53 protein-coding genes and 1 tRNA gene (2 of these 54 cut by a window edge) are annotated in these 57,671 nt (G+C 68.1%); 21 read left to right on the forward strand and 33 right to left on the reverse strand.

Annotated features, from left to right (window positions below; genetic code table 11):
• The 3 genes from CKW34_RS13955 to trxA form a co-directional block, all read left to right on the forward strand.
• Positions 1 to 252, forward strand: partial view of a 2'-5' RNA ligase family protein gene (locus CKW34_RS13955; RefSeq protein WP_059381061.1) — the 3' portion only. Its footprint begins 267 nt before the window's first position; 252 of the gene's 519 nt are visible here — the last part of the coding sequence; its start codon lies off the left edge, out of view; it ends in the stop codon at positions 250 to 252.
• 232 nt (positions 253 to 484) lie between these two features.
• Positions 485 to 1,564, forward strand: coding sequence for a GlxA family transcriptional regulator (locus tag CKW34_RS13960; RefSeq protein WP_059381060.1), 1,080 nt, complete (start codon positions 485 to 487; stop codon positions 1,562 to 1,564).
• 163 nt (positions 1,565 to 1,727) lie between these two features.
• Positions 1,728 to 2,099 (forward strand): thioredoxin, encoded by a 372-nt coding sequence (trxA, locus tag CKW34_RS13965; RefSeq protein WP_016691445.1) that lies wholly within the window; start codon positions 1,728 to 1,730, stop codon positions 2,097 to 2,099.
• A gap of 105 nt (positions 2,100 to 2,204) precedes the next feature.
• Here trxA and polA read toward each other — a convergent pair whose 3' ends face one another.
• Positions 2,205 to 4,928: a DNA polymerase I gene (gene polA / locus CKW34_RS13970; RefSeq protein WP_059381059.1), complete on the reverse strand. Its 2,724-nt coding sequence runs from the start codon at positions 4,926 to 4,928 to the stop codon at positions 2,205 to 2,207.
• Between the two features lie 255 nt (positions 4,929 to 5,183).
• On the opposite strand from polA, the gene CKW34_RS13975 reads away from it, so the two are divergent.
• From CKW34_RS13975 to CKW34_RS13990, 4 genes are read left to right on the forward strand one after another with little or no spacing between them, the layout of a single operon-like run.
• Complete coding sequence (locus CKW34_RS13975; protein ID WP_059381058.1) at positions 5,184 to 6,554, forward strand: branched-chain amino acid ABC transporter permease; 1,371 nt, start codon at positions 5,184 to 5,186, stop codon at positions 6,552 to 6,554.
• A 3-nt stretch (positions 6,555 to 6,557) separates the two neighbouring features.
• Positions 6,558 to 7,547 (forward strand): branched-chain amino acid ABC transporter permease, encoded by a 990-nt coding sequence (locus CKW34_RS13980; protein WP_059381057.1) that lies wholly within the window; start codon positions 6,558 to 6,560, stop codon positions 7,545 to 7,547.
• Positions 7,540 to 8,574 carry an ABC transporter ATP-binding protein gene (locus CKW34_RS13985; protein ID WP_059381056.1) on the forward strand — a complete coding sequence of 345 codons (1,035 nt, stop codon included), beginning with the start codon at positions 7,540 to 7,542 and terminating at the stop codon, positions 8,572 to 8,574. The genes CKW34_RS13980 and CKW34_RS13985 overlap by 8 nt, the downstream gene beginning before the upstream one ends.
• Positions 8,571 to 9,395 (forward strand): ABC transporter ATP-binding protein, encoded by an 825-nt coding sequence (locus CKW34_RS13990; RefSeq protein ID WP_059381055.1) that lies wholly within the window; start codon positions 8,571 to 8,573, stop codon positions 9,393 to 9,395. Before CKW34_RS13985 ends, CKW34_RS13990 begins: the two co-directional genes overlap by 4 nt.
• A gap of 40 nt (positions 9,396 to 9,435) precedes the next feature.
• Here the strand turns inward: CKW34_RS13990 and CKW34_RS13995 are convergent, their stop codons facing one another.
• Together CKW34_RS13995 and CKW34_RS14000 are read right to left on the reverse strand one after the other, a co-directional pair.
• The gene (locus CKW34_RS13995; protein ID WP_059381054.1) at positions 9,436 to 10,767 is read right to left on the reverse strand and encodes an ABC transporter substrate-binding protein; all 1,332 of its coding nucleotides are present in this window, start codon (positions 10,765 to 10,767) and stop codon (positions 9,436 to 9,438) included.
• Positions 10,768 to 10,953: 186 nt separating this feature from the next.
• Complete coding sequence (locus CKW34_RS14000; RefSeq protein ID WP_016691452.1) at positions 10,954 to 11,568, reverse strand: ANTAR domain-containing response regulator; 615 nt, start codon at positions 11,566 to 11,568, stop codon at positions 10,954 to 10,956.
• 107 nt (positions 11,569 to 11,675) lie between these two features.
• On the opposite strand from CKW34_RS14000, the gene CKW34_RS14005 reads away from it, so the two are divergent.
• From CKW34_RS14005 to lexA, 3 genes are all read left to right on the forward strand, one after another.
• A tRNA-Leu gene (locus tag CKW34_RS14005) sits at positions 11,676 to 11,752 on the forward strand.
• Positions 11,753 to 11,831: 79 nt separating this feature from the next.
• Positions 11,832 to 12,365: a hypothetical protein gene (locus tag CKW34_RS14010; RefSeq protein ID WP_059381053.1), complete on the forward strand. Its 534-nt coding sequence runs from the start codon at positions 11,832 to 11,834 to the stop codon at positions 12,363 to 12,365.
• A gap of 14 nt (positions 12,366 to 12,379) precedes the next feature.
• A complete protein-coding gene (gene lexA / locus CKW34_RS14015; RefSeq protein WP_059381052.1) occupies positions 12,380 to 13,042 on the forward strand; it encodes a transcriptional repressor LexA in 663 nt (220 codons plus the stop codon).
• 13 nt (positions 13,043 to 13,055) lie between these two features.
• Here lexA and CKW34_RS14020 read toward each other — a convergent pair whose 3' ends face one another.
• Positions 13,056 to 13,928: a hypothetical protein gene (locus CKW34_RS14020; RefSeq protein ID WP_059381051.1), complete on the reverse strand. Its 873-nt coding sequence runs from the start codon at positions 13,926 to 13,928 to the stop codon at positions 13,056 to 13,058.
• 137 nt (positions 13,929 to 14,065) lie between these two features.
• Between CKW34_RS14020 and CKW34_RS14025 the strand changes: the two genes are divergently transcribed.
• From CKW34_RS14025 to CKW34_RS14035, 4 genes are all read left to right on the forward strand, one after another.
• A complete protein-coding gene (locus tag CKW34_RS14025) occupies positions 14,066 to 14,638 on the forward strand; it encodes a hypothetical protein (protein WP_059381050.1) in 573 nt (190 codons plus the stop codon).
• Between the two features lie 145 nt (positions 14,639 to 14,783).
• Entirely contained in the window at positions 14,784 to 16,259 is a 1,476-nt protein-coding gene (locus tag CKW34_RS14030; protein ID WP_059381049.1) for a DUF4389 domain-containing protein, read from the forward strand.
• 45 nt (positions 16,260 to 16,304) lie between these two features.
• Positions 16,305 to 16,508 (forward strand): hypothetical protein, encoded by a 204-nt coding sequence (locus tag CKW34_RS24325; protein ID WP_059381048.1) that lies wholly within the window; start codon positions 16,305 to 16,307, stop codon positions 16,506 to 16,508.
• Positions 16,509 to 16,776: 268 nt separating this feature from the next.
• The gene (locus CKW34_RS14035; protein ID WP_059381120.1) at positions 16,777 to 17,649 is read left to right on the forward strand and encodes a universal stress protein; all 873 of its coding nucleotides are present in this window, start codon (positions 16,777 to 16,779) and stop codon (positions 17,647 to 17,649) included.
• Positions 17,650 to 17,688: 39 nt separating this feature from the next.
• Here CKW34_RS14035 and ppsA read toward each other — a convergent pair whose 3' ends face one another.
• Entirely contained in the window at positions 17,689 to 19,974 is a 2,286-nt protein-coding gene (gene ppsA, locus CKW34_RS14040) for a phosphoenolpyruvate synthase (protein ID WP_059381047.1), read from the reverse strand.
• A gap of 129 nt (positions 19,975 to 20,103) precedes the next feature.
• Between ppsA and CKW34_RS14045 the strand changes: the two genes are divergently transcribed.
• The 3 genes from CKW34_RS14045 (at position 20,104) to CKW34_RS14055 (ending at position 23,621) form a co-directional block, all read left to right on the forward strand.
• The gene (locus CKW34_RS14045) at positions 20,104 to 20,646 is read left to right on the forward strand and encodes a potassium channel family protein (RefSeq protein WP_059381046.1); all 543 of its coding nucleotides are present in this window, start codon (positions 20,104 to 20,106) and stop codon (positions 20,644 to 20,646) included.
• A gap of 124 nt (positions 20,647 to 20,770) precedes the next feature.
• Positions 20,771 to 22,564 (forward strand): ABC transporter ATP-binding protein/permease, encoded by a 1,794-nt coding sequence (locus CKW34_RS14050; protein WP_059381119.1) that lies wholly within the window; start codon positions 20,771 to 20,773, stop codon positions 22,562 to 22,564.
• Between the two features lie 73 nt (positions 22,565 to 22,637).
• A complete protein-coding gene (locus CKW34_RS14055) occupies positions 22,638 to 23,621 on the forward strand; it encodes a TIGR00341 family protein (protein WP_059381045.1) in 984 nt (327 codons plus the stop codon).
• Between the two features lie 6 nt (positions 23,622 to 23,627).
• On the opposite strand, the gene CKW34_RS14060 is transcribed toward CKW34_RS14055, so the two are convergent.
• Positions 23,628 to 25,520: an alkyl/aryl-sulfatase gene (locus CKW34_RS14060; RefSeq protein WP_059381044.1), complete on the reverse strand. Its 1,893-nt coding sequence runs from the start codon at positions 25,518 to 25,520 to the stop codon at positions 23,628 to 23,630.
• Between the two features lie 348 nt (positions 25,521 to 25,868).
• On the opposite strand from CKW34_RS14060, the gene CKW34_RS14065 reads away from it, so the two are divergent.
• Positions 25,869 to 27,281 carry a WS/DGAT/MGAT family O-acyltransferase gene (locus CKW34_RS14065; RefSeq protein WP_229582074.1) on the forward strand — a complete coding sequence of 471 codons (1,413 nt, stop codon included), beginning with the start codon at positions 25,869 to 25,871 and terminating at the stop codon, positions 27,279 to 27,281.
• A gap of 35 nt (positions 27,282 to 27,316) precedes the next feature.
• On the opposite strand, the gene CKW34_RS14070 is transcribed toward CKW34_RS14065, so the two are convergent.
• From CKW34_RS14070 to CKW34_RS14150, 18 genes are all read right to left on the reverse strand, one after another.
• On the reverse strand, positions 27,317 to 28,912 hold the full coding sequence (locus CKW34_RS14070) for an FMN-binding glutamate synthase family protein (protein WP_059381042.1): 1,596 nt from the start codon (positions 28,910 to 28,912) through the stop codon (positions 27,317 to 27,319).
• A 78-nt stretch (positions 28,913 to 28,990) separates the two neighbouring features.
• On the reverse strand, positions 28,991 to 29,137 hold the full coding sequence (locus tag CKW34_RS24330; RefSeq protein WP_155418930.1) for a hypothetical protein: 147 nt from the start codon (positions 29,135 to 29,137) through the stop codon (positions 28,991 to 28,993).
• 123 nt (positions 29,138 to 29,260) lie between these two features.
• A complete protein-coding gene (gene msrA, locus CKW34_RS14075) occupies positions 29,261 to 29,782 on the reverse strand; it encodes a peptide-methionine (S)-S-oxide reductase MsrA (protein ID WP_059381041.1) in 522 nt (173 codons plus the stop codon).
• A gap of 67 nt (positions 29,783 to 29,849) precedes the next feature.
• Positions 29,850 to 31,454 (reverse strand): NADH-quinone oxidoreductase subunit NuoN, encoded by a 1,605-nt coding sequence (nuoN, locus tag CKW34_RS14080; RefSeq protein WP_059381040.1) that lies wholly within the window; start codon positions 31,452 to 31,454, stop codon positions 29,850 to 29,852.
• Positions 31,451 to 33,133, reverse strand: coding sequence for an NADH-quinone oxidoreductase subunit M (locus CKW34_RS14085; RefSeq protein WP_059381039.1), 1,683 nt, complete (start codon positions 33,131 to 33,133; stop codon positions 31,451 to 31,453). Before CKW34_RS14085 ends, nuoN begins: the two co-directional genes overlap by 4 nt.
• A 13-nt stretch (positions 33,134 to 33,146) precedes the next feature.
• Positions 33,147 to 35,039, reverse strand: coding sequence for an NADH-quinone oxidoreductase subunit L (nuoL, locus tag CKW34_RS14090; RefSeq protein ID WP_059381038.1), 1,893 nt, complete (start codon positions 35,037 to 35,039; stop codon positions 33,147 to 33,149).
• A 57-nt stretch (positions 35,040 to 35,096) separates the two neighbouring features.
• Positions 35,097 to 35,396 carry an NADH-quinone oxidoreductase subunit NuoK gene (gene nuoK, locus CKW34_RS14095; protein ID WP_006554035.1) on the reverse strand — a complete coding sequence of 100 codons (300 nt, stop codon included), beginning with the start codon at positions 35,394 to 35,396 and terminating at the stop codon, positions 35,097 to 35,099.
• The gene (locus CKW34_RS14100) at positions 35,393 to 36,184 is read right to left on the reverse strand and encodes an NADH-quinone oxidoreductase subunit J (RefSeq protein WP_059381037.1); all 792 of its coding nucleotides are present in this window, start codon (positions 36,182 to 36,184) and stop codon (positions 35,393 to 35,395) included. Before CKW34_RS14100 ends, nuoK begins: the two co-directional genes overlap by 4 nt.
• Positions 36,181 to 36,726: an NADH-quinone oxidoreductase subunit NuoI gene (nuoI, locus tag CKW34_RS14105; RefSeq protein ID WP_059381036.1), complete on the reverse strand. Its 546-nt coding sequence runs from the start codon at positions 36,724 to 36,726 to the stop codon at positions 36,181 to 36,183. The genes CKW34_RS14100 and nuoI overlap by 4 nt, the downstream gene beginning before the upstream one ends.
• Entirely contained in the window at positions 36,726 to 38,030 is a 1,305-nt protein-coding gene (nuoH, locus tag CKW34_RS14110; protein ID WP_059381035.1) for an NADH-quinone oxidoreductase subunit NuoH, read from the reverse strand. Before nuoH ends, nuoI begins: the two co-directional genes overlap by 1 nt.
• The gene (locus tag CKW34_RS14115; RefSeq protein WP_059381034.1) at positions 38,027 to 40,495 is read right to left on the reverse strand and encodes an NADH-quinone oxidoreductase subunit G; all 2,469 of its coding nucleotides are present in this window, start codon (positions 40,493 to 40,495) and stop codon (positions 38,027 to 38,029) included. Before CKW34_RS14115 ends, nuoH begins: the two co-directional genes overlap by 4 nt.
• A complete protein-coding gene (nuoF, locus tag CKW34_RS14120) occupies positions 40,492 to 42,678 on the reverse strand; it encodes an NADH-quinone oxidoreductase subunit NuoF (protein WP_080968147.1) in 2,187 nt (728 codons plus the stop codon). The genes CKW34_RS14115 and nuoF overlap by 4 nt, the downstream gene beginning before the upstream one ends.
• Positions 42,675 to 43,979, reverse strand: coding sequence for an NADH-quinone oxidoreductase subunit D (locus tag CKW34_RS14125; RefSeq protein WP_059381033.1), 1,305 nt, complete (start codon positions 43,977 to 43,979; stop codon positions 42,675 to 42,677). Before CKW34_RS14125 ends, nuoF begins: the two co-directional genes overlap by 4 nt.
• Entirely contained in the window at positions 43,976 to 44,689 is a 714-nt protein-coding gene (locus CKW34_RS14130; protein ID WP_059381032.1) for an NADH-quinone oxidoreductase subunit C, read from the reverse strand. Before CKW34_RS14130 ends, CKW34_RS14125 begins: the two co-directional genes overlap by 4 nt.
• On the reverse strand, positions 44,686 to 45,240 hold the full coding sequence (locus CKW34_RS14135) for a NuoB/complex I 20 kDa subunit family protein (RefSeq protein ID WP_059381031.1): 555 nt from the start codon (positions 45,238 to 45,240) through the stop codon (positions 44,686 to 44,688). The genes CKW34_RS14130 and CKW34_RS14135 overlap by 4 nt, the downstream gene beginning before the upstream one ends.
• 101 nt (positions 45,241 to 45,341) lie before the next feature.
• Entirely contained in the window at positions 45,342 to 45,701 is a 360-nt protein-coding gene (locus tag CKW34_RS14140; RefSeq protein ID WP_016935086.1) for an NADH-quinone oxidoreductase subunit A, read from the reverse strand.
• A 260-nt stretch (positions 45,702 to 45,961) separates the two neighbouring features.
• Positions 45,962 to 46,366, reverse strand: coding sequence for a response regulator (locus CKW34_RS14145; protein ID WP_080678464.1), 405 nt, complete (start codon positions 46,364 to 46,366; stop codon positions 45,962 to 45,964).
• A gap of 80 nt (positions 46,367 to 46,446) precedes the next feature.
• Positions 46,447 to 46,728 carry a hypothetical protein gene (locus tag CKW34_RS14150; RefSeq protein ID WP_228524547.1) on the reverse strand — a complete coding sequence of 94 codons (282 nt, stop codon included), beginning with the start codon at positions 46,726 to 46,728 and terminating at the stop codon, positions 46,447 to 46,449.
• Positions 46,729 to 47,029: 301 nt separating this feature from the next.
• On the opposite strand from CKW34_RS14150, the gene CKW34_RS14155 reads away from it, so the two are divergent.
• Positions 47,030 to 48,058 carry an iron-siderophore ABC transporter substrate-binding protein gene (locus tag CKW34_RS14155; RefSeq protein ID WP_059381029.1) on the forward strand — a complete coding sequence of 343 codons (1,029 nt, stop codon included), beginning with the start codon at positions 47,030 to 47,032 and terminating at the stop codon, positions 48,056 to 48,058.
• Positions 48,059 to 48,122: 64 nt separating this feature from the next.
• Here the strand turns inward: CKW34_RS14155 and CKW34_RS14160 are convergent, their stop codons facing one another.
• The 4 genes from CKW34_RS14160 to CKW34_RS14175 form a co-directional block, all read right to left on the reverse strand.
• On the reverse strand, positions 48,123 to 48,791 hold the full coding sequence (locus CKW34_RS14160; protein WP_059381028.1) for a methionine ABC transporter permease: 669 nt from the start codon (positions 48,789 to 48,791) through the stop codon (positions 48,123 to 48,125).
• Positions 48,792 to 48,804: 13 nt separating this feature from the next.
• Positions 48,805 to 49,824 (reverse strand): methionine ABC transporter ATP-binding protein, encoded by a 1,020-nt coding sequence (locus CKW34_RS14165; protein ID WP_059381027.1) that lies wholly within the window; start codon positions 49,822 to 49,824, stop codon positions 48,805 to 48,807.
• Complete coding sequence (locus CKW34_RS14170) at positions 49,824 to 50,660, reverse strand: MetQ/NlpA family ABC transporter substrate-binding protein (RefSeq protein WP_059381026.1); 837 nt, start codon at positions 50,658 to 50,660, stop codon at positions 49,824 to 49,826. Before CKW34_RS14170 ends, CKW34_RS14165 begins: the two co-directional genes overlap by 1 nt.
• Before the next feature lie 61 nt (positions 50,661 to 50,721).
• A complete protein-coding gene (locus tag CKW34_RS14175; RefSeq protein WP_059381117.1) occupies positions 50,722 to 51,750 on the reverse strand; it encodes an isopenicillin N synthase family dioxygenase in 1,029 nt (342 codons plus the stop codon).
• A 351-nt stretch (positions 51,751 to 52,101) separates the two neighbouring features.
• Between CKW34_RS14175 and CKW34_RS14180 the strand changes: the two genes are divergently transcribed.
• Together CKW34_RS14180 and CKW34_RS14185 are read left to right on the forward strand one after the other, a co-directional pair.
• Positions 52,102 to 52,719 carry a DJ-1/PfpI family protein gene (locus tag CKW34_RS14180; RefSeq protein WP_059381025.1) on the forward strand — a complete coding sequence of 206 codons (618 nt, stop codon included), beginning with the start codon at positions 52,102 to 52,104 and terminating at the stop codon, positions 52,717 to 52,719.
• Positions 52,716 to 53,237 carry a MarR family winged helix-turn-helix transcriptional regulator gene (locus tag CKW34_RS14185; protein ID WP_059381024.1) on the forward strand — a complete coding sequence of 174 codons (522 nt, stop codon included), beginning with the start codon at positions 52,716 to 52,718 and terminating at the stop codon, positions 53,235 to 53,237. The genes CKW34_RS14180 and CKW34_RS14185 overlap by 4 nt, the downstream gene beginning before the upstream one ends.
• Here CKW34_RS14185 and CKW34_RS14190 read toward each other — a convergent pair.
• From CKW34_RS14190 to trpA, 5 genes are all read right to left on the reverse strand, one after another.
• Entirely contained in the window at positions 53,204 to 54,088 is an 885-nt protein-coding gene (locus CKW34_RS14190) for an acyl-CoA thioesterase II (RefSeq protein ID WP_059381023.1), read from the reverse strand. The two genes, CKW34_RS14185 and CKW34_RS14190, sit on opposite strands and share 34 nt — an antisense overlap.
• Complete coding sequence (gene pyk / locus CKW34_RS14195) at positions 54,085 to 55,506, reverse strand: pyruvate kinase (protein ID WP_059381022.1); 1,422 nt, start codon at positions 55,504 to 55,506, stop codon at positions 54,085 to 54,087. Before pyk ends, CKW34_RS14190 begins: the two co-directional genes overlap by 4 nt.
• Positions 55,507 to 55,597: 91 nt before the next feature.
• Positions 55,598 to 56,551, reverse strand: a complete 954-nt coding sequence (locus CKW34_RS14200) for a TM2 domain-containing protein (protein ID WP_059381021.1) — start codon at positions 56,549 to 56,551, stop codon at positions 55,598 to 55,600.
• Positions 56,548 to 57,582: a prolipoprotein diacylglyceryl transferase gene (gene lgt / locus CKW34_RS14205; RefSeq protein WP_059381020.1), complete on the reverse strand. Its 1,035-nt coding sequence runs from the start codon at positions 57,580 to 57,582 to the stop codon at positions 56,548 to 56,550. The genes CKW34_RS14200 and lgt overlap by 4 nt, the downstream gene beginning before the upstream one ends.
• Positions 57,579 to 57,671, reverse strand: the final stretch of a protein-coding gene (trpA, locus tag CKW34_RS14210; protein WP_059381019.1) for a tryptophan synthase subunit alpha. Its footprint extends 711 nt past the window's final position; only the last 93 of its 804 coding nucleotides appear in the window; the start codon falls outside the window, past its right edge — the gene reads right to left on this strand; its stop codon occupies positions 57,579 to 57,581. Before trpA ends, lgt begins: the two co-directional genes overlap by 4 nt.

Here is a 57,671-nt window from a genome sequence, read left to right on the forward strand (position 1 = left end):
GTCGTGCCGTCGATCGAACTGCTCGAACTCCAGGCACGGGTGTTCGAGGTACTCGCGGAGTGCCCCGGGATCCCCGCGCACATCCGGCCGGGCGAGTGGACGCCCCACGTCACCCTCGCGCGGCGGGTGCCGGCCGCGCGCATCGGTGCGGCAGTTCTGGCGGCGCAGACGCCGGAACGGCAGCTGACCGGGTCGAGCGCAGGAGTGCGGCGCTGGGACGGCGAGGCCAAGCGGGAGTGGCTGCTCACCTGAGCAGAGGTCGGTGCGCGGTTCAGAAGCGGTAGTCGCCGAACTGAGTCACTTCCATGTGGGTGTCGGGCGTGCGTTCGGTGAGGGCCAGCACGTCGAGGAGGAGGAAGACCGCCAGAAGTACGAGGACCAGCAGGATCATGCCTCGAGCCTGCCGCGCCGAGGTCCCACCCGACAGTGGCAGAGTAGTCGGAAAACATCGATTTTCTGCCACCGCGGTGTCACACTGGGTTGCGTGTCCGGAACACCTGGAACCACCGGCCGGCTCGAGAAGGTGGTCGTCCCCGTCCTCCCCTATGTCGAGACCTTCGAACTCGGCGTGGCGTGCGAGGTGTTCGGCTTCGACCGCTCCGACGACGGCCTGCCCACCTACGACTTCCACCTCGTCGCCGCGACCTCCGATCCGGTGCGCACCCGCTTCGGCTACACCATCGAAGTGCCTCACAGGCTCGATCTCCTCGACGACGCCGACCTGATCCTCCTGCCGGCGGTGAACAGCGACGGCATCGCGCTCGACGACGAGCGCCTCGAACCGTTGTTCGCGAAACTGCGGGCCGCCGTCGACCGCGGCGCGCGCGTGGCGAGCATGTGCACCGGGGCGTTCATCCTCGGCGCGGCCGGGTTGCTCGACGGGCGTCGCTGCACGACCCACTGGATGCACGCCGATCGTCTCGCCCGGACGTATCCGACGGCGCAGGTAGACCGGGACGTGCTCTACGTCGACGACCATCCGGTCCTCACCGCCGCGGGCACTGCGGCCGGCATCGACCTGTGCCTCCACATCGTCCGTTCCGCCCAGGGCGCCCAGGTCGCCAACATGATCGCCCGGCGCATGGTGGTGCCACCGCACCGCGACGGTGGGCAGGCCCAGTACGTCGCGATGCCGCTGCCCGAATGCAAGGACGAGTCGCTCGCGCCGTTGCTCGACTGGATGAGCGAGCACCTCGACCGGGAACTCCCGGTGGCCGCGCTGGCGCAGAAGGCGCACATGTCGGCGCGCACCTTCGCGCGGCGGTTCGTCGCCGAGGTCGGGGTCACGCCCGCGCGCTGGCTCCGCGACCAGCGGGTCCTGGCCGCGCAGCGCCTGCTCGAGGAAACGGACCTTCCGATCGACGTGGTGGCCGACCGCGTCGGTTTCGGCACCGCTGCCGTGCTCCGTCAGCATTTTCTGCGCCTGCGGCAGACCACTCCGCAGGCCTACCGCCGGACCTTCCGGCGGTCCGTCGAGCCCGTCGGCGTGGAACGCCGCAACGAGGTCGGCGTGGGACGCCGCAGTCGGGTCGGTGGGGAACACCACGAGCCGGTCGGCGTGTGACGCATCCCTCGATCGGCACCTCCCGACAGCACCCCCGGATCGGACACGTCACGTAGCGTGGCGGAAGGAACCCCGTCACGACGCGTGACGGCGGGAACGAACGGGAAGAAACAACGGCGGCCGGATGTTGGACCCGTCGACACGCCCGACCGAAAGGATTTCCGTGGCAACCAAGGCTCTCACCCAGCAGGACTTCGACGAGGTCGTCACGAGCAACGACATCGTGCTCGTGGACTTCTGGGCCGACTGGTGCGGCCCCTGCAAGCAGTTCGCCCCCACCTTCGAGGCATCGTCGGACAAGCATCCCGACGTCGTGCACGCGAAGGTCGACACCGAGGCCGAGCAGGCCATCGCGGCGGCGGCGAACATCCGCTCGATCCCCACGATCATGGCGTTCCGCGAAGGCATCCTCGTCTACAACCAGGCCGGTGCTCTTCCGCCCGCCGCGCTCGAGGATCTCGTCTCGCAGGTCAAGAACCTCGACATGGACGATGTGCGCAAGCAGATCGCGGAGGCTCGCGCCGAGCAGGGCTGACCCACTCGCGTCGACGGCGCCCGTCCCCGGTGATCCGGGGGCGGGCGCCGTCGTCCGTACGGTGTGGACCTGCGGCCGGTGTCCCTGCGACTCGGTGTCCGCGACTCAGTGCGCCGCGGCGTCCCAGCTGCGGCCGTAACCGACCGAGACCTCGAGCGGCACCGACAACTCGATGACGGAGTCCATCTTGTCGCGCACGAGCGCCTCGACCTGTTCGCGCTCGGCCTCGACCACTTCGAGCACGAGTTCGTCGTGCACCTGCAGCAGCATCCGCGACCGCAGTCCGGCCTCGCTCAGTGCCTTCTGCACGTCGATCATCGCGACCTTGATGATGTCGGCGGCCGTGCCCTGGATGGGGGCGTTGAGCGCGGCGCGCTCGGCGACCTCCCGGCGCTGCCGGTTGTCGCTGTTGAGGTCGGGCAGATACCGGCGGCGACCGTAGAGAGTGGAGGTGTAGCCGACCTTGCGGGCCTCCTCGACCACGTTGTAGAGGTAGTCGCGCACGCCGCCGAAGCGGGTGAAGTAGGCCTCCATCTGCTCGCGGGCCTCGTCGGTGGAGATCTTCAGCTGCTGGGCGAGCCCGTAGGCGCTCAATCCGTAGGCGAGGCCGTAGGACATCGCCTTGACGCGGCGACGCAACTCCGGGGTGACCTCCTCGAGCGGCAGCCCGAACGCCCGCGATGCCACGAAGGTGTGCAGGTCCTCGCCCGTGCGAAATGCCTCGATGAGCCCCTCGTCGGCCGACAGGTGCGCCATGATGCGCATCTCGATCTGGCTGTAGTCGGCGGTGAGCAGCACGTCGAATCCGTCGCCCACCACGAAACCGTCGCGGATCCGGCGACCGGCCTCGGTCCGCACCGGAATGTTCTGCAGGTTCGGCTCGGTCGACGAGAGCCGGCCCGTCGCCGCGACGGTCTGGTTGAAGGTGGTGTGGATGCGACCGTCGTCGGCGATGGACTTGATGAGTCCGTCGACGGTGGTCTTCATCTTGGTGTGCTCACGGTGCGCGAGCAGGTGTTCGAGGAAGGGATGGCCCGTCTTGTCGAACAGGTTCTGCAGGGCGTCGGCGTCGGTGGTGTAGCCGGTCTTGGTCTTCTTCGTCTTCGGCATCTCGAGCTCGTCGAACAGCACCACCTGCAGCTGTTTCGGCGAGCCGAGGTTGATCTGCTTGCCGATCACCTCGTAGGCGGCGTTCGCGGCGGCGGCGACCTGGGCCGCGAATTCGGACTGCAGGTCGTGCAGGTGCGTCGAGTCGACGGCGATGCCGGTGGCCTCGAGTTCTGCGAGGACCTCGAGCAGGGGCAGTTCCATCTCGGTGAGCAGGCGCACCGATTCGATGTCCCCGAGTTCGGTGTCGAGGGCCGCGGCGAGGTCGACGACGGCGCGCGCCGCGAGGATCTGGGACTCGGCCGCCTGCGCGTCGGCGGAGTCCTCGTCGTCGAGCAGCGAGAGTTGTTGCGCGCCGGCGTCTTCCACCCGCAGCTCACGCTTGAGGTAGCGCAGCGACAGGTCGTCGAGCTTGAACGAGCGCTGCCCGGGCCGCACCAGATAGGCGGCGAGCGCGGTGTCGCTGGTGATGCCGGCGAGCGTCCAGCCGCGTCCGCGCAGCGCGTGGATGGCGAACTTCGCCTCGTGCACGGCCTTCTCCACGGCGGGGTTCGCGAGCCATGCGGCGAGGGCGTTCTCGTCCTCGGGGGTGAGCGCCACGGTGCTCACGTAGGCGCCCTCACCGTCGGCTCCGGCGACGGCGATCGCGGTCGCGTCGCCGCCGTAGGGGGTGCCGGTGCCCACCACGGCGAGGCCGTGACGTCGACCCGCCGGGGCGTGTTCGGCGAGCCAGTCGCCGAGGGCACCCGGCTCGACGATCCCGCCGCGCACCTCGAAACCCTCCTCGGCCTCGGGCTCGGCCGAGGAGAGCGTCTCGAACAGCCGGTCGCGCAGCACCTTGAACTCGAGGTCGTCGAACAGGCGGTGGATGCGGTCGCGGTCCCACGGGGCGAGGGCGAGCTGTTCGGGGGTGTACGGCACGGCCACGTCGCGCACCATCTCGGTGAGCTGGCGGTTGAGCAGCACGTTGGACAGGTTCTCCCGGAGCGCGTCGCCGGTCTTGCCGCGCACCTCGTCGACGCGGTCGACGAGCCCGCTCAGGCTTCCGTATTCGCGGATCCACTTCGCGGCGGTCTTCTCGCCGACGCCGGGGATGCCGGGCAGGTTGTCGCTCGGGTCGCCGCGCAACGCCGCGAAGTCCGGATACTGCTGGGGAGTGAGTCCGTACTTCTCCTCCACCGCCTCGGGAGTGAACCGCGTCAGATCGGAGACGCCGCGCCGCGGATACAGCACCGTGATGTCGTTGTTCACGAGCTGGAGCGCGTCGCGGTCGCCCGTGACGACGAGCACCCGGAAGCCCTGGGCGTGCGCCTGTGTCGCGAGCGTGGCGATGATGTCGTCGGCCTCGTAGCCCTCGATCGCCATCACCGGGATCCCCATCGCGCCGAGGACGTCCTTGGTGAGGTCGATCTGCCCCTTGAAGTCGTCGGGTGCGGCGCTGCGCTGGGCCTTGTAGGCGGCGAACAGTTCGGCACGGAAGGTCTTGCGACTGACGTCGAATGCCGCCGCGACGTGCGTGGGCTGCTCGTCGCGCAGCAGGTTGATGAGCATGGAGGTGAACCCGTAGACCGCGTTCGTGGTCTGCCCGCTGTGGGTCTTGAAGTTCTCGGCGGGCAGCGCGTAGAACGCGCGGAACGCGAGGGAATGGCCGTCGAGGAGCAGCAGGGTCGGGCGGTCGTCGGTGGCCGCGGTGGACGTCGCGGAAGTGGATGCACGGGTCACGCGTGTCAGTCTAGGGACCGAGGACGACAGCGTCGGCCACACCGCCCGACCGGTGCCTCTCCGGCATGCGTGAACACTCGTTGTCCGAAGAAACGAGACCGAAACGTCCGGGTGATCCAATTTTTCCCGTGGACGTGCGATCCAGCCGCTAGAGTCCCCTGTCACGACACCGTAGTCCGGCGTCATCGCGGTTCGCGTCGACGCCCCGGGCGCAGTGCCGCGCTCGATGACAGCGCATCAACCGGGAGGACCTGCGTGGCCCCTACCTCGGGATGTCGGCAACGACCGACCTCGACCCTCCACCGATCGGTCCGCGCCGCACTCGTCACGCTCGCGAGTGTCCTGTTCGTCCTCGTCGGCGCCGGCCTCTCCTCCGCGCAGGATCCACCGGACCCACCCTCACCACCCGCTGACACGGCACCGGCCGCACCCGACGAGGAGTCCGCGGACGGGGTGATCGTCCGCGGAACGCTCAACAATGCCGGAGAACGACTCGACGGTGTCGTCGTCCGTGCGACCACCGAGAGCGGCGAGGTGGTCACCGAGACGGAGTCCGCCGACGGTGGGCGCTGGGAACTCACCGTTCCGCCGGGCACGTACGTCTTCGAGGTCGACACCGAGAGCCTGCCCGACGACGTCACCGTCCAGACCTCGGTGACCCGTGATGTCGCTCCGGGACGGGCGAACACGGTGATCTTCTCGTTCGGGGAGGCGCGTAGCGGTTCGACGGTAGCGTGGGGCGAGACGCTGGTGCGCACGATCGTCGACGGTCTGCGTTTCGGTCTGGTCATCGCGATCGCCGGAGTGGGCCTGAGTCTGATCTTCGGCACGACCGGCCTGACGAACTTCGCCCACGGTGAGCTGGTCACCCTCGGGGCGGTCGCGGCGTGGATCTTCAATGTCACCCTCGGTGTCCAGCTGATACCGGCCACGATCCTGGCGGTGATCGTCGGCGTCATCATCGGCCTGCTCAACAACGCACTCGTCTGGGCTCCGCTCCGGCGCCGCCACACGGGCCTGATCGCCCAGCTGGTGGTGTCGATCGGCCTCGCGATCTCGTTGCGCTATCTCATCCTGGCGTTCTACTCCGACCGCACCCAGCCGTTCGACGACTACCAGGCACAGCAGCAGCTCGTGTGGGGGCCGATCGCGATCACCCCGGTCAACCTCGCGTGCATCGTGCTCAGCCTGGTGGTGCTCGTCGGGGTCGCCCTGCTGCTGCAGCGCACCCGGATCGGCACGGCGATGCGCGCGGTGGCCGACAACCGCGACCTCGCGGCATCGTCGGGGATCGACGTCGAACACGTCATCCGCTTCGTGTGGGGTCTCGGTGGTGGGCTCGCCGCGCTCGGCGGGGTGCTGTTCGGCCTGTCGGAACTCGGCGGGCGCGTGCAGTGGGAGATGGGTTTCAAGCTGCTCCTGCTGATGTTCGCCGGCATCATCCTCGGCGGCCTCGGCACCGCCTACGGCGCACTGGTCGGCTGCGTCGTGGTGGGACTGCTGGTCCAGTTGTCCACCCTCGTGATCAACCCGGACCTGAAGTACATCGGCGGTCTGCTCGTACTCATCGTCATCCTGGTCATCCGCCCCCAGGGCATCCTCGGCAGTCGGACAAGGATCGGATGACCCATGGATATCGTTTCGGTACTCCAGGTTTCCTTCGCCCAGCTCATCGGCCCGTCGGCGATCTTCTACGCGCTGCTCGCGATCGGCCTGAACCTGCACTACGGCTATGCAGGGCTGCTGAACTTCGGCCAGATCGGTTTCGCCCTCCTGGGCGGTTACGGCGTGGGCATCATGACCGTCACCTACGACCAGCCGTTGTGGGTGGGCATCCTCGTCGGCCTCGCACTGGCAGGTCTGCTCGCGCTCGTCCTCGGCATCCCCACCCTGCGGTTGCGGGCCGACTATCTCGCCATCGCGACGATCGCCGCGGCGGAGATCCTGCGGCTGATGTTCCGCTCGACCGCGTCCGACTCGGTGACCGGATCGACCCGCGGCCTGTGGGGTTTCGCCGACCCGTTCACGTCCCTGAGCCCGTTCGATTCGAGTCGCCAGTACAACCTGCTCGGTATGCGGTTCTACGGCGACGACCTGTGGGCGATGGTTGTCGGCTGGACCCTCGTGCTGTTGTTGTGCGGCCTGGTCTACCTCCTCTCCCACAGTCCGTGGGGGCGGGTCCTCGAGGCGGTGCGTGAGGACGAGGACGCTGCCCGCGCGCTCGGCAAGAACGTCTTCGCCTACAAGATGCAGGCCCTGGTACTCGGCGGCATGATCGGCGGTCTCGGCGGCATCTTCAACGCCCTGCAGACCAAGTCGATCAACCCCGACTTCTACTCGACCGCGCAGACCTTCTTCGCGTTCGGCGCATTGATCCTCGGGGGTGCGGGAACGGTCTTCGGACCGGTGCTCGGCGCCATGATGTTCTGGTTCCTGCTCACCCTCCCGGATGCCTTCCTGCGTCAGGCGATCGCCGGACCCGACCCACTGCTCCCGCTCACCGAACAGCAGGTCGGCGCGATGCGGTACGTGCTGCTCGGCATCCTCATCGCAGTGATGATGGTGTTCAGGCCACAAGGCATCCTGGGAAGCAAGCGGAAGGTGCAACTCGATGCCTGACACGACCCGACCCGACCCGACACCGCCGCGCACGGTCCTCGGCGCGGACGCACGCGCCGCGCTGTTCGCCGGCGTCGACCGCACCCCCGGCGCCGCCAAACCCGACCCGATCCTCGTCGTCGACGATCTGTGCCGCACGTTCGGCGGCCTCAAGGCCGTGGACGTGAGCCATCTCGAGATCCAGCGCTCGTGCATCACCGGCCTGATCGGCCCGAACGGCGCCGGCAAGACCACCCTGTTCAATCTCCTCACGGGCTTCGACCGCCCCGATACGGGCACCTGGGCGATGGACGGCGTCCCGCTCGGCCGGCTCCATCCCCATCAGGTGGCGCGACGCGGGATCGTCCGCACCTTCCAGCTCACCAAGGCGCTGTCGAAGCTGACGGTCCTCGACAACGTCCGCCTCGGCGCCCGGCACCAGACCGGCGAGCGCATGGTCGGCGCACTGCTGCCGTGGACGTGGCGCCACCAGGAACGCGAGATCACGGCGCGCGCATACGAACTGCTCGACCGTTTCGGTCTGGCCGCGAAGGCCGACGACTTCGCCGGTTCGTTGTCCGGCGGCCAACGCAAACTGCTCGAGATGGCTCGTGCGCTGATGACCGAGCCGACCGTCGTCATGCTCGACGAGCCGATGGCCGGCGTCAATCCGGCGCTCACGCAGAATCTGCTGGGACACATCAAGACCCTGCGCGACGACGGGACGACGGTGGTGTTCGTCGAGCACGACATGGACGTCATCCGCGACATCTCCGACTGGGTCGTGGTGATGGCGCAGGGTTCGGTGATCGCGGAGGCACCGCCGGACGCCCTGTCGTCCGATCCGGCCGTGGTCGACGCCTATCTCGGCAGTCACCACGACCAGGCACTCGAATTCGACGACGAGGGCAATCCCGTGGGCGCGACCGCCGAACTCGCCGACGCACTCGCGGACGCGGAAGCACAGACCCTCGAGGCCGGAGGCGACCTGTCCGATCCCGATGCGGCGTCGACCGACGCGACGGCCACGACCCTGGAGAAGCCGTGAGCGACAACATCACTCCTGCACCCACCGGGACGACGCCGGCGGAACGTGCCGCGACCCCGGAAGAACATGCGCGCCTGGCGACCGGAGCTCTCCTGCGCGCCGACGATCTCGTGGCCGGTTACTTCCCCGGGGTCGACATCCTGCGCGGTTGCAACTTCTACCTGCGCGACGGTGAGATCGTGGGCATCATCGGCCCGAACGGAGCCGGCAAGTCGACCCTGCTCAAGGCGTTGTTCGGCCTCATCCCCATCCGCAGCGGCATCGTCACGCTCCGCGGGGACGAGATCACCTCGGCGCCCGCACACATCCTGGTGCGCAAGGGGATCGGCTACGTGCCGCAGACGCAGAACGTGTTCCCCTCACTGACCATCGAGGAGAACCTCGAGATGGGGATCTATCTGCGTCCGAAGGACTTCGAGAAACAGTTCGAGCGGGTGGCGTCGTTGTTCCCGTTGCTGTCCGAGCGCCGGAAGGTCAAGGCGGGAGCGCTCTCCGGTGGTGAGCGGCAGATGGTCGCGATGGGCCGCGCGCTGATGATGGAGCCGTCGGTACTGCTCCTCGACGAGCCGTCGGCGGGACTGTCGCCGATGTTCCAGGACGAGGTCTTCATCCGCTGCAAGAAGATCAACGCGGCGGGGGTGTCGATCATCATGGTCGAGCAGAACGCGCGTCGCTGCCTGCAGATCTGCGATCGCGGATACGTTCTCGACCAGGGCCGCAACGCGTACACCGACACCGGCAGCAATCTCATGCACGACCCGAAGGTCGTCGAACTGTATCTCGGCACTCTCGCCGGCAGCCGGGAGAAGCGGAAGGGGTGACCGCCCACCGGCGATCACCCCTTCTCTTACGACCTGCGGGTCACTCCCCCACGATGATGTAATCCTCGGTGGTGAGGGTGTTGTCGGGACCGAACACGAGTCGGCCGTACGAGCCGACACCGGGCTCGCCCGCGTCCACGAAGGTGAGTTCGCCGGTGGCACCGTCGTAATCGATGTCCTCACCCGCGCGGAGAAGGTCGAGGCACTGCTGGTAGCTGGTGCACTTCTCCCCGTCGCGGGTCACCGAGTTGATGTTCGCGGCGATGTCCACCCCGGCGGTCGACCCTGCCTGTTCCGCGGCCAGCGCCGAGACGATCACGGCGTCGTAGGACTCACCGGCGTAGTTGAAGTCGATCAGACCCGGATCGACGCCGAGCAGTCGCTGCTGGAACTCCTCGCCGGTGTCGGTCAGCGGCGTGGTGCCCGCCATGCCGTCGAGCAGCCCCTCGGCGACGTTCTCACCCAGCGCGTTCCCCATGTTGCCGTCGACCCCGAAGACCGCCATGCCGTCGGACGGGCCGATGCCCACCTCGTGCATGCGGGTGATGATCTTCGCCGACTCCTCGAAGCCGATGAGCGCCACCGCATCCGGTGCGAAGTTGGCCACCTGGTCGACCTCCGCGTTGAACGACTGCGCGTTGGGGTCGTAGATGATCTTCTGGATCTGATCCTCCGGGATACCGGCGTCGACGAGATTGGTCACGGTGTTCTCGGCGAGACCGGTGCCGTACGGATCGTTCAGCGCCAGGATCGACACGCGCTGCGCCCCGTCCTCGGCGATCAGCTGCGCGAGCGCCTGCGCCTGCAGCACGTCGGTCGGGGCGGTGCGGAAGTACAACCCGCGGTCGGCGTAGCAGACGAACTGGTCGGAAGTGTTCGCCGGGGAGAACTGCACCACGCCGGCACTGACGATCTTGTCGATGACCTTGAGCGAGACCGACGACGAGGCGGCGCCGACGATCACCTGGGTGCCGTTGGCGAGATGCCGATCGACGGTGGTGTTCGCGGTGTCGGTCGTCGTGTCCCCGGAATCGCCCGGGAACAGTTCGACCGGCTGGTCGAGAACACCGCCCGCGGCGTTGATGTCGTCGACGGCGAGCCGGACGGCAGCGACCTCGGGCGGTCCGAGGAAGGCGAGACTGCCGGTCTCGGGGAGAATCGTGCCGATCTTCAGCGGTCCCGTGGCGGGAGTCGCCCCTGCTGTGGCCTGCTGTGGTTCGCAGTCGGTCTCGACGGTCGTCGCGGCCGCCGACCCCTCGTCACCGGCCGACGTACCGGATGCCGAATCGTCGCTGTCCGAACCACACCCGGCGAGGGCGAGCGTCGCAGCACCGAGTACCGCTACGGCGCGGACCAGAGTCCGTCTTGCCATTCAACTCTCCTTCGAACGCCTGACACCGCATCCGGCGGATTCCGGATGTGGTCGAAACATAGCGGTCCGAAGCACCCTGCGAACCGGGCCGAAATCCTTGTGATACGACCGTTATCTGCGGGGCGGAGATTTGATGTGGCGGTAACGCGCCGGGGCACCGTGAGCACGCGAAACCGGTTCGCGCGCCTAGCCGGAGGTGTCGTCTCCGAGGGTTTCGAGAACGACCACCGCGACCTGCTTCATGGTGGTGCGGCGGTCCATCGCGGCACGCTGGATCCAGCGGAACGCCTCCGGTTCGGTCATGGCGTGCTTCTCCATGAGCAGCCCCTTGGCCCGGTCGACGAGCTTGCGGGTCTCGAAGCGCTCGTTGAGCCCCTGGACCTCACGCTCGAGCTCGCGCAGCTCGGAGAAGCGACTGACGGCCACCTCGATGGCGGGCACGAGATCACTCTTCGAGAACGGCTTGACGAGATAGGCCATGGCGCCTGCATCACGGGCGCGTTCGACGAGTTCGCGCTGACTGAAGGCTGTGAGAATAACCACAGGGGCGATGCGACGCTGTGCGATCTCCGAGGCGGCGTCGATGCCGTCGCGGCGCGGCATCTTGACGTCCATGATCACCAGGTCGGGCCGGAGCTCCTCGGCGAGTTCGACGGCACGCTGCCCGTCGCCGGCCTCACCGACCACCTCGTAGCCCTCCTCGCGCAGCATCTCGACGAGATCGAGCCTGATCAGGGCCTCGTCTTCCGCTACGACGACCCGACGCGGAGTTGGTGTGCTGTCGTGCGGCGCGGAGGTCATGGTCGGGCCTTCCCCTCGGTACTGGCGGTCCCCGGTGCAGGGTCGAACGTAAGAAGGGTACCGGTGCGCGCCCGCTTCGCCCGATCCTCTACAGTGGTGTCCGCAACGCCCCCGTATCCCAATTGGCAGAGGAAACGGATTCAAAACCCGTCCAGTGTGAGTTCGAGTCTCACCGGGGGCACCACTTTTCGGTTCGCGCCACACGGTCGGGGGAAGCGTTCCGCATCCCGTCGATTCCCGCTCCGTTGTCGTAATGTTCCGGCGTGAGTATCTGGGTTCCTGTCGTCGTTGCACTCGTCACCGCGGTGGTGTCGTGGGCGGCTGTACGTCTGTCGCGCGAGCTGTCCCGTCGAAACCTCCGGACCCGGATCGCAGCCGATCTGGCCATCTACAACGGACTCGGCGACGAGTTCCGGAAGCGCCCCCTGCGGGAGAGTGTCGACGCCCGGTTGTGGCAGCTCGCGGCCCAGTCGATGCCGTTGGCGCCGGGATCGCGTCCGAAGCCCCGGATCCGTCGGATCCTGGCCCTGGTCGCCGTGGTGCTCGTCGCCGTCGGAGCGCTCGTGTTCCTGGAACTCGTCTCGGGCATCCGGGAGAACGACTCGGCCCGGGTGGTGCTCGCGCTGCTGAGCGGTGTCGTGGTCGGATTCTCGATTCCCGGTCTGTCCGCCGATCCGGCGGAGTTGCAGGAGCGGCAGCTCATCCGGGCGTTGCGGGAGCGGCGGGCCATGGAACAGTTGCAGAACGGGCAGAGCTCGGCCGCCGGTACTCCCCCCGACCTGGCGGAGACCGCGTAGCTACGATTCTCCGGGTGACCGGTTACGACGAGTTCGACATGTTCGGGGGCCTCGACCCCGCTTCCCTGCCACTGCGCCAGCAGCAGATCCTGGCCGCGATCCGCGACTGGATCGTCGCGCAGGGCTCGTCGCCGAGCACCCGGCAGATCGCCGAATCGGTGGGTCTGCGGTCGACGTCGACGGTCTCGAAGCATCTGAAGTGCCTCGAGGACAAGGGATTCCTCCGCCGCGGGACCGCTGTGGCCCGACAGCTCGACGTACGCCCCTTCCTCGGTGCGACCGGCGGTGAACGCGCCTCCGACGACACCGTGACCGTGCCCGTCGTCGGCGACATCGCCGCAGGCACACCGATTCTCGCCGAGGAACACACCGACGACATGCTCACGCTCCCCCGCGATCTGGTCGGCTCCGGCACCGTCTTCGCGCTGCGCGTGCGCGGCGACTCGATGGTCGACGCGGCGATCTGCGACGGCGACACCGTGGTGGTGCGGCGGCAGCACGAGGCCCACTCCGGTCAGATCGTCGCGGCGATGATCGACGGCGAGGCGACGGTCAAGGTGTACCGGCGCCGCGGCGGCCATGTCCACCTCGAACCGCGGAACTCCGCCTATCCCGTCCTCGACGGCGACGAGGCGGTGGTGCTCGGCACCGTCGTGTCGGTCATGCGCCGCATCTGACCTCGGGTCGGGATCAGCCGCAGATCGGATCGGTGACGACCGGCGGCAGCCCGTCGAGGAGGTCCTGCGCGGGCGGCCCGAGGAGCGGATCGCCGGCGAACCGGCCCAGCGGCGGGCAATCCTGCAGAAAAGGACCGGTCTCCGGTCCGGGCGGGACCCCTTCGGCGAACGCGCCGAGGACGTGCTCCGAGAGCTGCCCTGCCGATCCGTAGGTCGACGCCGCGACCGAGAAATCGGGACCGAACGAGGCGGAGGCGTGGAACGAGCGGTCGTCGCTCCAACCCCACTTCGTGCCGATCACTCCGGCGATCAGCGCCGTGCCGTAGTCCTGCGGATATCCGTCGGCCGCGGTGTCGTAGGCCGTGGCCATCGCGGCGAGCACCGGCGAACCGGGCTCGGTGCGCTTCTTCGTCTCGAGATAGGTGACCATGTCGTGCGTCGACGTGGTGCCCACACCCCAGTAGCCGGGCACGTGGGTGTCGGTGAGCCCGAACTCCGCCGCGGTCGACGAGATCGCCCGGGGGTACTTCGCGTGCAGGCGGTCGGCGATCGCGTCGTTCGACGACCGGATCATCTCGGTCGCGTCGGCGTGGTCCGCGGGATCGCCGTAGGTGAGGACGTACTCGGCCAGGTACATCTTGACGATCGACACGCCGGCGCGGGACTCGTGTTCGTTCGCAGTGCCGGCGCGCAGACCGGTCGGGGTGTGCGCGAACGAGATCTGAGTACTGCTCGGAGCAGCGATCGTGCCGGTGTCGTCCACGATCGGCGCGGGCGCTGCGGAGGCGATGTGACCGCCGAGGGCGGTGAGGGCGGCTACGGCGAGGGCTGTCGCAATCGGGCGGTTACCCCGAAGGGGACGCGCAGTAACGGCCGCGACCTGCACCCGGCCGTTCCTGTCGGTGCCCGCCTCTACAGTTCGGTCGTCCGGGGATCGCTCCGGAACCAGCGACACGAAACGGATCCACCATGTCGATGCCCGCCACTCCGCCCACTCGTCGACCGTGTCGATCGTCCGTCCCGGTGCGCCCCGCTCGCGGACCGGGCTCCCGGGTGATCGCGTGCCGGACGACGATCCCGTTCGGGCGCGACAACGACGGCACGCCCGTCTCGTGGGATCTGTCCGCCGGACGGCACCTGCTGATCCGACGCGACGAGCGCCGCTCGTCGCCCAGCGTGTCGCTCGACCTGATCGCGATGACGACACTGACCGGCGGCACCCACGACCTGGTGGTCGTCGATCCGCACCGCCGTCATCGCTGGCTCGGAGGCTCCGCCTCGCTCCCCACGGGGCCGTGTTGCTGGGCCACCACCACCGATCAGATCACCGACGTGGTCGCCGAACTCGATTCGCCGGTCGTCGGCCCCCCGCGCGTGCTGCTCGTCGCCGATCTCGCCGCGACGGTCGCGGCGCTCGACGACGAGGGGCGCACCCGCCTCGCCCGGGTCGCCGGGGATGCGCGCGAACGCCAGTTGCTGCTCGTCGCCACCACCGCCGACACGAACCCCCGCTGGTACCCCGAGGGCCTGATCGACGCGTTCGACGACGTCGTCGAACGGCGGCGCGAGCAGAGACCGTCCGTCGGACTTCGCTGATCGCCCGAGCGGCCGAGGGACCGGTCGCTCGACACAGAGCAGTGCTCGAATGACACCGAAAATACCGATCGAGCTGCCACAATCGTTCTACGAACACCTCCCGTAGCGACCCGATGATCGTCACGGCTGCCCGGAGGACGGAACGATGCACGTCGGCAAAGTGGTCATGCTGGTCGTCGGCACTCTGCTCGTGCTCCTCGGTGGCGCCGCCGCGATCGGAGCACTCGTCCTGGGGTGGTTCTTCGTCGTCCAGCGCGCCGACGGTTTCATCACCGGTCCGGAAGGGACCCTCCGGACGCAGACGCACGCATTGGTGTCCGAGCGCCTCGACCTCGTCACCGACGACCAGAGTCCCACGGGTCTGCGCAGTGAGGACATCGGCCGACTGCTGGTGCAGGCCACCGCAACCGATCCCGCATCGGCGGTGTTCGTCGGGATCGCCCCCGTCGGGGAGGTCGAGTCCTATCTCTCGGGCATCGCCCACACCGTCGTGACCGATCTGCGGTTCGAGCCGTTCGATGCCACCTACCGTGACGTGCCCGGTGGTGACACCCCGGCTGCCCCTTCCGCGCAACAGTTCTGGGTCGCGTCGGCGGAGGGGACCGGCACTCAGCAGGTGGAGTGGGATCTGCGCGACGGCACATGGACCGTGGTGGTGATGAACGCCGATGCGTCCGCGGGAATCGGCGTGGACGTGCGGGCCGGAATCCACATCGACCTGCTCGGACCGGCCGTGCTCGCGCTCCTCGTCATCGGACTCGTTCTTCTCGCCGTCGGTGTCCCGTTGCTGCTCGCCGGCGCCGTCGGACTCGGTCGCCACGGCCCTCCGCCGCCCGGTCCGGTGTCCGCTCCCGTCACCGGCACGACTCCGGTCACCGCCCCTCCGCCTGCGCCGGCGGTGCCCTATCCGGTGCATCTGCGGGGCGATCTCGACGAGCCGTTGTCGCGGTGGTTGTGGCTGGTGAAATGGCTGTTGGCGATCCCTCATTTCATCGTGCTGTTCTTCCTGTACATCGCATTCGTCGTGGCTACCTTCACGGCGGGGATCGCGATCCTGTTCACCGGTCGTTATCCGCGCGCACTGTTCGACTTCGACGTCGGTGTGCTGCGGTGGACCTGGCGGGTCGCCTTCTACACCTACTCGGCACTGGGCACCGACAGGTATCCGCCGTTCAGCCTGCACCGCACCGACTACCCGGCCGACTTCGACGTCGAGTATCCGGAACGGCTCTCCCGTGGGCTCGTCCTGATCAAGTGGTGGCTGCTCGCGATCCCCCATTACGTCGTACTGGCCGTGCTGGCCGGAGGGTGGATGGGCGGGTGGACCCTCGGTATCGCGGCCGGCGACGGCAGCGACGGTGCTACCGGGAACGGCACGTGGGCCTTCGGATCGCTGCTGGGCGTGCTGGTGTTGTTCGCCGCGATCGTGCTGCTGTTCACCGGCACCTATCCGCGATCGCTGTTCGACTTCGTCATGGGCATCAACCGGTGGCTGTACCGGGTGTGGGCGTATGCGGCACTGATGCGCGACGAATACCCGCCCTTCCGTCTGGACCAGGGCGCGCGCGAGCCGATCGAGCAGGTCGCGACCACGCTCTCGGCCGGCGCCGACGAACCGTGATCGTCTGACATCACCCGCACCTCGCTCACCGGCGGCCTCCTGGCCGTGGCAACCACCGCAGTCCTGACCGCGGAATCGCCGATACGGATGCTCCAAACCCTGCTCGTCGTCTTCGGTGCTGCCGTCGACATGGTCGCGATGCCCGCCGGGATCACCGCCCTACAAATCGGTCGACGCTGTGCAACTTCCGGACCGGCACTTCTGGTCGCAGCCGTCGGAGCGACCATCGGATCCTGGTCGATCCATTGAGCGACGAGACCCGCCCGGACGACGTGACGCGCCGACGGGGTGACCCGCCGCAGATATCCGGCCGCCCGGGGCGAGAGGATCGTGCCGGTCGCTCCGACCGACGAGAGTCTGCGGTCGTTTCCTGCGGGCAGATCGGGACCGTCGACCCTTGTGCGACCGACCGATCCGAGCGTGTACTGGCAGGGTCCCGAAACGGCCGGGTCCCGGAAAAGCAGCAGGGTCCGAAACGGCCGTGCCCGCAGCTCGGACAGGCACCGAGGTGATCGTGATGACAGCACACCACCCCATCGTCGCCGGAGTGGACGGATCGAGAGCATCTCTGCAGGCCGTGGCCTGGGCAGCTCGCGAAGCGGATCGGCGGCGACTCCCGTTGTCGCTGATCACCATCGTGTCGGTCCGCAACACCTTCGGTGTCCCGATCGGCATGCCCGCCGGATTCTTCGAGCAGGAGGAGTCCGAGGGACGCGAGATGCTTCTCGACGCCGCCGAGTTCGCACGTCGAGCGGTACCCGAGCGTGAACTCTACATCGAGACCCACCTGTGCACCGGTTCCCCGTCGCTCGAACTGGTGGACCGGTCGAAGTCGGCGTCGATGGTGGTCGTCGGGGCCGGGGACAACCGGTTCGGCTGGGAGCGGTTCGGTTCGGTCAGCCGAGCGGTGGTGACGCACACGCACTCCCCGGCCGTGGTGGTCCGTAAACTGCCGCATGTCGACGTCAACGACATCTCCGGTCCTGTGGTCGTCGGAGTCGACGGTTCGGAACACAGTGTGCGCGCGGTGTCCGCCGCGTTCGAGGAGGCCTCGCTGCGCGGCACCGACCTGGTGGCCGTCCATGCGTGGTCGGACCTCGATGTGCGCGGCCCGTTCCGATTCCGAATCGACTGGGACAGCGTGGAGAACAAGGAACGGGCACTGTTGTCGGAGAGCCTCGCCGGACACTGCGAGGAGTTCCCCGACGTGCGGGTGCACCCGGTGGTGGTGCTGGACCAGCCCTCCCACTATCTGGCGTCGCATGCTGCCGACGCGCAGCTGCTCGTACTCGGCCGTCGCGGTCGCGGCGGGTTCCCGAGTCTGATGCTGGGGTCCACCACCTGGGCGCTGCTGCACACGGTGACGTGCCCCGTCATGGTCGTCCCGTAGAGCGCGCGGCGCCCCTGACGAAGGACGGTTCCCCGCCGGTCATGTCCCGGCGCGCCGGGCGCGGTCGAGCAGGATGCGTTGTTCCGCTCGCGCGACCGTTCGCCGCGTCTGCGCTGCTGCGTCGGGCGCGACCGACACGGAGGTGATGCCGCGCCGGACGAGATGTTCGGCGAGTTCGGTGCTCGTCGACACGGCCTGACCGCACAGCGACGTCGTCAGTCCCGCGGCGGAGGCGCGCTCGATGATGTGGTCGATCGCGTCGAGCACCGCCGGGTCGAGGGTGTCGAACAGGTCCTTGCACACCTCCGAGTCCCGGTCCACGCCGAGCATCAACTGCGTGAGGTCGTTGGTTCCGATGGACACGCCGTGGATGCCGAGCTTCGCGTATTCCGGCAACCAATAGACGACCGACGGGACCTCGGCCATGATCCAGCGCTGCATGCGCTGGTCGGAACCGAGCGGATGCCGGTCGAGTTGGGCGAGGCAGTCCCGCAGCTCCCAGCGGGTGCGCACGAACGGGATCATCAGATGCACGTTCGGGTGTGTGCTCCGAACCCGGTGCAGCACATCGAGATCCAGGGAGAACAGTTCCGGATCCCGGATGTACCGGAAGCACCCGCGGTAACCGATCATCGGGTTCTCTTCGTGGGGTTCGACCTCACCACCCTCGAGATCGGCGAATTCGTTGCTGCGCAGGTCGATCGCGCGGTACACAACCGGACGCGGGGCGAACGCCGCCGCGATCCGCGCCAGGCCACCCGCCATCTTCTCCACGTACTCGTCGCGGCGTCCCTGCGCGATCATGTGCGAAGGGTGTTCGCCCGCGAGCGCTTCGGTGATCATGAACTCGGCACGGAGCAGACCGACGCCGTCGACATCGGTCGCGGCGACCGACTCCGCGGCATCCGGAGTCGCGAGATTGACGTAGACCGCTGTGGCCGTAACGGTTTCGGCGGCGACGGCCGACGCCGCAGACGCGGATACCGTCGCGACGGGCCGTTCCGCCGTGTGGACTGCGCCGTCGAACACCACACCGGCGTTGCCGTCGACGGTGATCAGCTGCCCGTCCTTCAGATCCTTGGTGGCGGTACGTGCACCGACCACGACGGGCTTGCCGAGTTCGCGTCCGACGATGGCCGCGTGGCAGGTGATACCACCACCGTCGGTGACGATGCCGCCGGCGCGGCGCAGAATCGGCAACCAGTCGGGTCTGGTCATCGGCGCCACGATGATCTCGCCGTCGCTCAGCTTCTTCCCGTCGACCAGTTCGTGCAGCACCCGCACTCGGCCGGTCGCCGTCCCGGGGCCGGCACCGAGACCGGTCAGCAACGCTCGTGCCTCGCCGTTTCCGGACGGGGCGGGCGTCGCCGGTTGATCGAGCGTGGTGATCGGGCGGGTCTGCACGATCCACAACTCGTCGTTCGCGAACGCGAATTCGAGGTCCTGGGGGCGCCCGTAGTGCTCCTCGACTCCGGCGGCCAAGCGCGCGACGCGCAGGAGCTGATCGTCGTCGAGCACCCGGGTGCGGCGCGTGGGATCGACGGCGACGCGACTGTCCCCGCTGTCGGTGGAGGTGATGCGGAACTCCTGATGGCCGAGATGCACGTCGAGCACCTCGAAGCCGTCCTTCGCAACGACATAGGTGTCGGGTTCGACCTGCCCGCCGACGACGACCTCCCCGAGACCGAGAGCTGCCTCGATGACGATGCGATCGAGTTCGCCCGTGCGCGGGTCGGCCGTGAAGGCCACGCCCGACGACTCGGACTTCACCATCACCTGGACCACCACCGCGATGGACGGTTCGTCGGTCACCCCGCGCAACCCTCGGTAGGTGCGGGCGCGTTCGGACCACAACGAGGCCCAGCACGCCTGCACCGCGCGGATCACCGCGTCCGCACCGATGATGTTCGTGTACGACTCGTGGATCCCGGCGAACGACGTGTCGGAGGCGTCCTCTGCGGGAGCCGACGACCGCACCGCGACCGGCACGTCGGGACCGAGGCTCTCGTAGGCGGAGACGATCGCCGCGCGCATCCCGGCCGGGACGGTCGAACCCGTCACCAGGGCGGCGAGTTCCGCGGAGGTGCGGATGAGGGTGGCGTCGTCGATGTCGGGGTCGGGCACGGCCTCGGCGGCCAGCCGGGATCGGATGCCGGCTGCGTCCATCGCGTCGAGATAGGCGGCGGTGGTGACGGCGAACGCCGGCGGTACCGGAAAGCCTGCGCGGGTGAGCTCTCCGAGGTTCGCGGACTTGCCACCGACGGTCGGCGCGTCGGCGGCGCCCACCTCCGCGATCGGTCGGACCCACAGTTCGTGTTCGGTCATCGACGACTCCCCACACTCCCCGCCCGCGTCGACCTTCCGGGCCGGATCGGATACTCGGTCTTCCCATCGTCGCCCCGGCCCGATCGATACCGTAGGGGCAAAGGTCATCATTCCGGGACGGGGACGACCGTGGCCGATCCTCCGCGCACACCTGATCCGCGGGAGCGGAGACGGTTGATCCTGGCTGCGCTGGCGCGACCTGCACTCACCGCGCTCGTGCTGGTCAGCGTGTATTTCGTGGTTCCCCTGGATCAGGTCACCGGCCTGTCCGACGTGCTGTTCCTCGTCGGGGGCGGCGTGGTGGTACTGCTCGTCGGCGGGTGGCAGGTCCACAGGATTCTCGCCGCGGAGTATCCGGCGGTGCAGGCGATCGAGGCGCTCATCAGCGTCGTGTCCCTGCATCTCGTGCTGTTCGCGACCGTCTATCTGCGGATGTCGGTCGTCGCCGCGGACAACTTCTCCGAGCCGCTGTCCCGCATCGATGCGATCTACTTCTGCCTGACCGTCTTCGCCACGGTGGGCTTCGGGGACATCTCCGCCGAGTCCGAGGCTGCGCGCGCTGTGGTGTCGGTGCAGATGGTGGCGAACCTGGTCTTCTTCGCCGTCGGGATCCGGTTGCTCGCGGCCGCGGTGCAGTGGCGGCGGCGCAGTCGCGGTGACACCGAGGGGTGAACGATTCGGATTCCGGCCACCGGATTCCGCGACTTCGTATTCCTGCTGCGGCCTGCAGGGTGATCCTTGTAGGGATGCGACTGTAGGGATGCGACTCCACTGATGCCTGTCGGAGGCCGACATGTTGGATTGGGGAACCGTCGTCGTCGACAGCGTCATGTGGATGGCGAAAGCCTTTGCGATCACCGCCCTGGCCTTCGTCGTTGTGATCGCCGCGATCGTGCGGTTCACGCGCTGGGGTCGCCAGTGGTGGCGTATCGCCGCGTCCTTCTTCGACCCGCGCAACGGTGCCGGCGGTCTTGCCCTGGCCGCGATCGTGTTGCTGCTGACGGTGTTCGCCGTGCGGATGAACGTGTTGTTCTCCTACTGGTACAACGACTTCTATACGGCGATCCAGAATCTGGACGAGTCGGCCTTCTGGCGTTTCATGCGGGTCTTCGCGATCCTGGCGACGATCCATGTGGTGCGAGCGCTCGTCGACTACCTCCTCGGGCAGACCCTCGACATCCGGTGGCGGACACATCTGAACGAACGCCTCGTGGACGACTGGCTGGAGTCGGGTTCGTTCTACAAGGATCGGTTCGTCTCGTCGCCGGTCGACAATCCGGATCAGCGCATCCAGGTCGACATCACGAATTTCGTCACCACCACGCGGGTGCTGTCGATGGGAGCGGTGACGGCGGTGCTGTCGATCGTCAGCTTCACCGGAATCCTGTGGGATCTGTCCGGACCGATCACGATCTTCGGTACCGAGATCCCCCGCGCGATGGTCTTTCTCGTGATCGTCTACGTTCTCGTCACCACAGCAGTCGCGTTCTGGATCGGCCGTCCGTTGATCGTGCTCAACTTCCTGAACGAGAAGCTCGGCGCGACCTACCGGTACGCGCTCGTGCGGGTGCGCGAGTACGGCGAATCCATCGCGTTCTACCGGGGTGAGGGCGTCGAACGCGGTGGGTTGCTCGCGCGGTTCGCCGCGGTGATCCGCAACTGGTGGCGCATCGTGTTCCGCACGCTGAAGTTCAACGGTTTCAACCTGGCGGTCAACCAGACCGCGGTGATCTTTCCGTTCCTCGTGCAGGGTCCCCGTCTGTTCGCCGGCCAGGTGACCCTCGGTGATGTCATGCAGACGAGCAACGCGTTCGGGCAGGTGCACGACTCGCTGTCGTTCTTCCGCGAGTCGTACGACGAGTTCGCGGCGTTCCGCGCGACGACGATCCGTCTGAACGGATTGCTCGACACGACGCATCAGGCCGCCGAGTTGCCCTCGGTCTCGGTGCGGGCGCGGGAGGATCGGCTGGAGTTGACGGATCTGTCGGTGGAGACCCCGGCGGGTGACCCGCTCGTCACGGATCTGTCGCTGGGTGTCGAGGCGGGCGAGGCGCTGCTGGTGCGCGGAGCGTCGGGCAGTGGGAAGACCACCCTGCTCCGCACGATCGCGGGGCTGTGGCCGTATGCGCGCGGTGAGGTCGACCGGCCGGTCGGTGACGGATTGTTCCTGTCCCAGGACCCTTATCTACCGCTGGGCACCCTGCGCGAGGCCGTCGCCTATCCCCGCGCGACGGACCACGACGACGCGGCGATACGCACGGCGCTCGAGACGGTCGCGCTCGGGCATCTCGCCGATCGACTCGACGTGGAGGCCGACTGGGCGCGCACCCTCTCCCCCGGTGAACAGCAACGGCTCGGGTTCGCGCGCATCCTGTTGTCGTCCCCGGCGATCGTGTTCCTGGACGAAGCCACCGCCGCGGTCGACGAGGGTCTCGAGCACACGCTGTACCGGACGATGCGGGAGGCACTGCCGGACGCCGTGATCGTCAGTGTCGGGCATCGGAGCACTCTCGACGCCTTCCACGACCGCGTCCTCGAACTCCGCGGTGAAGGACGCTGGGTGGTCTCCGACCTGGAGAAGTCGCGATGATCCCCGCTCGTCGACAGCCGGTGCCACGGTGTCGGGTCCGGCCGGACCCGACGACTCTTCCGGGAGGTGCTGAATGTTCGACACTCTTGTGCCCGAGTCCCAGCGACGCAGCCTGACCGAACTCGACGAGCGTCTGGATCTGTCGGTCGGCGATCGGCAGGCGAAGCGGTCGGCGTTCTGGACGATGCTCACGCTCTCGGCGATCATCGCCGTGGCGGGGGTGGTCAGTGATTCGACGGCCACCGTGATCGGGGCGATGATCGTCGCACCGTTGTCCACCCCGATCCTGGGGGTCGGCCTGGGCATCGCGGTGGGACGCGGTGCGCTGATCGCACGCAGCGTCGCCCGAATCCTCGGCGGCATCGTCCTGGTGGTCCTCCTGGGGGTCGTCTTCGCCCAGGTGCTCGCGAACCCGGGCAACGTCCTGTCGAATTCGCAGGTTCTCGGTCGCACGTCGCCGACGCTGATGGATCTGACGGCGGCCATGGCGACCGGACTGGTCGGGGCGATCGCGGTGACACGCCGCGATGTCGGGGACGTCCTGCCCGGGGTCGCCATCGCGATCTCGTTGGTGCCTCCGCTCGCGGTGGTCGGTGTCTGCCTCGGCTCCGGGGCACCGACACTCGCGCTCGGCGCGTTCGTGCTGTTCGCATCCAACGTGGTCGCGCTGATCATCACGGCCACAGTGGTTCTCGTCGCCGCAGGCTATTACCGGGAGGCTGCGGAGACGGTCCGGCACCGGTGGCGACGAGCGTATGCCGTCCTCGCGGTGGCCCTGGTCGTCGTCGCGGTGCCGATGGTCGTCAACTCGATGGCGTCGTTGTGGGCACGGCAGATCTCGGCGCAGGCCACGCAGTGGCTCGACGGGGCACCCGGTGCGGAGGTCACCGGCGTGGACTGGCACGGCACCACGGTGGTCGTCTCCGTGCTCGGCCCGGCCGAGCTACCGCCCCTGGACGAACTCGACGCCGCGGTCGATGCGGTGCTCCCCTGGGATCCCACCCTGCAGGTCATCCACACCGTGGGCGCCAACATCGAACGGGTCGAACCGGAGTGAGGAACGTCAGGGAGTGACGATCGCGAAGTCCGGATCGGGTTCGTCCAGCACGCTCACCAGCATCGCGAGCACGCCGTCCGCCCCGTCGACGGTGATGCTGCCGTCCGCCACGAGCGATGCCGGATCGGCACCGCCGAGCAGCACCGCGATGAGCAGCGATCGGGTCAGGGTGATGGTGGTGTCCGGCGCAGGCAGCGATCCGTCGGTGTCGAAGTGCACCAGGAGTCCGTTGCACAGCCGAGTGCGATGCACGCTGTTCTCGTCGGTGAAGTTCCAGTCGATCGTCAGCGTCGTCGACCATGCGCGCGGTCCGTCCACGCGTAATGCGAGTGCGTCGAAGATCTGGTCGATCGTGAGCGCACCGACGATGTCCGGGGCGGTGGTGACGGTGGGAGTGCCGATCGCACCGTGGCGGAGTTCGTAGGCGCCCATGAGGAAGAAGTTCCGCCAGGTGCCGTTCTCGGAACCGAAGCCCAGTTGTTCGAGCGCGTCCGCCTGCAGCGCCTTGGCCTGCGCGTTGTCGGGGTCCGCAAAGATCACGTAGTTCAGCACCTGCGCGACCCAGCGGAAGTCGCCGTCCTCGAAAGACCGGCGCGCCTTTTCCAGGACCTGATCGGCGCCGCCCATGAACTCGATGTGCCGCATCGCCGATTCGACGGGAGGGTGCTCCCACAGATGCGCGGGATTGCCGTCGAACCAACCCATGTACCGCTGGTAGATCGCTTTGACGTTGTGGCTGACACTGCCGTAGTAGCCGCGCGTGTGCCATACCTTCTCGATCGCCGGTGGCAGTTCGATCGACTCGGCGATCTCGATTCCCGTGGCCCCTCTGTTGATCGCCCGCAGCGTCTGATCGTGCAGGTAGCCGTACAGGTCCCGCTGGAGGGACAGATACTCGGTCAGGCGCTCGGTGCCCCAGGTCGGCCAGTGGTGCGAGGCGAACAGGACGTCGGAGCGGTATGCGAACCGGTTGATCGACTCGGTCAGGTATTGCGACCACACATGCGGATCCCGCACGAGCGCCCCGCGCAGCGTCAGCAGATTGTGCAGGGTGTGGGTGGCGTTCTCCGCCATGCACAGGGCCCGCAGCTGCGGGAAGTAGAAATTCATCTCCGCCGGGGCCTCGGTGCCCGGTGTCATCTGGAACTCGATCTCGACTCCGTCGACGGTCTCTGCCTGCCCCGTGTGCTCGATGTCGATCGTCGGAGTGATCAGGGTCGGTGTGCCGGTCGAGGTCGTCGGCCCCAGTCCCGCACCGACGGCACCGCGAGGACCTCGCGGCAGCGCCGCCCCGTACATGTAGGCGGCGCGACGGCCCATCGCCGTGCCTGCGTACACGTTCTCCGCGACGGCGTGTTCGACGAATCCGGCCGGCGCGAGGACCGGACATCGCCCGGCTTCGACATCCTCGACCCTCGTGACACCCTTGACGCCACCGAAATGATCGATGTGACTGTGGGTGTAGATCACCCCGGTTACCGGACGGTCACCGCGATGCGCCCGATACAGCGCCAGACCCGCCGCAGCGGTCTCCGCGGAGATCAGCGGATCGATGACGATCACGCCGGTATCGCCCTCGACGAGCGTCATGTTCGACAGGTCGAGACCACGCACCTGGTAGATGCGGTCACCGACCTCGAACAAACCCTGCCGCGCGCAGAGTCGCGACTGCCGCCACAGGCTCGGATTCACCGTCGGCGGGCAGTCGCCTTCGAGGAATGCGTACGAATCGCTGTCCCACACGACGTCGCCATCGGTGTTCCTCACAATCCCGGGTTCGAGAGCCGCGATGAAGCCGCGATCGACGTCGTCGAAATCCTGGACGTCCGAGAAGGGCAGTGATAGATCCGCCTGTCTGATCCGGCCTGCGGCGGGCATGTCGGCCGATGGGTCGGACATCGCGATCCTTCCGGGTGATCTGCAGGACCCGGCACAGCGTGGAGTGTCGAGTTCGTGATTTCCGTTTCTGCCCTCGACTGTATTTCTGCAGGCACTCCGGAGTCACGGCTTCCGCCGAGATCGCCCGGCAGCATCGAGACCGACCACTCGGAATTCGCAAATCGGACAACAATTCCCGATTCGGCCGGAATCGGGGCGTTCGGACTTGGCGATCCGGCCCGGCATCGCGTATTAGTTGTGTCGCGTCATAATCCTGTGACGGGGGTCATGGTTTGACGCACATGTCGGCGGGGCAGCAGGGGGCCTCGTCAGGAACTGCCCGGCGATCCGGGCGGAGGAAATGTGCCGATGCGTCCACCCATGTCGCCCACCGATTCGATGTTTCTCCTCGGGGAGTCCCGCGATCATCCGATGCACGTGGGCGGGCTGATCCTTCTCCGGCCCCGCGAAGGCACGACCGCCGCGGACCTGGGAGCACTGTTCACCGCCACCGCAGAGGACGACGAGGTCGCCCCACTGTGGCGTAAGCGAGCGGTCCGTTCCCTGGGCACCTTCGGCCAGTGGGCCTGGGAAGAGGACGCGAACTTCGACCTGGGCTACCACGTACGACGCAACGCGTTGCCGCAGCCCGGCGGGCTCGACGAACTGTGGGATCTCGTCTCCCGGTTGCACAGCACGCTGCTCGACCGGAGCCGGCCCTTGTGGCAGATACACGTCATCGAAGGCCTCGCGGACGGCAGGCTCGCCGTCTACACCAAGATCCACCACGCCCTCGCCGAGGGTGTGGGCGCGATGAAGTTGCTGCGCCGCGCCCTGAGCCCGGACGCCGAGCGGCCCGGCATGCCGGCGCCGTGGGCGCCGTTCGACACGCCGGGCCGGCACCACTCGTCCGGGACCGCACTCGATCTTCCCGAGGCAGCGATGCAGGTGGTGCGGACCGCGACGTCCGAGGTCACCGGCTTCGTGCCCGCACTGGCCGGCACCGTGAACAGGGCACTGCGTGGCGTAGGCGGATCGCTGTCGCTCGCCGCACCGAACACCGTGATCAACGTGCCCATCTCGGGCACGCGCCGGTTCGCCGCGCGTTCGTGGCCGCTGGCTCGCCTGCGCGCCGTGGCGAGAGCAGCCGACGCGACCGTCAACGATGTCGTCCTGGCCATGTCATCGGGAGCACTGCGCGCCTTCCTGAGCGAGCAGGGGGCATTACCCGACAAGTCGCTCGTGGCGATGGTGCCGGTATGTCTTCGACCCGACAAGGATTGTGCCGGAAACGAAGTCGGTGTCCTGATGGCGGATCTGGGTACGGATCTCGCCGATCCGGCCGATCGACTGGCCAGGGTGTCGGCGTCGACGACGGAGGGCAAGGCCTCCATGCAGGGGATGTCCCCCCTGTCCCGGCTGGCGGCGAGCGCACTCGGCGTCGCGCCGCTGGCGGTGGGAATCCTCACACGCAATCGCGCGCTCCCGCGACCGCCCTTCAACGTCATCGTCTCGAATGTGCCGGGGTCGCCGGATCCGTTGTACTGGAACGGAGCTCGTGTGGATGCGGTGTATCCACTGTCCGTACCGGTGGACGGTCAGGCGCTGAACATCACGTGTACGAGCACCGACGACGCCATCGCGTTCGGTCTCACCTCGTGCAGTCGCAGCCTGCCGCAACTCCGGCCGTTGCTCGACCACTTCGACACGGCCCTCGGAGCCCTCGAGGACGCCTTCGACCTCGTGCCGGTCACCGACGAGGCGTCCGTCCGTGCAGGCTGACGCCGCAACGCGGCATCAGCACCGGTGAGGCCCCGTCACGAGCGAGGTCGGGAGCGGAACGAATCCGGCGAGGCTGCACGCCAATCCGCTGCCCAGGTGGCGGGTGGATCGGCGAGCAGTTCACCCGGGCCGAGCCACTCGTAGAGTTCCGTATAGGAGCGAACAGTGGTCGGCGACACTTTCTTCCGAAGCATGTCGGTCGTGAGGTCGCCGGGCTCGTCGACACCTATCGACGCCATGAGTTGCACCGCCTGCCGCACCGTGCTCGCGTGGTACCGCTGCACCCGCAGCGCCTTGTCCGCGACGTCGAGGGCGCGAGCGCGTTTCGGGTCCTGGGTCGTCACACCGACCGGGCACCTGTTCGTGTGGCACCGCTGCGCCTGGATGCATCCGAGCGCCATCATCATCGCTCGTGCCGAGTTGGTGTAGTCCGCGCCCTGGATCAGCCGCTTGACCATGTCGTTTCCGGTCGCGACCTTCCCGCTCGCACCGATTCTGATTCGATCCCTCAATCCGGTACCCACGAGTGCGTTGTGGACCGTCATCAGTCCGTCGGTGAGCGGCAGACCCACGTTGTCCTCGTACTCGAGGGGTGCTGCGGCGGTGCCGCCCTCCGCTCCGTCGACAATGACGAAATCGGGTGTCGTCCCTTCGGCGAGCATGGCCTTGCAGATCGCGAGCACGTCGATGCGGGATCCGACACAGAGTTTGAATCCGACGGGCTTCCCTCCGGACAGCTCGCGGAGACCGGCGAGGAAACGGACCAGTTCGCGCGGTGTGGTGAAGACCGTGTGCGCTGCGGGACTGATGCACTTCTCGTGGGCCGGAACACCTCGATAACGTGCGATCTCCTCGCTCACCTTCGCTGCGGGGAGAACACCGCCCACGCCCGGCTTCGCACCCTGGCCGAGTTTGAGGGAGATCGCCTTGACATGGTCGTGGGCGGATTTGTCGGCGAATTCCGTCGGGTCGAATCTGCCGTCGCGGTCGCGCGTCCCGAAGTAGCCGGATCCGATCTCCCAGACCAGGTCGCCACCGCCTTCGAGGTGATACGGCGTCAGGCCGCCCTCACCGGTGTCGTGGGCGAATCCGCCTCGGGCCGCCCCACGGTTCAACGCCCGGATCGCGTTGGCGGACAGCGCACCGAAACTCATCGACGAAACATTCAGCAGCGACATCGAGTACGGCCGCGTACAGTCGGGGCCTCCAATGCTCACCCGCGGTGGTTCGTCGGGTTCGGGCACCGGCGCTGTCGAGTGCACGAGGTATTCGTAGCCGACCTCGTAGATGTCGCGTTCGGTGCCGAACGACAGTTCGCCGTGGATACCCTTGGCGCGTTCGTAGACGACCGTGCGCACGTCCCTGTCGAAGGGGCGGCCGTCGAAGTTCCGCTCGACGAAGTACTGCTGCAATTCCGGACGCACGCTCTCGAGCAGATATCGCATGTGGCCGAGCACCGGATAGTTGCGCAGCACCGAATGCCGACGCTGCACGAGATCGTAGATTCCGACCAGCAGCAAAAACGTCAGGAGGACGACCAGCACCCACCAGACCCACCCTCCGACGGCGGCGATCACACCGACCAGAACCAGGGTCAGGCCCAGAAATCCGACGAGGAAGAACCGCAGCACGGTTCACCTTCTCTCCGCCTACCCGGCGGGACACACATGTCGGACAGCAGTGACCACACTCGCCGCCCGACCGGCAGATCAGCGCGAGCCGCCGCGCTTCTGCTGCAACTTGGCGAGCATCTCCTTGGCCTTGCGCTGGTTCTCCGGCTTGGCCGCCTCACGTCGGACGATCTGGATCGCCTTGACCGCGGCGGCGCTCTTCATCGCCTTACCGAACATTCCCATCGAGCACTCCTCCGCGTGTCGTTCCGAACCGTACTTCCACGATACGGACGCGCGGAAACACCGACGAGGAACCGCTGCCGGCGGCACGGGGCCGTTCGGATGGAACGCCCCCGTGCGCGCAGCTCAGTTCGCCGAGTCGGCGACGCGGCTGTTCGGCAACTTCCAGCCCGGCCGCGGGAAGTGGCAGGTGTACCCGTTCGGGTACCGCTGGAGATAGTCCTGATGCTCGGGCTCGGCCTCCCAGAAGGTGCTCGCGGGAGTCACCTCGGTGACCACCTTGCCGGGCCACAGGCCGGACGCCTCGACGTCGGCGATGGTGTCCACCGCGACCTGCTTCTGCTCTTCGTCGAGGTAGAAGATCGCAGAACGGTAGGACGCCCCGATGTCGTTGCCCTGCCGGTTCAGGGTGGTCGGATCGTGGATCTGGAAGAAGAACTCGAGCAGCGCCCGGTAGTCGGTGCGTGCGGGGTCGTAGACGATCTCGACGGACTCCGCGTGCCCCGGATGGTTGCGGTAGGTGGGGTGATCGTTCTGCCCACCGGTGTAGCCGACCCGCGTCGACACCACCCCGGGCTGCCTCCGGATGAGCTCCTCCATGCCCCAGAAGCATCCACCTGCCAGAATCGCCTTGCGTGTATCGGTCATTACGCCTCCTCGGCAGGTGGAACCGATACGACGGTCGCGACATTCCCGGCCCGCACCCCGTTGGTGGTCAGAGCACGAACACGGCCGCCCGCTCGGCGAGGTCGAGGACGGGTTGCGGCAGGATGCCGAGCAGCACCGTCGCCACCGCCGCGAATGCGATGGCCGCGCTCGTCGCCACGGTCGAGGTCGCGAGCCGCGGGGCGTCGTCGGTCGGGTCGGTGAAGAACATCAGCACGATCACCCGCACATAGAAGTACGCGGCGACCGCGCTGACCAGCACACCGATGATCACGAGCGGAGCCGCACCGCCCTCGATCGCGGCGCCGAAGACTGCGAATTTCGCGATGAATCCGCTGGTGAGCGGAATGCCGGCGAGCGACAGCAGGAACAGCGCGAACGCCCCGCCGAGCAGCGGGGAGCGCCGCCCGACACCGGCCCACCGCGACAACTCCCATGCCTCGCCGTCCGGGTCGCGGACGAGCGTCACCACGGCGAACACCCCGACCGTCCCGATGCCGTAGACGAGCAGGTAGAACAGCGTCGACGACACCCCGGACACGGTTCCGGCGACGACACCGGTGAGCACGAATCCGGTGTGGCTGATCGCCGAGTACGCGAGCATGCGCTTGATGTCGTTCTGTGTCACCGCCAGGACCGCGCCGACGACCATCGTCGCGATCGCGACGGCCCACAGGATCGGACGCCACTGGTCGGCGGCGCCGGGAACCGCGACATAGAGCACACGCAGCAGCGCACCGAACGCGGCGATCTTGGTCGCGGCGGCCATGAACGCCGTGACGGGGGTCGGTGCCCCCTGGTAGACGTCCGGTGTCCACGAATGGAACGGCACCGCCCCGATCTTGAAGAGCAACCCGACGGCCAGCAGACCCACCCCGACGAGCGCGGTGGTCTCGTTGCCCGCACCGGCGTCGATCGCCAGGGCGATCCCACCGAGGTGGACGGTCCCGGCGTAGCCGTAGAGCATCGCCACCCCGTACAGGAAGAACGCCGACGAGAACGCGCCCAGCAGGAAGTACTTCAGTGCCGCTTCCTGGGAGAGCAACCGGCGGCGCCGCGCCAGTCCGCACAGCAGGTACAGCGGCAGCGACAGCACTTCGAGTGCGATGAACATCGTCAGCAGGTCGTTCGAGGCCGGGAACACGAGCATCCCGCCCACCGCGAACAGCAGGAGCGGGAAGACCTCCGTGCGCGCGCCGCCCGCCGCGAGTGCCTGCCGCTCTGCCGCGGTACCCGGGATCGCCGACGCCTGGGGCGCGAACGCATCGAGATGCGCACCGACCGCGGCGTGCGGAACCGAGTGCGTACGAACCTGTTCGATACTCCGTTCCGCGACGAGCGCGACCGACAGCAACGCCACGATCAGGACCGATCCCTGCAGGAACAGTGCCGGTCCGTCGATCACGACCGCCCCCGACAGGGTGGTCGCGCGGGTTCCCGCGAGCATCATCACCGCGACGAACGCCGCGACCAGCGCGACCGTCGTCAGGACCACGTGGGCGAGATAACGTGCCGAGGCCGGCACGAAGGATTCGATCAGTACACCGACGACGGCTGCGGCGAACACGATGAGGATCGGTGCGATCAGTCCGTAGTCGATCGCCGGGGCGGGAAGTGATGCGGCAAGAACGACGATGCCCTCGGAGGGGTTCATTCGGCTTCACCTTCCTCGGAACCACGGGCGGGTACACCACTCTCGGCGACGGGCCGCTCGGCGGGCACCACCGGTTCGGGCCGGGAGATGTCGATCGAGACGAGCGTGTCGTCGACCGCGGGGGTGATGACGTCGAGCGCGGGTTTGGGATAGATCCCCAGAACGAGCAGCAGCGCGATCAGCGGCGCGACCACCGCGATCTCACGCGGCACGAGATCGGAGAGCCTGCGCGTGGGTTCGGAGCCGTCGTCACCGTCGTCCCCGCCGGGCAGGCGCACGGGTCCGCCCATCATGCGCTGGTAGAGCCACAGCACGTAGAGCGCGGACAGCACGAGCGCGAGTGTCGCGATCACCGCGGCCACCTGATAGCGCGGATAGGTGCCGACGAAGACCAGGAACTCGCTGACGAACGGTGCGAGTCCGGGCAGGGACAGGGTCGCCAGTCCCGCGACGAGGAAGGTTCCGGCGAGGACCGGGGCGACCTTCTGCACCCCGCCGTAGGCCGCGATGGTGCGGTCGCCACGTCGCGAGACGAGGAAACCGGCGATGAGGAACAGTGCGGCCGTGGAGATCCCGTGGTTGACCATGTACAGGGTCGAGCCGGCCTGCCCCTGTGCGGTCAGCGCGAAGATGCCGAGGACAATGAACCCGAAGTGCGAGATGGAGGTGTAGGCGATCAGGCGCATCACGTCGGTCTGGCCGATCGCGAGCACGGCACCGTAGACGATGCCGATGACGGCGAGGGTCACCACGACCGGCGCGAAGGTCACCGAGGCGTCGGGGAACAACTGAAGGCAGTAGCGCAACATGCCGAAGGTTCCGACCTTGTCGACCACGGCCATCATGAGCACCGCCGCGACCGGCGTGGTCCGCACCGCCGCGTCGGGCAGCCAGCCGTGCAGCGGCCACAGCGGGGCCTTCACCGCGAAGGCGACGAGGAAACCGAAGCACAGTGCGCCGAGCACGGCAGGGGTCGCGTCGAGATCGCCGGCGACGGCGGCGGCGGTGACGGTCCGGACGTCGAAGGTGCCCACTCCCGCGCTCTCCCCAAGCCCGGACCGGGCGGTGACCACGTACAGGCCGATCAACGCGGCGAGCATCACCAGTCCACCGAGCAGGTTGTACAGCAGGAACTTCACGGCGGCACGTGCCCGGTCGGCGCGCGGTGTCCCCGGGGAACCGAACCCGCCGATGAGGAAATACATCGGGACGAGCATCGCCTCGAAGAAGACGTAGAACAGCAGGATGTCGAGGGCGGTGAACGACACGAGCACCATCGACTCGACGAGCAGGATCAGCGCCACGTAGGTGTGCGCCGAACGCGGGCGGGCCGCGTCGCCCTCCTCGTCAGCGGCCCGATGATCGTGCCACCCGGCAGCCAGGAGCAACGGCACGAGCGCGGCGGTCAACAGGACCAGTACCAGGGCGATGCCGTCGACGCCGAGCCGATAGCCGGCGCCGAAGGAGGGGATCCAGTCGTGCGATTCGACGAACTGGAAACGCTCTCCCCCGCGGTCGAATCCGACGGCGACGATGACCGCGACCACCAGAACGGCGATCGACACCGCGAGGGCGATCGACCTGACGGCCGGACCCCGGCGAGCGGGTAGAGCCGCGATCACGGCGGCGCCGAGCAGCGGGAGCACCCACAGGATCGTCAACCAGGGAACGGTGGTCACCAGTACACCCCCATCACAACGTCACCAGGACGAGCGCGCCGACCACGACGGTCGCGCCGGCGAACATGTACAACGCGTACGAGCGGACGAAGCCGGTCTGCAGGCGGCGCAGTCCGCGCGAGAGCGCACCGATCCCGGTGGCGGCGCCGGTGACGGAGCCGTCGATGCCGGTGGACTCCACGGCATCGAGGGCGCGCACCAGACCCTGACCGGGACGCATGAACACCGCTTCGTTCACGGCGTCGCCGTAGAGGTCGCGGCGTGCGGCGACGGTCAGCGCCGACACCGCCTCGGGCGCCGTCTCCGGGACCGGTTCGCGGGCGTACTGCCGGTAGGCGACGGCGACACCGGCGAGCACGACCGCCAGAGTGACGGTGGTGACGAGCCAGACGGGCAGGCCACCTTCGTGATGGTCGTAGCCGACGACGGGTTCGAGCCAGTGCTGCAACGCGCCACCGAGCACCAGCAACCCGCCGGCGCCGACCGAGCCGACGGCGAGTGCGATCATCGGCCAGGTCATCGAGGCCGGCGACTCGTGCGGGGCGGCGTCGGGCGCCCAGCGCCGGTCGCCGAAGAAGGTCAGGATCATCACGCGGGTCATGTAGAAGGCGGTCAGCCCCGCACCGAGCAGCGCGACGACACCGAGCACGATGCCTTCGACACCGCCGGCGGCGAACGCCACCTCGATGATCTTGTCCTTGGAGAAGAACCCGGCGAACGGCGGGATCCCGATGATCGCGAGATACCCCAGCCCGAAGGTGGCGAAGGTGATCGGCATGACCGCGCGCAACCCGCCGAAGCGGCGCATGTCGGTCTCGTCGTTCATCGCGTGCATCACCGAGCCGGCACCGAGGAACAACCCGGCCTTGAAGAAGCCGTGGGTGAGCAGGTGCAGGATCGCGAAGGCGTACCCGGCGGGACCGAGACCGGCGGCGAGCACCATGTAGCCGATCTGGCTCATCGTCGATGCCGCGAGCGCCTTCTTGATGTCGTCCTTGGCGCAGCCGATGATCGCGCCGAAGAGCAGCGTCGCTGCGCCGACGATCACCACCGCGAGTCGCGCGGCCGGTGCGGCGTCGAAGATCGCGTTCGCGCGGACCACGAGGTAGACACCGGCGGTGACCATGGTCGCGGCGTGGATGAGCGCGGAGACCGGGGTGGGGCCCTCCATGGCGTCGCCGAGCCACGACTGCAGTGGCAGCTGGGCGGATTTCGCACACGCGGCCAGGAGGAGGCACAGGCCGATCGCGGTTACGGTGCCCTCGCTCGCCGCGGGCACCGCGGCGAAGACCGTGTCGTAGTCGAGGCTCCCGAAGGTCGCGAACATGATCATGAGGGCGACGAGCAACCCCATGTCGCCGACGCGGTTGACGACGAACGCCTTCTTCGCGGCGGTCGCGGCGGTGGGCTTGTACTGCCAGAAGCCGATGAGCAGGTACGAGGCGAGACCGACGCCCTCCCATCCGAGGTACAGGACGAGGAAGTTGTCGGCGAGGACGAGTACCAACATCGCCGCGAGGAACAGGTTCAGATAAGCGAAGAACTTCCGACGCTCCGGATCGTGCGCCATGTATCCGATCGAATAGAGATGGATCAGCGAGCCCACGCCGGTGATGAGCAGTACGAAGCAGATGGACAGCGCGTCGAGCCCGAGTCCGAGATCGACCTGCAGTTCGCCGACCGGCACCCAGGTGAACACGGTCTGCTGTGCGAGTCTCTCGCTCGCGTCGAGTCCGAGAAGTCCGACGAACATGACGACGCCGCCGACGAAGGAGGCGACCGCCGTGGCACATCCGAGCAGATGTCCCCAGCCGTCGCTGCGACGCCCGAGGAGCAACAGAACGAACGCGCCGGCCAGGGGCAGTGCCGGTATCGTCCACAGCGCCGAGTTCAGGAACGAAGTCATGCCGCGTGTCCTCTCGGTTCGTCGTGGGCTCTCACACTCACCGTCCTCGTGGAATCGTCAGTACTTGAGCAGGTCGGCGTTGTCGACGGAGGCCGATCTCCTCGTCCGGAAGATCGTCACGATGATCGCGAGGCCGACGACGACCTCGGCGGCCGCGACGACCATCGTGAAGAAGGCGAACACCTGTCCGTGGAGATTGCCGTGCATCCGCGCGAACGTGACGAACGCCAGGTTGGCGGCGTTGAGCATCAACTCGACGCACATGAACACGACGATGGCGTTGCGGCGGAGGAGAACTCCCACTGCGCCGATGGTGAACAGCAGTGCGGACAGGTAGAGGTAGTTCTCGGGGTTCATCGCCGATCCTTCCTCGCGTCGTCGCCGGGTTCGCGCAGGCCCAGATCGGCGTGGTCCCAGTCGCGTCCGATGCGGCCGAGCAGCTCACCGACCGACAGTTCCGAGAATGTTCCGTCCGGGAGCAGGGCCGGGACGTCGGCGGCGTTGTGGCGGGCATAGACACCCGCGGCCGGCAACGGAGTGACCCGCTCCCCGTCGCGGAACCGGCGTGCGGCGAGTTCGCGTTGGGTCTGCCTCGGCTGCAGACGTTCCCGGTGGGCGAGCACCATCGCCCCGACGGTGGCGGTGATGAGCAGCGCTCCGGTGAGTTCGAACGCCCAGACGTAGTCGATGAACAGCAACACCGCGATACCCTCGACGTTGCCGCCGGCGTTGGCGGCGTCGAGTCCCGCGAAGCCGGAGACCGCGGTGTTCCCGATGCCGCCGATGAGCATCACCGCGAATCCGACAGCCACGACGATCGCGAGAACGCGCTGCCCCTTGATCGTTTCGACGAGGGAATCGGCGGAGTCGATACCGACGAGCATGAGCACGAACAGGAACAGCATCATCACGGCACCGGTGTAGACGACGACCTGCACCACACCGAGGAACAACGCGTCCTGCGCGATGTAGAAGACGGCGAGCACGATCATCGTCATGGCGAGGAACAGCGCCGAGTACACGGCCTTCGGAGCGACGACGACGCCGAGCGCCCCGAGTACTGCGACGGCACCGAGGATCCAGAACTGCACGGCCTCCCCGGTGGAGGTCGTGGTGAGTTCGGCGGCGAGCAGGGCAGTGGTCACCGGCCCTCCTCCCCGTCGGTGGCGGATGCGTGTTCCGGGACGGGGATCGTGCCCCGGTAGTAGTCCTCGTCGGTGGCGCCGGGCGCCATGGGATGCGGAGGTGGTTGCATCCCGGGTTCGAGGGGTGCGAGCAGACGGTCCTTCTCGTAGATCATGTCGGTGCGGTTGTCGGAGGCCATCTCGTACTCGTTCGTCATCGTCAGCGCGCGGGTCGGGCACGCCTCGATGCACAGTCCGCAACCGATGCACCGCAGGTAGTTGATCTGGTAGACGCGCCCGTACCGTTCGCCGGGCGAGTACCGCTCTTCGTCGGTGTTGTCGGCGCCCTCGACGTGGATCGCGTCGGCCGGGCACGCCCACGCGCACAGTTCACAGCCGATGCACTTCTCGAGTCCGTCCGGATACCGGTTGAGCTGGTGGCGTCCGTGGTAGCGGGGTGCGGTGGGTCTCTTCTGTTCCGGATACTGCTCGGTGTTGGGCTTCTTGAACATCGTCGTGAGCGTCACACCGAAACCGGCGAGCGGGCCGCGGAATTCGACCATCACGATCCTCCTGGGAGACGACCCGCCGAGGCGGGCGGACTCGATCGGGTGCTCGACCGAGCAGGTAGTGGCGGCACGGGGAAGCCACCGGCCATGGCGTCGAACTCCGCGTCGACGTCGGCCGGCGGTTCCGTCGCCTGGGCGAGGCGCCGGGTCCGCCGCCCCCGCACGGTGAGGTAGGCGAACAGCAGAGCGGTGGACAGTACACCGGCGACGATGAGGCTCGCGGTGCCGGGCAGGACGTCGTCGGTGTCGAGGATGCGCAGCGCGGCCGCGATCATCACCCACACCACCGAGACGGGGATGAGCAGTTTCCAGCCCAGGGCCATGAACTGGTCGTACCGCAGTCGCGGCAGGGTGCTGCGCAGCCACACGAAGACGAACAGCACGACCCACACCTTGATCACGAACCACAGCAGCGGCCACCAGCCCGAGTTCGCGCCGCTCCACAACGTCAACGGCCACGGCGCGTGCCAGCCGCCGAGGAACAGGGTGGTCGCGAGCGCGGAGACGGTGACCATGTTGACGTACTCCGCGAGCATGAACATCGCGAACCGTAGCGACGAGTACTCGGTGTGGAAACCGCCCACCAGCTCACCCTCGGCCTCGGGCAGGTCGAAGGGAGCGCGGTTGGTCTCCCCCACCATCGACACCGAATACACCAGGAAGGACGGCAGCAGCAGCACGACGAACCACAGGTCGTTCTGCGCGGCGACGATGCCCGAGGTCGACATCGTGCCCGCCTGCAGGAAGACCGCGGCGAACGCGAGTCCCATCGCGATCTCGTACGAGATGACCTGCGCGGTCGAACGGAGCCCGCCGAGCAGCGGATAGGTCGAACCGGAGGCCCAGCCGGCGAGCACGATGCCGTAGACACCGACGGAGGTGATCGCCAGGACGTAGAGCACCGCGACCGGAAGATCCGTGAGCTGCAACGGCGTCCGGTTCCCGAGAATCGACACCTCCGGCCCGAACGGGACGACCGCGAACGCCATGAACGCCGGGGCCGTCGCGATGATCGGGGCGAGCATGTAGATCGGCTTGTCCACCCCGGTCGGGATGATGCCTTCCTTGAGCGCGAGTTTCAGGCCGTCGGCGACGGTCTGGAACAGTCCTTTCGGCCCCACCCGGTCGGGTCCGACGCGCATCTGCATCCAGGCCATGATCTTGCGTTCGGCGAGGATCATCACGAGCGTCGTCAGGACGAGGAACGCGAAGATCGCCACGGCCTTGACGACGACGAGCCACCACGGGTCGATGCCGAACATCGACAGATCCACGGGCTGCTGGGCGGTGACGCTCATCGCGGATCCTCCTCGGCCGATCCGGAAGCCGGCGTGGCGGCCCGGATCCGCACCACATCACCGGAGGCGACGCCGAGCTCGACGTGCACCATCGATCCCGGGGATGCGGTGGGCAGCCAGACGACACGGTCGGGCAGGTCGTCGACCACCAGCGGCAGCGTGATCGAGCCGCGCGCGGTGGAGACGGTGAGCGAATGATGGTCGGCGGCGCCGATCTCCGCGGCCGTCGCGGCCGACAGCCGGGCGACGGGTTCGTGCGCCGTTCCGGCGAGGTGCGGTTCGTCGTCCTGCAACCGGCCCGCGTCGAGCAGCATCCGCCAGGTGGCCAGGACCGCTTCCCCGAGGACGGGACGTCGCGGAGACCGCGGGGACACTTCCGGCATCTCCGGGACGGTGCCCGCCCATCGTCCGAGTTCCGTGAGTTCGTGGCGCAGGGTCTCGACGTCGTGGGGGCCGGGATCACCGAGACCGGCATCGATGTCCATCGCGTCGGCGATCGCCGCGAGCACCCGATGGTCGGGCAGTGCCCCGGTGTCACGGAGCGCGGTCGGGAAGGCTCGTTCGCGCCCCTCCCAGTCGAGGAAGCTCCCGGCCTTTTCGACCACCGGCGCGACGGGGAAGACGACGTCGGCGCGGTCGGTCACCGCGCTGCGTCGCACTTCCAGACTCACGACGAATCCGGCACCGTCGAGACCCGCGAGTGCGGCATCGGGGTCGGGCAGATCGGCGGGATCGACGCCGGCGACCACGAGCGCACCGATTTCACCCTCGGCGGCCGCAGTGAGGAGGGCGGCGGTGTCGCGACCCGGTTCCGTCGGCAGGGTGCCGGCCGGGAGACCCCACGCCGACTCCGTGTCGCGCCGGGCCTGCGGGTCGCGGACCGGGCGACCGCCGGGGAGAAGTGTCGGGAAGGCACCGGCCTCGAGTGCTCCGCGATCACCGGCGCGGCGCGGGATCCACGCGAGGCGGGCTCCGGTCCCGTCGGCGAGGGCCGCGGCAGCGGACAGTGTGCCGGGCGACGCTGCAGCCCTCTCCCCCACCAGCACGATCGCACCGGGAGCTCCGAGCGCAGCCGCGACGTCGGCGGATGCGCCGGTGCGGATCGCGTCGAGTGCGTGCGCCTCGCCGCCCGGCACGCACTGTTGGACCCGCCCCGACAGCTTGTGGACGCCGCGCGAGGCGAAGGGGGCGATCGCGAAGACCTGCAACCGGTTCCGGCGGACCGCCTTGCGCAGCCGCAGGAACACGATCGGCGATTCCTCCTCCGGTTCGAATCCGACGAGCAGCACCGCGGGCGCGCGGTCGAGGTCGCGGTAGGTGACGTCGAGGCGCCGTCCGGCGACCCGCGAGGCGAGGAAGGCCGTCTCCTCCTCCGACAGGGGACGGCTACGGAAGTCGATGTCGTTGGTGCCGAGCGCCGTTCGCGCGAACTTCGCGTACGCGTAGGCGTCCTCGACGGTGAGCCGGCCGCCGGTGAGCACCCCGGCCCTACCGCGCGCCGCCGCCAGCCCGCGGGCGGCGACGCCGAGCGCCTCGATCCACGAGGCGGGGACGAGCGCTCCGGTGTCGTCGCGGACGAGCGGTGTCGTGAGGCGATCGTCGGCGGTGGCGTAGGTGAACGCCCAGCGTCCCTTGTCGCAGTTCCATTCCTCGTTGACCTCGGGGTCGTCCCCGGCGAGGCGGCGCAGCACGGCACCGCGACGATGATCGGTGCGTTGGGCGCAGCCACTCGCGCAGTGTTCGCACACGCTCGGCGTGGAGACGAGATCGAACGGGCGGGCGCGGAACCGGTAGGCGGCGCCGGTGAGCGCGCCGACCGGGCAGATCTGGACGGTGTTGCCGGAGAAGTACGACTCGAACGGTTCTTCGGTGTAGATACCGACCTGCTGCAGCGCCCCGCGGTCGAGCATGTCGACGAACCGGTCGCCCGCGATCTGGTCGGCGAAGCGGGTGCACCGCGCGCACAGCACGCACCGTTCGCGGTCGAGGAGCACTTGCGAGGAGATCGCGATGGGTTTCGGGTAGGTGCGTTTGGTGTCCTCGAAGCGGGATTCGGCGCGCCCGTTGGACATCGCCTGGTTCTGCAGCGGGCACTCGCCACCCTTGTCGCACACCGGGCAGTCGAGCGGATGGTTGATGAGCAGCAGTTCCATCACGCCGCGCTGGGCCTTGTCGGCCACCGGTGAGGTGAACTGGGTGCGCACGACCATCCCGTCGGTGACCACCGAGGTGCACGAGGCGAGCGGTTTGCGTTGGCCCTCGACCTCGACGAGGCACTGGCGGCACGCGCCGACCGGTTCGAGCAGCGGGTGATCGCAGAACCGCGGGATCTGGACCCCGATCAGTTCGGCGGCACGGATCACGAGAGTGCCCTTGGGCACGGCGATCTCGGTGTCGTCGATGGTGACGTTCACGAGGTCGGTGGTCTCGGACTTCTCCGCACCGGCACCGGACACGGCGGTCATCGCTCGTTTCCTTCCGCTGGAGTGTCGGCGGCGAGCGTCGACAGATGCGGGTCGAACGGGCAGCCGCCGTGCTCGAAGTGGGCGAGGTATTCGTCGCGGAAATACTTCAGCGACGACGTGATCGGGCTCGTCGCGCCGTCCCCGAGCGCGCAGAACGCCCGGCCGAGGATGTTGTCGGAGATGTCGAGCAGCTTCTCCAGGTCGGCCTCGGTACCCTGACCGTGCTCGAGCCGCTCGAGGATCTGCACGAGCCACCAGGTGCCTTCGCGGCACGGCGTGCACTTGCCGCACGATTCGTGCGCGTAGAACTCGGTCCAGCGCAGCACCGTACGGACGACACAGGTGGTCTCGTCGAAGATCTGCAGGGCCCGGGTCCCGAGCATCGACCCGGCGGCGGCGACGTTCTCGTAGTCCAGGGGGACGTCGAGGTGTTCGTCGGTGAAGATCGGGGTCGACGAACCACCCGGTGTCCAGAACTTGAGCCGGTGACCGGCGCGCACTCCACCGGCGTAGCCGAGCAACTCCCGCAGCGTGATGCCGAGCGGGGCCTCGTACTGGCCGGGGGTGGTGACATGCCCGGAGAGCGAGAACATCGCGAAACCCGGTGATTTCTCGGTGCCCATCGAGCGGTACCAGTCCACACCGTTGCGGATGACGAGCGGGACGTTCGCGATGGATTCGACGTTGTTGACGACGGTGGGGCACGCGTACAGGCCGGCGACGGCGGGAAAGGGTGGGCGCAGGCGTGGTTGGCCGCGACGTCCTTCGAGGGAGTCGAGCAGCGCCGTCTCCTCACCGCAGATGTATGCGCCTGCACCGGCGTGGACGACGAGTTCGAGGTCGTACCCGGAGCCGAGGATGTCGCGTCCGAGGTAACCGGCCTCGTAGGCCTCCGCGACCGCGGCGTGCAGGCGCCGCAGCACCGGGACGGCTTCCCCGCGGAGATAGACGAACGCGTGCCGGGCGCGGATCGCATACGCGGCGATGATCACGCCTTCGACGAGGGCGTGCGGGGTAGCCAGCATGAACGGGATGTCCTTGCAGGTGCCCGGTTCGGATTCGTCGGCGTTGACGACGAGATAGTGCGGTTTGTCGTCGCCCTGCGGAATGAACGACCACTTGGTGCCCGTGGAGAATCCGGCGCCGCCGCGACCGCGGATCCCGGAGTCCTTCACCGCGGCGATGACCGCATCCGGCTCCATTCCGAGTGCGATGGGCAGGGCCTCGTATCCGCCGTGCCGCCGGTAGGTGTCGAGGGTCCACGCCTGTTCCTCGTCCCAGTAGCGGGTGAGCACGGGGGTCAGACCCGTCGGGGATTTCCCGACGGTGACGACGGCCTCGTCCTTCGCCGGGGGTTCCGGTGCCTGCATGTCGTGCTCGCGGGCGACCTCGAGCCCGGCGAGGGAGGCCGGTCCGGCGGTACCGGCGGCCTCGAGTACACCGGACCGGTCGTCGGGGATGCCTGCGAGCAGGCGCGCGGTGTCGCGGAAGCTGCGCAGCGGTGCGCCGCGCGTCGGTGTGGGTGTGCCGCCGGCGAGCAGGTCGTCGACGAGTTCGATCGCGGAGTCGACGGTGCGGTTGTCGAACAGTTCCCAGTCGACGGTCATCACCGGGGCGTAGTCGCAGGCCGCGTTGCATTCGATGTGCTCGAGGGTGATCGCACCGTCGGCGGTGGTCTCGTCGTGTCCGACGCCGAGCCGGGTGCACAGCGCGGAGAAGATCTCGTCGCCGCCCATCGTCGCGCACAGCGCGTTCGTGCACACTCCGACGTGGTGGCGGCCGGTCGGCGAGCGACGGTACATGGTGTAGAAGGTGGAGACGGCGGCGACCTCGGCGCCGGTGAGTCCGAGCCGCCGGGCGCAGAACTCGATGCCGGCCGGCGTGATGTAACCGTCCTCCGCCTGCACGAGGTGCAGCAGCGGCAGCAGCGCCGATCGTGGCTGCGGGTAGCGCGCGACGATCCGGTCGGCGTCGGCGTCGAGGCGGGCGCGGACGTCGTCGGGATAGCGGCGCGGTGCGTCGGGCGGGGTGAGATAGGTGTCCTCGTCGGGTCGCGGCCCGAGCGGCACGAGGACGGGTTCGCGCCCGGCCGGTTCGGTCATCGGCACGGCGGCGGTGGTCTCGCTCGTGGCCGCGGCGCCGGCGGTCTCCGAGCCCGCGGCCCGCACGAATTCGGTGCTCATCGGTCCACTCCCCCCATCACCGGGTCGATGCTGGCGACGGCGGCGATCACGTCGGAGACCATGCCGCCCTCGCACATCGCCGCGACGGCCTGCAGATTCGTGAACGACGGGTCGCGGTAGTGCACGCGGTACGGGCGTGTGCCGCCGTCGCTGACCATGTGGACGCCGAGTTCGCCGCGTGGCGATTCGACGCCGATGTAGACCTGTCCCGCCGGAACACGGATGCCTTCGGTGACGAGCTTGAAGTGGTGGATCAGACCCTCCATCGACTCGCCCATGATGTGCCGGATGTGGTCGGGCGAGTTGCCGAGTCCGTCCGGTCCGAGCTGCAGTTTCGACGGCCAGGCGATCTTGCCGTCCTGAACCATCACCGGTCCGGGGCGGAGCCGGTCGAGGCACTGTTCGACGATCTTCAGCGATTCGCGCATCTCCCCGATCCGGACGAGATAGCGCGCGTAGCAGTCGGATCCCTCGGCGGTGACGACGTCGAACTCGTAGGTCTCGTAGCCGCAGTAGGGTTCGGCGCGGCGCAGGTCGTAGGGCAGTCCGGTGGACCGCAGGATCGGTCCGGTGATCCCGAGGGCCATGCAGCCCGTGAGATCGAGGCAGCCGATGTCGCGGGTGCGTGAGATGAAGATGGGGTTGTCGGTGAACAGGGCTTCGAGGTCGGCGAGCCGGCCGGGCAGGAGCGCGAGCAGGTCGCGGATCATCGGCACGGCCTCGTCGGGCAGGTCCTGGGACAGTCCGCCGGGCCGGATGTAGGAGTGGTTCATCCGCAGTCCGGTGATCGTCTCGAAGACGTCGAGGATCAGTTCGCGTTCGCGGAAACCGAACAGCATCGGGGTGGTCGCGCCGAGTTCCATGCCACCGGTGGCCAGCGCCACCAGGTGCGAGGAGATGCGGTTGAGTTCCATGAGCATCACCCGCACGACCTGCGCGCGTTCGGGGACGAGATCCTCGATGCCGAGCAGCTTCTCGACGCCGAGGCAGTAGGCCGTCTCGTTGTGGAACGGGGCGAGGTAGTCCATGCGCGTGACGAAGGTGACGCCCTGCGTCCAGTTGCGGAATTCGAGGTTCTTCTCGATTCCGGTGTGCAGATAGCCGATTCCGCAGCGGGCCTCCGTGACGGTCTCGCCGTCGATCTCGAGGATCAGGCGCAGCACCCCGTGGGTGGACGGGTGCTGGGGGCCCATGTTGACGACGATGTGGTCCTCACCGCTGTCGCGTACGGCAGCGGTGATGTCGTCCCAGTCGCGTCCGACGGCGTCGAAGACGGTCTCGGTCGCGGGTTCGCTCGTCACGTGTACGCCCTCCTTTCGTCGGGTGGTGGGATCCGGGCGCCCTTGTACTCCACCGGGATTCCGCCGAGAGGGTAGTCCTTGCGTTGGGGATGTCCGTGCCAGTCGTCGGGCATCTCGATGCGGGTGAGCGCGGGGTGCCCGTCGAAGACGATTCCGAAGAAGTCGTAGGTTTCGCGCTCGTGCCAGTCGTTCGTCGGGTAGGTGCGGTAGAGCGACGGGACGTGTGGGTCGCTGTCGGGGATCGCGACCTCGAGCCGTATCCGACGGTTGTGGGTGATCGAGACGAGCGGATACACCGCGTGCAGTTCGCGGCCCGTCTCCTGCGGGTAGTGCACCCCGCTGACCCCGAGGCACAGTTCGAAGCGGAGGTCCGCATGGTCGCGCAGGGTGCGGGCCACCAGCGGCAGATGTTCGCGGCGGACGAAGACGGTCAGCTGGTGGCGGTGCACGACGACCTTCTCGACCGCCTGGGCATAGCCGACGCCGGTGTCGCCGGATCGCTCGTCGAGGACGTCCTCGAGCGTGTCGACGAGGGCGTCGAGGTACCCGCCGTAGGGTCGCTCGGTGCTGCCGGGCAGCGTCACCCGGCGCACGAGGCGGCCGTAGCCGCTGGTGTCACCGGATCCACGCACCCCGAACATGCCGCGTCGGACGGCGATCACCTCGTCGGCGCGGTCGTGGTCGGATCCTGTCCGTTCGAGATCGGTCATCGCGGCGGCACCGTCAGTTCGATGAGGGGACGTTGGGCCAGGGCCGCTTCCTCGGCGGCGCGGATCGCCTCGGCCCGGTTCACACCCAGGGGCATCTGCGCGATCTTCTCGTGCAGCGTGAGGATGGCGTGCAGGAGCATCTCGGGCCGGGGCGGGCAGCCCGGGAGGTAGATGTCGACGGGGACGACGTGGTCGACCCCCTGGACGATCGCGTAGTTGTTGAACATGCCGCCCGACGAGGCGCACACGCCCATCGCGAGCACCCACTTGGGTTCGACCATCTGGTCGTAGACGCGGCGCAGGGCGGGGGCCATCTTCTGGCTGACGCGGCCGGCGACGATCATGACGTCAGCCTGTCGCGGGGAGGCCCGGAAGGCCTCCATACCGAAGCGGGCGATGTCGTAGCGGCCACCGGCGGTGGCCATCATCTCGATGGCGCAGCACGCGAGCCCGAAGGACGCCGGCCACAAGGAGCCCTTGCGCGCGAAACCGGCGAGGGTCTCGACGGTGCTGAGCAGGAAACCGCTGGGGACCTTCTCCTCGATGCCCATCGCCCGTCACCTCCCCCGGAATCGGACCGGACGCCCGGCCGTGGGTCGCCCGTTCTCGTAACCCGTTCGCTTGCAGGACATCCCGTCGTGTACGCGGGTCGTCAGTCCCATGTCAGGCCTCCTCGTTTCCACTCGTAGGCGTAGGCGACGAAGACGTTGAACATGAACAGCGCCATCGCCGCCAGACCGAAGACGCCGAGCGCGTCGAAATGGACCGCCCACGGGTACAGGAAGACGATCTCGATGTCGAAGATGATGAACAGCATCGCGGTGAGGTAGTACTTCACCGGGAAGCGGCCACCTCCCACCGGCTGGGGTGTGGGGTCGATGCCGCACTCGTACGCATCGAGCTTGGCGCGGTTGTATCGGCTCGGGCCCGCGAGGCTCGCCACCGCGACGGAGAAGACCGCGAAGGCAAGCGCGATGCCACCGAGTACCAGGATCGGTACGTAAGCGTTCATGCGACCTCCGGTTGCTCGCGCGAATCCGGCCGCGGGTCTGCTCGTCGCCCGCGAACCCACCCCCGCCGCGCACCGGGCGGTTCCGCCCCGGCCCAGGGTTGTGAGTCACGGCACACACTAGTGCTGTTCGCGTCGGACTTGTCGCGATTTCACGCCCTCGATTCGGGGCGGCGTGTCGGGCTGCTCGACAACCGGAAGGGGGGGTAGATTCTCCGGCCCCACATACGAGTTCGCGGCCGGGCGGTCGCGCGCCGGAAGGGTCAGGAGGGGCGCGAGCGAGGGGTGAGCAGCGCGAGGACCTGCCGGCCGAGCCGGATCGGGTCGACGGGATGACGCAGCGCCACCTCGGCGCCCGACCAGCGGGCGAGCCATTCGTCGTCGGCCCGGGCGATCAACACGATGATCGGCGGGCACGAGTCGAGTTCGTCCTCGAGTTGTTTCGCGAGGCCCATGCCGCCCGCGGGGGCGGCCTCACCGTCGAGCACGGCGAGGGCGATGTCGCCGGCGTGCATGCGTTCGACGACGACCGGCGGTGTCGCGACCTCGACGTAGTCGAGTGGAGGCAGATCCGGGTGCAGGCGGGTACCGAGGGCATCACGAACCTGTTGCCGCACGGTCGCATCGTCGCTGTAGACGAGGATGCGCAGCGAGTCGGTCACGGGCAAGATGCTAACCGAGCACACCCGCCCGTCCGGGGAACCCGCGTGTCGCGGCGGCGCCGCGACGTCGGCGGGCCGGGACGAGCTCAGGATCCGCTACCGAGCGGATGCCACCGTTCACGGATCTCGGGACGGGTCGCGGTCTCCGTCTCGTCGTCGTGGATGATCGAGGCGGGCGCGATCATCAGGTGCGCCAGCACGATGCACGCGCCGGTGAGCATGGCGAATGCGGCACCGATCAGATACGACCCGGTGAACACCGCAGCCAGGAATCCGATCGTGAGCATCCCCGTGAGTGCGATGATCGCGAGAATCCGCCGACTCGAGCGTGGCATCGAATCGGACCTCTCGTCCGTGGATGCAACCATGAGCATCTCCGTTCCTCCCCGGAACGGCGCATCTCGTACTCCCGCATCCACTCATCGTTCCCGGTCGACGAATCGTCGGTGATGAGCAGACCCCCGCGGTGGCCGAGTGCGGCCGTCCCCTCCTCCGCTCGGACCGTGAGCGGTTTCGGTAACAGAATACTATCAAATGTGACATTCGTCTTGTGCTCTGTTTGTGGGACATCACGAAGTTGTGGACGGCCCGGAAATCTGTCGGTAACCGACAGTCCCTCCAGAAGGTTAGGCTCACCTCTCGAACCGGTCCGATCAGTGAGAGGTACCCATGAATTTCCTGTCCCCGCGCCGCCTCGGGTCACGCGCGGTAGTCGTGCTCGCCGCCGTCGCACTCACCGCCTGCTCGTCCGGTGGTGGCGACGACTCGAACGGTTCTCCGACCGGCGACTTCGAACCCGTCGCGATCGAGCACGCGCTGGGCACCGCCGAGATCGACGCGCAGCCCGAGAGGGTCGTGACACTCGGGATGGGTTCGGCCGAGACGGCGATCGCACTGGGTGTCACCCCGGTGGGGATGGAGGAATATCCCTGGGGCAGCGACGAAACCGGATATCTGCCCTGGATCCACGAGGAACTGACCGAACGCGGCGAGCCGCTGCCCGAGCAGTTCACCGGTGGCGCCGAGGTGGACGTCGAGGCGATCGCCCGACTCGCTCCGGACGTCATCCTCGCGCCGTGGTCCGGCATCACGCAGGAGCAGTACGACCTGCTGTCGGCGATCGCCCCGACCGTCGCCTACCCCGAACTGCCCTGGACGATCACCTGGCAGGATCAGATCGAGACCATCGGCACCGCGCTCGGCAGGCACGACGAGTCGCTGGGTCTGATCACGGGGATCGAGGACACCTTCGAACGCACCGCGGCCGAGCATCCCGAATACGCCGGGGTGACGTTCTCGTACATCTACAACACCGGTCCCGGAACGCTCGGGGTGTTCATGCCCGACGAGCAGCGCGTGGCGATGGTCCGCGGACTCGGGCTGACGGTCGATCCGGTCGCCCGGACTCTCGAGGAGACCGAGGGCACCGACTCTGCGGTCATCGGCCTCGAGAACGCCGGACTGCTGTCGGAGTCGGATCTGATCTTCACGTTCTATTCCGACCCCGCGAACCGCGCGGAGATCGAATCGCAGCCGGTCTACCAGCAGATTCCGGCGATTGCACGCGGGTCGTTCGTCGCGCCGGAGGAACAGCCGTTCGTCACGGGATCGTCGATGATCAATCCGCTCACAGTGCCGTGGTCCCTCGACCGCTACGTCCCGCTCGTCGACGAAGCGATCGCGAAGCTCGACCGCTGAGCCGGACGCACCGGTGGTGCGCCCGGCTGTGGGGCGTCACCGCCGGCGTGTCCGACTCCGGGCGTCACCGCCGGTGTGCGAGCCTGCGGACCATCAGATCACCGATCGACTGCATGATCTGCACCATCACGATGAGCACGACCACCGCGAGCAACAGCACCGGAGTGTTGAACCGCTGGTAGCCGTAGACGATCGCGAAGTCGCCGAGACCGCCGCCGCCGATGACACCGGCCATGGCCGAATAGCCCACCAGCAGCACCAGGGTGAGGGTGGCACCGGCGATCAGCGGGGACAGCGCTTCGGGCAACAGCACCTTGCGCACGATCTGCGCGTTGGTGGCCCCCATCGCCTGGGCCGCCTCGACCCGGCCCCGGGGAACCTCCCGTAGAGCGGATTCGACGATCCGACCGAAGAACGGGATGGCACCGATGGTCAGCGGCACGATCGCCGCGGTCGGTCCGATCGCGGTGCCCACGATGAAGCGGGTGAACCCGATCAGCGCGATCAGCAGGATGAGGAAGGGCAGCGACCGGAAGAGGTTGACGATCACGCCGAGAACGGTGTTGAGCGTCCTGCGCGGCCACAGTCCGGACGGGGACGTCAACTGCAACACGATCCCGACGAGCACACCACCGACGACGGTGAGCACGAAGGACACCGCAACCATGTAGAGCGTCTCGAGGGTGGCTTCCCACACCTCCGGGAATGCCTCGTACCACTGCAGTTTGTTCATCGCGCCTGCACCGTCATTCCGTGAGTCCCTCCAGTTCGGCTTCCGTCCCCCACGCCAGGGTCAGATACGGGCGATCGGCCACGAATCCCTCGATGAGCGTCCGATCGGTGCCCGCCGTGAACCGCAGGCGCATCCGGCCCACGGTGACGCTGCCGACCTGTTCGACGCGGCCGCCGACCACAGCGATGTCGGCATCGAGCTCGCGGATCATCTCCGCGAGCCACGGTCCGTGCGCGGCATCACCGATTGCGGTGACCAGCGCCGTGTCCGCGCCCGATCCCGTCGACGGGTCGGTACCGACCGGGACGAGTGCGTGCCCGAGCGCCGACTCGGGATCGGCGACGAGATCGACGATCCGGCCCGTCTCGACCACCTGCCCGGCGTCGAGTCGCGCGGCCGAGCTGCAGATCCGGCGCAGCACCCCGAGTTCGTGGGTGATCACCACGACCGTGACACCCAGGCGTCTGTTCACCTCGGCGACGAGATCGAGGACCTGATCGGTGGTGTCCGGGTCCAGGGCGCTCGTGGCCTCGTCGCACAGCAGTACCTCGGGTTCGACGGCGAGTGCGCGGGCGATGCCCACGCGCTGCTGCTGTCCACCGGACAACTGCGAGGGATAGCTCTCCCCCTTGCCGGCCAGGCCGACGAGATCGAGCAGCTCGAGCGCCCGCTTGCGGCGCTGGTCCTTGTCGATCCCCGCCACTTCGAGCGGGAATTCGACGTTCCGGATCACGGTGCGCGAGTGCAGCAGGTTGAACTGCTGGAAGACCGTCCCGATCCGGCGACGCGCCGCTCGCAGTTCCGCGCCGGACAGGGTCGACAGGTCGTCCCCGCCGAGCAGGATCCGTCCCGAGGTGGGTCGCTCGAGCAGGTTCAGACAGCGCAGAAGGGTGGACTTGCCGGACCCGGACGGGCCGACGATGCCGTAGATCTCGCCGTCGGGGATCTCGAGCGACACCCCTCGCAACGCCGCGACCTCCCCGGAGCGCCCGGCTCCGGGGAAGGTCTTGACGAGGTTCTCGACGACGATCATCAGTTCGTCGGGTGGACCGGCAGCACGGCGCCGGAGTAGGTCTCCTCGATCCAGGCAGCCGTCTCGGGCGACTCGAGGGCCTCGGCCAGGGCGGTCACGGCCGGGTCGTTCTCGTTCTCGGCCCGCACGACGAGCAGGTTGGAGAAGGGGTTGTTCTCGACCTCTTCGGTGACGATGGCGTCCTCGGCCGGGTTCAGGCCGGCTTCGAGCGCGTAGTTGGAGTTGATCACGGCGGCGGTGATCTGGGCGTCGTCGAGCTGACGGGCGAGCTGCGGACGCTCGATGGCGACGAGGTTCAGATTCTTCGGGTTGGCAGTGATGTTCGATTCGGTCACCACCGACAGGTCGGCCTCCTCGAACGGAACGTCCATCTCGAGCAGACCGGCCGACTCGAGCAGGTACAGCGCGCGGGCGTAGTTGGTGGTGTCGCGCGGCACGGCGACGGTGTCGCCGTCCTTCAGGTCGTCGAGCGAGGCGATCTTGTTCGAGTAGAGGCCGATGGGCTCGAGGTGCACGTCGGCGACGGCGACGAGGTCGTCGACACCCTTCTGCTTCTGCCAGTCCGTCAGGTACGGCTCGTGCTGGAAGAAGTTCGCGTCGACGTCACCGGCCTCGAGCAGTTCGTTGGGATCGACCTCACCGGTGATCTCGACGATGTCGAGCTTGTAGTCGCCCAGCGCCCCGGTGCTCACGATCTGGTCGAGGATCTCGACGTGCGGGGTGGACGACGCCGAGATCCGGAGGGTGGTGTCGTCACCTTCGGACGACGAGCAGGCCGCGAGACCCGCAGCGAGGGTGAGCGCGGCGGACGCGACGACGATACGACGCAGTGACATCGGGTGGATACCTTCCGTTGGGAATGCGGGGACGTTGGAAATACGGGGACGGACAGATCGATTATCGGGGTGCGGCGAAGCGGGCGAGGAGATCCGCGTGAAAACGCTCCGCCACGTTCGGATGTGCCCGCAGGCGGGACTTGAGTGCGTTGAGGCCGTAGACGGCGTGCAGCGTGCCGCCGTGTGCGTCGGGGCCGACGCCGCGGGCGGCCGCGGCCAGATCCGCGGGCAACTCCACCGCCGGGAGTTCGCGGTCGAGACCGGGATTGAGGAAGAAGGGCAGCGACACGCGGTCGGTGCCCGCCGGGGGCGGCAGCACACGATGGACGGTCGCCTGGAGGTAACCGCCGGTGGCGACCTCGAGGAGTTCGCCGATGTTGACGATGAAATGTCCTGGGAGCGGGTCGATGTCGACCCACCGTCCGTCGCGTTCGACCTGGAAGCCGGTGCTCCCGGGCTCGGGATACAGCAACGTCAGCGCGCCGACGTCCTTGTGGCTGCCGACCCCTTGACCGGTGACCGAGCGGTCGTGCCCGGGATACCGCGCGATCTTCAACAGCGGATCGGGATCGGCGAAGGCCTCCTCGAAGTGATCGGCGGGGGCACCGAGGGATTCGGCCCACGCGCCGAGCAGCCGGCGTCCGACGCCACCGGCCTCGTCGATCCAGCGCAGGGCGAGCTCGCGCAATCGGGGGACCTGCTCGGGCCACAGATTGGGGCCGTGCAGCACCTCCCAGGGGCGATCGGGGTCGATCCCGGCAACGGCGTCGCGTTCCGGGCCGATGTCGAGCTGTTCGCGCCAGTCGACGTAGCCCTGGGTGCGTTCGCCACCGACACGGGTGTAGCCGCGGAAGTGGGGTGAGCGGATGTTCTCGATCGCGAGCTTGTCCGCCTCGGGGAGAGCGAAGAATTCGCGGGCCGCCGCGACGAGTTCGTCGGCGAGCGCGGGGTCGATCCCGTGACCGGCGAGATGGAAGAACCCGATCTCGTGGGTGGCCTCCCGGAGGCGATCGAGCAGGGCGTTGCGTGTGGTGTCGTCGCCGTCGAGATCGGACAGATCGATGACGGGCAATACCGTCGAATCGGACATGATGTGCCTTTCGAACCGCATCGGATGCGAGGAATTCCCGGTCACCGCCGGATCGTCGGTCACAGCGGACTCAGGGGAATCGTGAGAGCAGTGCGAGCAGCCCCGACAGGGGTGATCAGCGGCAACGACAACACGCAGGAGCCACGGCGCTTCGAGCGCGTGTGCTCACAGTCTGCGCGTGAGTGTTGCCCATGTTCTCCTCCGATGAGGTCGCGTGCGACCTTCGACGACAGTGGCGCCACGACGTGGTCCTGATCAAGGCTAATCGCCGCCTCGACCACCCGGCAAATCACCCTCGACCGGCAGTGCGACACCATTGACAGCAGACTGTCGTTTTGTCAGCATATTGTCATGACCGAAACAGTTCACGTCGCCGTGTACGACACCCTGGCGGACTGGGAGATCGGATACGTCACGCCACACATCGCGGATCCCGAATGGCAGCGCAACCCCGGCCGGTACCGCGTCCGTACCGTCGGAGCCACGACGGAACCGGTCACGACCAAGGGCGGACTCCGCATCCTTCCCGACACCGTGCTCGCAGACGTCACGCCGGAGGACAGCGCGATGCTGATCCTCGCGGGCAACGACATCTGGCCGACCGACGCCTACACCCCGTTCGTCGACAAGACCCGGCAATTCCTCGACGCCGGCGTTCCGGTGGCCGCGATCTGTGGCGCGACCGGAGCGCTCGCGGCTGCCGGCCTGCTCGACGAGCGGCCGCACACGAGCAACGCTCGGGAATTCCTGCAGAGCGTCGGATACGGTGGCGCCGATCTGTACCGGGACGAACCCGCGGTCACGGACGGCGATCTCATCACCGCGAGCGGCATCGCCCCGGTCGACTTCGCCCGCGCGATCTTCGCCCGGCTCGACATGTACGAACCGCGCGTCCTCGACGCCTGGTACGCCCTCTACGGCGAGCGCGACCCGCGCGGCTACTACGACCTCATGGCGTCCGGGTCGTGACGGAACAGTACGCGGCGGGGCAGAACGCGAGTGAGCAGAACGCCGCCGAGCAGCACCCGGCCGAGCTGCTCAGCGCGGCCGCACTGACGGCCTTCCGCCTCAACGGGCAGTTCCTCGCGCTGGCCGAGAGCCTGGCGCGTCCCGTGGGCCTGACCGCGGCCTGGTGGCAGGTCCTCGGTGCGGTCTCCCCCGAGCCACTGCCGGTGTCCGCGATCGCCCGCGAGATGGGCATCACCCGGCAGAGCGTGCAGCGCATCGCCGATCTCCTCGTCGACAAGGGCCTGGCGGAGTACCGACCCAATCCGGCGCACCGTCGCGCCAAACTCGTCGCGATGACGCCTGCCGGCCGCGACGCGATCCGGGCCATCGGCCCCGCCCACGCCGACGCCGCGCGAGCCCTGTGCGAGGAGACCGGTGCCGAGGAACTGGCGCGGATCGTGGAGGGCATGCGTGCGTTGTCGGCCGCCCTCGATCGGTCGGCCGATCAGCTCCCCGACGGGCGACGCGGCGGGAAGTGACGGATGAGCCCTTCCTGCACGACGGTCGCGACGAGTTCGCCCTCGATGGTGAAGTAGCGGCCCGTCGCCATCCCACGGGAACCGGCCGCCACCGGGGATTCCGTGGCGTACAGGTGCCATTCGTCGAAGCGGAGCGGACGGTGGAACCAGATCGAATGGTTGACCGTCGCCGCCACGATCCGGTCGAGCCCCCACGACAGGCCGTGCGTGGTGAGGATCGAATCGAGGACGGTCGTGTCGGACGCGTAGGCCAGCGCGGCGACGTGGAGCAGCGGATCGTCGGGCAGTTGCCCGTCGGCGCGCATCCACACGCGGTTGTGGCCGAGCTTCTCCCCCGTTCCCCGCAACACCCAGGCGGGGTCGTTGGCGTACCGCATGTCGATCGGCTTGAGCGCGCCGACGAAATGCGGCAACTGCTCCTCGAAGCCGCGCAGGCGTTCGCCGATCGGCGGGAGCGCTTCGGGCAGTGGAACATCAGGAACGGTTACCGAGTGTTCGAGGCCCTTGCCCCACCGCTGGAAGGCGGCGAGCATGACGAACAGTTCCTGGTCGTCCTGGTAAGCGGTGACCATTCGGTTCGCGAAGTCGCGGCCGTCCCGGTGGGTGACGACGTGGTAGTCGATGGGCCGCTTGACGTCGCCGCCCCGGATGAAATGGGCGTTGATCGCGTGCACCGGACGATCACCCACGGTGCGTCCGGCCGCGATGAGCGCCTGCGCGACGAGCTGACCGCCGAAGGTGCGGCTGCCGACCTGTGCGGGATGACCGCCACGGAAGACGTTCTCCTCGACCTGCTCCAGATCGAGCAGGCCGAGGAGAACGTCGAGATCCGTCGTGTCCGACAGTGTCACCGGCTGTCTTTCTCGCCCAGCCGGTGCACGTGGATGAGGTTGGTCGAACCCGAGCGTCCCGGAGGCGCCCCGGCGACGATCACCACGAGATCGCCGCGCTGGTACCGACCGAGCGACAGCAACGCCGCGTCGACCTGTTCGACCATCTGGTCGGTGGTGTCGACCGGCTCGACCGAGAAGGTCTCGGTGCCCCACGTCAGCGCCAGCTGGTTGCGGATGTGCGGGACCGGCGTGAAGGCGAGCAGCGGCAGCGGGGTGTGCAGCCGCGCGAGTCGTCGCACGGTGTCGCCCGACTGGGTGAACGCGACGAGCGCCTTGGCGTCGAGACGCTCGCCGATGTCGCGGGCAGCATACGAGATGACACCGCGCTTGGTGCGCGGAACATGCGTCAGCGCAGGCACTTCCGTCGAATCCGACTCGACGGCGGCGATGATGCGCGCCATCGTGCGGACCGTTTCGACGGGGAACTTGCCGACCGATGTCTCACCCGAGAGCATCACGGCGTCGGCACCGTCGAGCACGGCGTTGGCCACGTCGGAGGCCTCGGCGCGGGTGGGACGCGAGTTCTCGATCATCGATTCGAGCATCTGCGTCGCGACGATGACGGGCTTGGCGTTCTCGCGCGCAATCTGGATCGCGCGCTTCTGCACGAGCGGCACTTCCTCGAGCGGAAGTTCGACGCCGAGGTCGCCACGCGCCACCATGACCGCGTCGAAGGCGAGGACCACGGCCTCGAGATTCTCGACGGCCTCGGGCTTCTCGAGCTTGGCGATCACCGGCACGTGCCGACCGACGCGGTCCATGACCTCGTGAACGAGTTCGACGTCGGCCGGCGACCGCACGAACGACAGGGCGATGAAGTCGACACCGAGGCGCAGGGCGAACTCGAGATCCTCGATGTCCTTCTCAGACATGGCCGGAACGGAGACGTTCATCCCCGGCAGGGAGACACCCTTGTTGTTGCTGACGGGTCCGCCCTCGATGACGCGGCAGACGACGTCGTTGCCCTCGACCGCCTCGACGACCAGTCCGACCTTGCCGTCGTCGACGAGCAATCGGTCGCCGGCGACGGCGTCCTGAGCGAGTTCCTTGTAGGTGGTCGAGACGCGGTCGTGGTCTCCGACCACGTCGTCGACGGTGATGCGGACTACTTCACCGTGTTCCCACACGGTGCGGTCCTCGGCGAATCGTCCGAGCCGGATCTTCGGCCCCTGGAGATCGGCGAGGATGCCGACGGCGTGCCCGGAGGCCTCCGACGCAGCGCGGACCCGGTTGTAGTGGCCCTCGTGGTCGGCGTGTTCACCGTGGCTGAAATTCAGGCGGGCGACGTCCATTCCGGCGTCGACGAGATTCCGCAGGACATCGGGGTCGGCGGTGGCCGGCCCCATAGTGCAAACGATCTTGGTGCGTCGGGTCACGCTTCGAGCCTAGCCTCCGAGCCTGCGAGCCTCCATCCCAGCACCCTGGCGCGTGTCGCCGGGGTGCCGAAGGGACGGAGTCGTCGGGATGTCACGGACGGAGCTGGCGTCCGTTCTTGTCGCGGACCTTGCCGGTGAGCATGAGGATGCCGTCGATGAGCGGCCAGATGCCTCCGATACCGCAGGTGAGCCATGTGACGGCGATCTGCGCGACCGCCGTACCCGGCTGGTCGAGGTAGAAGCGTCCGGCGCCGAAGGGGCCGAGCAGGATCTCCAGCACACCGGCGGTGACCTTGCTCTTGTCGGAGTACGGCTCGCCGGTGTAGGGATCGCGTCCGAAGGGGGCTGCGGCGTCGCGACCGTACGGGTTCGACGGGTCGGGGTATCCGTAGGCGGACATCACCCCGTAGCCGGGCGGCGGACCGTATCCCTGCCCGCCCTGCGGCGGCGGACCGTATCCCTGCCCGCCCTGCGGCGGCGGACCGTATCCCTGCCCACCTTGCGGCGGCGGACCGTAACCCGGCGCCTGGTGCGATCCCTGCGGACCGGTGTACCGCCCGTGGGACGGGTCCTGCTGCGGGGACCCGATCGGGAAGTGCGGATCGGGGGTCCCGTAGACCGGTCCGGTGCCGGTCTCGGGCCGGCCCTGATGCTCGCCGTAGGGATAGTCGCCCGGGGACGGATAGTCGGACTCGTGCTCGGCCGGCGGCGGGTAGCTGGGCGTGGTACCCCAGCCCGGTCCGTTGCCGACACCGGAGTAGGTGTCCCACCCCGGCCCCGGGGTACCGGTGGCACCACCGAGGGAGTCGAGGGTCGGCGGTTGAGCGGACAGCGACGCCTGCGCGGTGGCGTCGTAGTCGAACGCGCGTCCGAGATCGGGCGGCGGGGTGTGTTCGCTCTCCGAGGACCGCTCCGGCGTATCGGCGCCGGAGGCGGACTCGCTCGGCTTCGTCAGGTCGGGCTTGGCAGGCTCCGTCTTGTCGGGCTCCGGCTTGGCAGACTCCGAATCGGATGCTCCCGAAGTTCCCGGGTCCTGTGTGGTCACGAGTGATCCCCCTTGCTGTCTCCGGACGTCGCTTCGTCGACTCTACCGGCGGCGGACGACGAGCTGCCCGAGGCGGCATCCGCCGAGTCCGAGCTGCCCGACTCGGCATCCGCCGAGTCCGAACCGTCCGACTCGACATCCGCCGACGCCGGGGCGGAACCGGCCGGGTTCAACGACGCCGGGTCCTCGCGGCCCTTGCGTGCGAGGACGAAGTAGGCGACCGCGAGCACGAACACGATGCCCGAGGTGAACGTGTTGATCCGGATACCTGCGATCTGGGTCGCCGCGTCGGTGCGCATGAGCTCGATCCAGAACCGGCCCGCGCAGTACCCGGCGACGTACAGGGCGAACAGGCGTCCGTGGCCGATCGTGAACCTCCGGTCGACGAACACCAGCAGCAGCACGACGAGGACGTTCCACAGCAGCTCGTAGAGGAATGTCGGGTGCACGACGAATGCCACCTCGCCGGTGGACACACCGTCGACCAGCCCGGGCGCGACCTGTCCGGCGTCGTTGCGCCGTTCGTAGATCTCGAGGCCCCACGCCACCGTGGTCTCGCGACCGTAGAGTTCCTGGTTGAACCAGTTGCCGAGACGTCCGATGGCCTGCGCCAGCAGGATGGCCGGGGCGAGGGCGTCCCCGAAGGCCGGAAGCGGGATCCCCCGCCGACGGCACCCGATCCACGCACCGAGCGCACCGAAGGCGACCGCACCCCAGATGCCGAGGCCGCCCTCCCAGATCTTCAGGGCGTCGACCGGGTCGTTGCCGTCGCCGAAGTACTTCTGCCAGTCGGTGGCGACGTGGTAGAGCCGCCCACCGATCAGGCCGAAGGGCACCGCCCACACGGCGATGTCGAGGACGGTGCCGGCCTGTCCGCCGCGCGCGACCCAACGGCGGTCGCCCCACCAGATCGCCACGACGATCCCGACGATGATGCACAGGGCGTAGGCGCGGAGGGCGAACGGTCCGAGATACCAGACGCCCTGCGGCGGACTCGGCAGATAGGCCAGAACAGACGCAGTGGATGTCACGAGTGCACGTTAGCGGAGCGAACGCCCTTCGCGAGATCCCGAGTCAGTGCGAGCAACGCGTCGTGCCCCTCGGCGACGGCGGAGACCAG

This window comes from Rhodococcus rhodochrous (assembly GCF_900187265.1).
In the GTDB taxonomy this organism is placed as follows: Bacteria; Actinomycetota; Actinomycetes; order Mycobacteriales; family Mycobacteriaceae; genus Rhodococcus; species Rhodococcus rhodochrous.

What these genes read in the sequence shown, in the direction of transcription:
- CKW34_RS14175 (WP_059381117.1), bottom strand. Translation starts at nt 51,750, where the DNA reads ATGTCCGATTCGACGGTATTGCCCGTCATCGATCTGTCCGATCTCGAC.
- CKW34_RS14140 (WP_016935086.1), bottom strand. Translation starts at nt 45,701, where the DNA reads ATGAACGCTTACGTACCGATCCTGGTACTCGGTGGCATCGCGCTTGCC.
- CKW34_RS14155 (WP_059381029.1), top strand. Translation starts at nt 47,030, where the DNA reads ATGAATTTCCTGTCCCCGCGCCGCCTCGGGTCACGCGCGGTAGTCGTG.
- CKW34_RS14130 (WP_059381032.1), bottom strand. Translation starts at nt 44,689, where the DNA reads ATGACCGATCTCGAACGGACAGGATCCGACCACGACCGCGCCGACGAG.
- CKW34_RS14160 (WP_059381028.1), bottom strand. Translation starts at nt 48,791, where the DNA reads ATGAACAAACTGCAGTGGTACGAGGCATTCCCGGAGGTGTGGGAAGCC.
- CKW34_RS14060 (WP_059381044.1), bottom strand. Translation starts at nt 25,520, where the DNA reads ATGTCCGACCCATCGGCCGACATGCCCGCCGCAGGCCGGATCAGACAG.
- CKW34_RS14035 (WP_059381120.1), top strand. Translation starts at nt 16,777, where the DNA reads ATGACAGCACACCACCCCATCGTCGCCGGAGTGGACGGATCGAGAGCA.
- nuoN (WP_059381040.1), bottom strand. Translation starts at nt 31,454, where the DNA reads ATGAACCCCTCCGAGGGCATCGTCGTTCTTGCCGCATCACTTCCCGCC.
- CKW34_RS13980 (WP_059381057.1), top strand. Translation starts at nt 6,558, where the DNA reads ATGGATATCGTTTCGGTACTCCAGGTTTCCTTCGCCCAGCTCATCGGC.
- CKW34_RS13995 (WP_059381054.1), bottom strand. Translation starts at nt 10,767, where the DNA reads ATGGCAAGACGGACTCTGGTCCGCGCCGTAGCGGTACTCGGTGCTGCG.
- CKW34_RS14065 (WP_229582074.1), top strand. Translation starts at nt 25,869, where the DNA reads ATGCGTCCACCCATGTCGCCCACCGATTCGATGTTTCTCCTCGGGGAG.
- ppsA (WP_059381047.1), bottom strand. Translation starts at nt 19,974, where the DNA reads ATGACCGAACACGAACTGTGGGTCCGACCGATCGCGGAGGTGGGCGCC.
- CKW34_RS14115 (WP_059381034.1), bottom strand. Translation starts at nt 40,495, where the DNA reads ATGACCGCCGTGTCCGGTGCCGGTGCGGAGAAGTCCGAGACCACCGAC.
- CKW34_RS14055 (WP_059381045.1), top strand. Translation starts at nt 22,638, where the DNA reads ATGTTCGACACTCTTGTGCCCGAGTCCCAGCGACGCAGCCTGACCGAA.
- CKW34_RS14180 (WP_059381025.1), top strand. Translation starts at nt 52,102, where the DNA reads ATGACCGAAACAGTTCACGTCGCCGTGTACGACACCCTGGCGGACTGG.
- CKW34_RS24330 (WP_155418930.1), bottom strand. Translation starts at nt 29,137, where the DNA reads ATGGGAATGTTCGGTAAGGCGATGAAGAGCGCCGCCGCGGTCAAGGCG.
- CKW34_RS14150 (WP_228524547.1), bottom strand. Translation starts at nt 46,728, where the DNA reads ATGGTTGCATCCACGGACGAGAGGTCCGATTCGATGCCACGCTCGAGT.
- CKW34_RS14030 (WP_059381049.1), top strand. Translation starts at nt 14,784, where the DNA reads ATGCACGTCGGCAAAGTGGTCATGCTGGTCGTCGGCACTCTGCTCGTG.
- CKW34_RS13985 (WP_059381056.1), top strand. Translation starts at nt 7,540, where the DNA reads ATGCCTGACACGACCCGACCCGACCCGACACCGCCGCGCACGGTCCTC.
- nuoH (WP_059381035.1), bottom strand. Translation starts at nt 38,030, where the DNA reads ATGAGCGTCACCGCCCAGCAGCCCGTGGATCTGTCGATGTTCGGCATC.
- nuoL (WP_059381038.1), bottom strand. Translation starts at nt 35,039, where the DNA reads ATGACTTCGTTCCTGAACTCGGCGCTGTGGACGATACCGGCACTGCCC.
- msrA (WP_059381041.1), bottom strand. Translation starts at nt 29,782, where the DNA reads ATGACCGATACACGCAAGGCGATTCTGGCAGGTGGATGCTTCTGGGGC.
- nuoI (WP_059381036.1), bottom strand. Translation starts at nt 36,726, where the DNA reads ATGGTCGAATTCCGCGGCCCGCTCGCCGGTTTCGGTGTGACGCTCACG.
- CKW34_RS14170 (WP_059381026.1), bottom strand. Translation starts at nt 50,660, where the DNA reads ATGTCACTGCGTCGTATCGTCGTCGCGTCCGCCGCGCTCACCCTCGCT.
- CKW34_RS14000 (WP_016691452.1), bottom strand. Translation starts at nt 11,568, where the DNA reads ATGACCTCCGCGCCGCACGACAGCACACCAACTCCGCGTCGGGTCGTC.
- nuoK (WP_006554035.1), bottom strand. Translation starts at nt 35,396, where the DNA reads ATGAACCCCGAGAACTACCTCTACCTGTCCGCACTGCTGTTCACCATC.
- nuoF (WP_080968147.1), bottom strand. Translation starts at nt 42,678, where the DNA reads ATGAGCACCGAATTCGTGCGGGCCGCGGGCTCGGAGACCGCCGGCGCC.
- CKW34_RS14165 (WP_059381027.1), bottom strand. Translation starts at nt 49,824, where the DNA reads ATGATCGTCGTCGAGAACCTCGTCAAGACCTTCCCCGGAGCCGGGCGC.
- CKW34_RS14135 (WP_059381031.1), bottom strand. Translation starts at nt 45,240, where the DNA reads ATGGGCATCGAGGAGAAGGTCCCCAGCGGTTTCCTGCTCAGCACCGTC.